The 55,574-nt window shown below is 62.0% G+C and carries 51 protein-coding genes (1 of these 51 running past the window's edge); 25 read left to right on the plus strand and 26 right to left on the minus strand.

From position 1 onward, the window contains the following. From PSEUDOMOFG3G_RS01620 to PSEUDOMOFG3G_RS01650, 7 genes are all read right to left on the minus strand, one after another. Positions 1-587 carry the 5' portion of a zinc-dependent peptidase gene (locus PSEUDOMOFG3G_RS01620; protein WP_139049079.1) on the minus strand. It extends 226 nt beyond the left edge of the window, so 587 of the gene's 813 nt are visible here — the first part of the coding sequence; it begins with the start codon at positions 585-587; its stop codon lies beyond the left edge, outside the window. 6 nt (positions 588-593) lie between these two features. Then, positions 594-1,250, minus strand: coding sequence for a DedA family protein (locus tag PSEUDOMOFG3G_RS01625; protein ID WP_107321807.1), 657 nt, complete (start codon positions 1,248-1,250; stop codon positions 594-596). Between the two features lie 466 nt (positions 1,251-1,716). Then, positions 1,717-2,178, minus strand: coding sequence for an N-acetyltransferase (locus tag PSEUDOMOFG3G_RS01630; RefSeq protein WP_076383489.1), 462 nt, complete (start codon positions 2,176-2,178; stop codon positions 1,717-1,719). A gap of 106 nt (positions 2,179-2,284) precedes the next feature. Next, complete coding sequence (gene eutC, locus PSEUDOMOFG3G_RS01635) at positions 2,285-3,109, minus strand: ethanolamine ammonia-lyase subunit EutC (RefSeq protein ID WP_139049080.1); 825 nt, start codon at positions 3,107-3,109, stop codon at positions 2,285-2,287. A 27-nt stretch (positions 3,110-3,136) separates the two neighbouring features. Next, positions 3,137-4,531 (minus strand): ethanolamine ammonia-lyase subunit EutB, encoded by a 1,395-nt coding sequence (locus tag PSEUDOMOFG3G_RS01640; RefSeq protein WP_047229473.1) that lies wholly within the window; start codon positions 4,529-4,531, stop codon positions 3,137-3,139. A gap of 57 nt (positions 4,532-4,588) precedes the next feature. Beyond that, positions 4,589-6,037, minus strand: a complete 1,449-nt coding sequence (eat, locus tag PSEUDOMOFG3G_RS01645) for an ethanolamine permease (RefSeq protein ID WP_047229474.1) — start codon at positions 6,035-6,037, stop codon at positions 4,589-4,591. A gap of 224 nt (positions 6,038-6,261) precedes the next feature. Then, entirely contained in the window at positions 6,262-7,782 is a 1,521-nt protein-coding gene (locus tag PSEUDOMOFG3G_RS01650) for an aldehyde dehydrogenase family protein (protein WP_092394646.1), read from the minus strand. A 290-nt stretch (positions 7,783-8,072) separates the two neighbouring features. Between PSEUDOMOFG3G_RS01650 and PSEUDOMOFG3G_RS01655 the strand changes: the two genes are divergently transcribed. From PSEUDOMOFG3G_RS01655 to PSEUDOMOFG3G_RS01670, 4 genes are all read left to right on the plus strand, one after another. Beyond that, on the plus strand, positions 8,073-9,977 hold the full coding sequence (locus PSEUDOMOFG3G_RS01655) for a sigma-54-dependent Fis family transcriptional regulator (protein ID WP_139049081.1): 1,905 nt from the start codon (positions 8,073-8,075) through the stop codon (positions 9,975-9,977). Positions 9,978-10,238: 261 nt separating this feature from the next. Next, positions 10,239-11,588: a UDP-N-acetylmuramate:L-alanyl-gamma-D-glutamyl-meso-diaminopimelate ligase gene (mpl, locus tag PSEUDOMOFG3G_RS01660; RefSeq protein WP_076383495.1), complete on the plus strand. Its 1,350-nt coding sequence runs from the start codon at positions 10,239-10,241 to the stop codon at positions 11,586-11,588. After that, positions 11,585-12,232, plus strand: a complete 648-nt coding sequence (ubiX, locus tag PSEUDOMOFG3G_RS01665) for a flavin prenyltransferase UbiX (RefSeq protein ID WP_139049082.1) — start codon at positions 11,585-11,587, stop codon at positions 12,230-12,232. The genes mpl and ubiX overlap by 4 nt, the downstream gene beginning before the upstream one ends. Continuing rightward, complete coding sequence (locus PSEUDOMOFG3G_RS01670) at positions 12,225-12,509, plus strand: YceK/YidQ family lipoprotein (protein WP_047229479.1); 285 nt, start codon at positions 12,225-12,227, stop codon at positions 12,507-12,509. Before ubiX ends, PSEUDOMOFG3G_RS01670 begins: the two co-directional genes overlap by 8 nt. A gap of 146 nt (positions 12,510-12,655) precedes the next feature. On the opposite strand, the gene PSEUDOMOFG3G_RS01675 is transcribed toward PSEUDOMOFG3G_RS01670, so the two are convergent. The 3 genes from PSEUDOMOFG3G_RS01675 to PSEUDOMOFG3G_RS01685 all read right to left on the minus strand — a co-directional run bounded on the left by PSEUDOMOFG3G_RS01675 (position 12,656) and on the right by PSEUDOMOFG3G_RS01685 (position 15,596). After that, positions 12,656-13,297: an oxidoreductase gene (locus tag PSEUDOMOFG3G_RS01675; RefSeq protein WP_047229480.1), complete on the minus strand. Its 642-nt coding sequence runs from the start codon at positions 13,295-13,297 to the stop codon at positions 12,656-12,658. Positions 13,298-13,324: 27 nt separating this feature from the next. Next, positions 13,325-15,043 (minus strand): C13 family peptidase, encoded by a 1,719-nt coding sequence (locus PSEUDOMOFG3G_RS01680; protein ID WP_047229481.1) that lies wholly within the window; start codon positions 15,041-15,043, stop codon positions 13,325-13,327. Positions 15,044-15,140: 97 nt separating this feature from the next. Then, entirely contained in the window at positions 15,141-15,596 is a 456-nt protein-coding gene (locus PSEUDOMOFG3G_RS01685) for a MaoC family dehydratase (RefSeq protein ID WP_047229482.1), read from the minus strand. 193 nt (positions 15,597-15,789) lie between these two features. Here PSEUDOMOFG3G_RS01685 and PSEUDOMOFG3G_RS01690 point away from each other — a divergent pair, with 193 nt between their 5' ends. From PSEUDOMOFG3G_RS01690 to PSEUDOMOFG3G_RS01700, 3 genes are read left to right on the plus strand one after another with little or no spacing between them, the layout of a single operon-like run. After that, complete coding sequence (locus PSEUDOMOFG3G_RS01690; protein WP_047229483.1) at positions 15,790-16,155, plus strand: CidA/LrgA family protein; 366 nt, start codon at positions 15,790-15,792, stop codon at positions 16,153-16,155. Then, complete coding sequence (locus PSEUDOMOFG3G_RS01695; RefSeq protein WP_047229484.1) at positions 16,152-16,868, plus strand: LrgB family protein; 717 nt, start codon at positions 16,152-16,154, stop codon at positions 16,866-16,868. The genes PSEUDOMOFG3G_RS01690 and PSEUDOMOFG3G_RS01695 overlap by 4 nt, the downstream gene beginning before the upstream one ends. Positions 16,869-16,878: 10 nt before the next feature. Further along, on the plus strand, positions 16,879-17,469 hold the full coding sequence (locus tag PSEUDOMOFG3G_RS01700) for an LON peptidase substrate-binding domain-containing protein (RefSeq protein ID WP_047229485.1): 591 nt from the start codon (positions 16,879-16,881) through the stop codon (positions 17,467-17,469). 203 nt (positions 17,470-17,672) lie between these two features. Here the strand turns inward: PSEUDOMOFG3G_RS01700 and PSEUDOMOFG3G_RS01705 are convergent, their stop codons facing one another. Both PSEUDOMOFG3G_RS01705 and PSEUDOMOFG3G_RS01710 read right to left on the minus strand, forming a co-directional pair. Continuing rightward, entirely contained in the window at positions 17,673-18,989 is a 1,317-nt protein-coding gene (locus PSEUDOMOFG3G_RS01705; protein ID WP_107321814.1) for a bifunctional DedA family/phosphatase PAP2 family protein, read from the minus strand. A gap of 157 nt (positions 18,990-19,146) precedes the next feature. Continuing rightward, positions 19,147-19,827, minus strand: a complete 681-nt coding sequence (locus tag PSEUDOMOFG3G_RS01710; protein WP_047229487.1) for a DNA-3-methyladenine glycosylase — start codon at positions 19,825-19,827, stop codon at positions 19,147-19,149. 186 nt (positions 19,828-20,013) lie between these two features. Here PSEUDOMOFG3G_RS01710 and PSEUDOMOFG3G_RS01715 point away from each other — a divergent pair, with 186 nt between their 5' ends. The 13 genes from PSEUDOMOFG3G_RS01715 to PSEUDOMOFG3G_RS01775 all read left to right on the plus strand — a co-directional run bounded on the left by PSEUDOMOFG3G_RS01715 (position 20,014) and on the right by PSEUDOMOFG3G_RS01775 (position 33,290). After that, complete coding sequence (locus tag PSEUDOMOFG3G_RS01715; RefSeq protein ID WP_047229488.1) at positions 20,014-21,285, plus strand: glutamate-5-semialdehyde dehydrogenase; 1,272 nt, start codon at positions 20,014-20,016, stop codon at positions 21,283-21,285. A 1-nt stretch (position 21,286) separates the two neighbouring features. After that, the gene (gene nadD, locus PSEUDOMOFG3G_RS01720; RefSeq protein ID WP_047229489.1) at positions 21,287-21,973 is read left to right on the plus strand and encodes a nicotinate-nucleotide adenylyltransferase; all 687 of its coding nucleotides are present in this window, start codon (positions 21,287-21,289) and stop codon (positions 21,971-21,973) included. Between the two features lie 73 nt (positions 21,974-22,046). Continuing rightward, a complete protein-coding gene (gene rsfS / locus PSEUDOMOFG3G_RS01725; RefSeq protein ID WP_014340379.1) occupies positions 22,047-22,541 on the plus strand; it encodes a ribosome silencing factor in 495 nt (164 codons plus the stop codon). A gap of 9 nt (positions 22,542-22,550) precedes the next feature. Continuing rightward, on the plus strand, positions 22,551-23,018 hold the full coding sequence (gene rlmH / locus PSEUDOMOFG3G_RS01730; protein ID WP_047229490.1) for a 23S rRNA (pseudouridine(1915)-N(3))-methyltransferase RlmH: 468 nt from the start codon (positions 22,551-22,553) through the stop codon (positions 23,016-23,018). Positions 23,019-23,028: 10 nt separating this feature from the next. Then, on the plus strand, positions 23,029-24,924 hold the full coding sequence (gene mrdA, locus PSEUDOMOFG3G_RS01735) for a penicillin-binding protein 2 (protein WP_047229491.1): 1,896 nt from the start codon (positions 23,029-23,031) through the stop codon (positions 24,922-24,924). A gap of 31 nt (positions 24,925-24,955) precedes the next feature. After that, a complete protein-coding gene (gene rodA / locus PSEUDOMOFG3G_RS01740; protein WP_047229517.1) occupies positions 24,956-26,059 on the plus strand; it encodes a rod shape-determining protein RodA in 1,104 nt (367 codons plus the stop codon). Between the two features lie 17 nt (positions 26,060-26,076). After that, complete coding sequence (mltB, locus tag PSEUDOMOFG3G_RS01745) at positions 26,077-27,087, plus strand: lytic murein transglycosylase B (protein ID WP_047229492.1); 1,011 nt, start codon at positions 26,077-26,079, stop codon at positions 27,085-27,087. Next, positions 27,087-28,112, plus strand: coding sequence for a septal ring lytic transglycosylase RlpA family protein (locus PSEUDOMOFG3G_RS01750; protein WP_107321816.1), 1,026 nt, complete (start codon positions 27,087-27,089; stop codon positions 28,110-28,112). The genes mltB and PSEUDOMOFG3G_RS01750 overlap by 1 nt, the downstream gene beginning before the upstream one ends. Positions 28,113-28,283: 171 nt before the next feature. Continuing rightward, complete coding sequence (locus PSEUDOMOFG3G_RS01755) at positions 28,284-29,441, plus strand: D-alanyl-D-alanine carboxypeptidase family protein (RefSeq protein WP_107321817.1); 1,158 nt, start codon at positions 28,284-28,286, stop codon at positions 29,439-29,441. Positions 29,442-29,522: 81 nt separating this feature from the next. Continuing rightward, on the plus strand, positions 29,523-29,798 hold the full coding sequence (locus PSEUDOMOFG3G_RS01760; protein WP_047229495.1) for a DUF493 domain-containing protein: 276 nt from the start codon (positions 29,523-29,525) through the stop codon (positions 29,796-29,798). Continuing rightward, entirely contained in the window at positions 29,798-30,445 is a 648-nt protein-coding gene (lipB, locus tag PSEUDOMOFG3G_RS01765) for a lipoyl(octanoyl) transferase LipB (protein WP_107321818.1), read from the plus strand. The genes PSEUDOMOFG3G_RS01760 and lipB overlap by 1 nt, the downstream gene beginning before the upstream one ends. 1 nt (position 30,446) lies before the next feature. Next, on the plus strand, positions 30,447-31,469 hold the full coding sequence (gene lipA / locus PSEUDOMOFG3G_RS01770) for a lipoyl synthase (protein ID WP_047229497.1): 1,023 nt from the start codon (positions 30,447-30,449) through the stop codon (positions 31,467-31,469). Between the two features lie 882 nt (positions 31,470-32,351). Next, positions 32,352-33,290 (plus strand): LD-carboxypeptidase, encoded by a 939-nt coding sequence (locus tag PSEUDOMOFG3G_RS01775; protein ID WP_139049083.1) that lies wholly within the window; start codon positions 32,352-32,354, stop codon positions 33,288-33,290. A gap of 130 nt (positions 33,291-33,420) precedes the next feature. Here PSEUDOMOFG3G_RS01775 and PSEUDOMOFG3G_RS01780 read toward each other — a convergent pair whose 3' ends face one another. The 5 genes from PSEUDOMOFG3G_RS01780 to leuS all read right to left on the minus strand — a co-directional run bounded on the left by PSEUDOMOFG3G_RS01780 (position 33,421) and on the right by leuS (position 39,639). Next, on the minus strand, positions 33,421-34,743 hold the full coding sequence (locus tag PSEUDOMOFG3G_RS01780; protein WP_139049084.1) for a lytic murein transglycosylase: 1,323 nt from the start codon (positions 34,741-34,743) through the stop codon (positions 33,421-33,423). Positions 34,744-34,816: 73 nt separating this feature from the next. Then, positions 34,817-34,981, minus strand: coding sequence for an alternative ribosome rescue factor ArfA (gene arfA / locus PSEUDOMOFG3G_RS01785; RefSeq protein ID WP_047229500.1), 165 nt, complete (start codon positions 34,979-34,981; stop codon positions 34,817-34,819). 280 nt (positions 34,982-35,261) lie between these two features. After that, positions 35,262-36,299 (minus strand): DNA polymerase III subunit delta, encoded by a 1,038-nt coding sequence (gene holA / locus PSEUDOMOFG3G_RS01790; RefSeq protein WP_139049085.1) that lies wholly within the window; start codon positions 36,297-36,299, stop codon positions 35,262-35,264. A 39-nt stretch (positions 36,300-36,338) separates the two neighbouring features. Then, on the minus strand, positions 36,339-36,944 hold the full coding sequence (lptE, locus tag PSEUDOMOFG3G_RS01795; RefSeq protein WP_047229502.1) for an LPS assembly lipoprotein LptE: 606 nt from the start codon (positions 36,942-36,944) through the stop codon (positions 36,339-36,341). Positions 36,945-37,032: 88 nt separating this feature from the next. After that, positions 37,033-39,639 (minus strand): leucine--tRNA ligase, encoded by a 2,607-nt coding sequence (gene leuS, locus PSEUDOMOFG3G_RS01800; protein WP_092459435.1) that lies wholly within the window; start codon positions 39,637-39,639, stop codon positions 37,033-37,035. A gap of 293 nt (positions 39,640-39,932) precedes the next feature. Between leuS and PSEUDOMOFG3G_RS01805 the strand changes: the two genes are divergently transcribed. Next, the gene (locus PSEUDOMOFG3G_RS01805; protein ID WP_047229504.1) at positions 39,933-40,253 is read left to right on the plus strand and encodes a hypothetical protein; all 321 of its coding nucleotides are present in this window, start codon (positions 39,933-39,935) and stop codon (positions 40,251-40,253) included. Between the two features lie 103 nt (positions 40,254-40,356). Continuing rightward, positions 40,357-41,118 carry a YdcF family protein gene (locus PSEUDOMOFG3G_RS01810; RefSeq protein WP_139049086.1) on the plus strand — a complete coding sequence of 254 codons (762 nt, stop codon included), beginning with the start codon at positions 40,357-40,359 and terminating at the stop codon, positions 41,116-41,118. Between the two features lie 141 nt (positions 41,119-41,259). On the opposite strand, the gene lnt is transcribed toward PSEUDOMOFG3G_RS01810, so the two are convergent. The 5 genes from lnt to miaB all read right to left on the minus strand — a co-directional run bounded on the left by lnt (position 41,260) and on the right by miaB (position 46,696). Then, positions 41,260-42,783 carry an apolipoprotein N-acyltransferase gene (lnt, locus tag PSEUDOMOFG3G_RS01815; protein ID WP_139049087.1) on the minus strand — a complete coding sequence of 508 codons (1,524 nt, stop codon included), beginning with the start codon at positions 42,781-42,783 and terminating at the stop codon, positions 41,260-41,262. Positions 42,784-42,810: 27 nt separating this feature from the next. Beyond that, positions 42,811-43,650, minus strand: a complete 840-nt coding sequence (locus tag PSEUDOMOFG3G_RS01820) for an HlyC/CorC family transporter (protein WP_025215634.1) — start codon at positions 43,648-43,650, stop codon at positions 42,811-42,813. A gap of 40 nt (positions 43,651-43,690) precedes the next feature. Next, entirely contained in the window at positions 43,691-44,149 is a 459-nt protein-coding gene (gene ybeY / locus PSEUDOMOFG3G_RS01825) for an rRNA maturation RNase YbeY (RefSeq protein ID WP_139049088.1), read from the minus strand. After that, complete coding sequence (locus tag PSEUDOMOFG3G_RS01830; protein WP_047229508.1) at positions 44,142-45,152, minus strand: PhoH family protein; 1,011 nt, start codon at positions 45,150-45,152, stop codon at positions 44,142-44,144. The genes ybeY and PSEUDOMOFG3G_RS01830 overlap by 8 nt, the downstream gene beginning before the upstream one ends. A gap of 215 nt (positions 45,153-45,367) precedes the next feature. Next, the gene (gene miaB / locus PSEUDOMOFG3G_RS01835; RefSeq protein ID WP_171061310.1) at positions 45,368-46,696 is read right to left on the minus strand and encodes a tRNA (N6-isopentenyl adenosine(37)-C2)-methylthiotransferase MiaB; all 1,329 of its coding nucleotides are present in this window, start codon (positions 46,694-46,696) and stop codon (positions 45,368-45,370) included. 133 nt (positions 46,697-46,829) lie between these two features. On the opposite strand from miaB, the gene PSEUDOMOFG3G_RS01840 reads away from it, so the two are divergent. Next, positions 46,830-47,159 carry a DUF1820 family protein gene (locus PSEUDOMOFG3G_RS01840; RefSeq protein WP_016773045.1) on the plus strand — a complete coding sequence of 110 codons (330 nt, stop codon included), beginning with the start codon at positions 46,830-46,832 and terminating at the stop codon, positions 47,157-47,159. Between the two features lie 140 nt (positions 47,160-47,299). On the opposite strand, the gene PSEUDOMOFG3G_RS01845 is transcribed toward PSEUDOMOFG3G_RS01840, so the two are convergent. The 4 genes from PSEUDOMOFG3G_RS01845 to PSEUDOMOFG3G_RS01860 all read right to left on the minus strand — a co-directional run bounded on the left by PSEUDOMOFG3G_RS01845 (position 47,300) and on the right by PSEUDOMOFG3G_RS01860 (position 50,821). Next, the gene (locus PSEUDOMOFG3G_RS01845) at positions 47,300-47,854 is read right to left on the minus strand and encodes a tetratricopeptide repeat protein (RefSeq protein WP_047229510.1); all 555 of its coding nucleotides are present in this window, start codon (positions 47,852-47,854) and stop codon (positions 47,300-47,302) included. A gap of 218 nt (positions 47,855-48,072) precedes the next feature. Continuing rightward, a complete protein-coding gene (gene hemL, locus PSEUDOMOFG3G_RS01850; protein ID WP_047229511.1) occupies positions 48,073-49,356 on the minus strand; it encodes a glutamate-1-semialdehyde 2,1-aminomutase in 1,284 nt (427 codons plus the stop codon). A gap of 24 nt (positions 49,357-49,380) precedes the next feature. Then, entirely contained in the window at positions 49,381-50,007 is a 627-nt protein-coding gene (gene thiE, locus PSEUDOMOFG3G_RS01855) for a thiamine phosphate synthase (RefSeq protein WP_047229512.1), read from the minus strand. Between the two features lie 16 nt (positions 50,008-50,023). Further along, positions 50,024-50,821: a hydroxymethylpyrimidine/phosphomethylpyrimidine kinase gene (locus PSEUDOMOFG3G_RS01860; RefSeq protein WP_076383510.1), complete on the minus strand. Its 798-nt coding sequence runs from the start codon at positions 50,819-50,821 to the stop codon at positions 50,024-50,026. Positions 50,822-51,134: 313 nt separating this feature from the next. On the opposite strand from PSEUDOMOFG3G_RS01860, the gene PSEUDOMOFG3G_RS01865 reads away from it, so the two are divergent. Both PSEUDOMOFG3G_RS01865 and PSEUDOMOFG3G_RS01870 read left to right on the plus strand, forming a co-directional pair. After that, positions 51,135-53,519 (plus strand): hybrid sensor histidine kinase/response regulator, encoded by a 2,385-nt coding sequence (locus PSEUDOMOFG3G_RS01865; protein WP_139049089.1) that lies wholly within the window; start codon positions 51,135-51,137, stop codon positions 53,517-53,519. 74 nt (positions 53,520-53,593) lie between these two features. Continuing rightward, a complete protein-coding gene (locus tag PSEUDOMOFG3G_RS01870; RefSeq protein WP_139049090.1) occupies positions 53,594-55,243 on the plus strand; it encodes an acyl-CoA dehydrogenase family protein in 1,650 nt (549 codons plus the stop codon). Positions 55,244-55,574: the final 331 nt, after the last annotated feature.

The following is a 55,574-nucleotide window of genomic DNA, read 5'->3' on the forward strand; positions in this document are numbered from 1 at the left end:
TGGCGGTTGAGGTCGTCGAAAGCCTGTTGCATGGCCTCGGCCCAGTCTTTGACCCGCATGTCGGCATGCAGCGGTGGCAGGCCGTTGGCGTCGCCGTTGAGCATGTCGAGTTTGTGCGCCAGCTCGTGGATCACCAGGTTGTAGCCGTCCCAGCCGCCGCTGGCGAGCACGCCGTCCCAGGCCAGGATGATCGGGCCTTGGGGCCAAGCTTCGCCGCTGTGTTCGCCGTCCCATTCGTGCTCGATGCCGCTGGCGTCGCGGTAGCGCTGGGGGCTGAGGAAGTCGTCGGGGTAGAGCACGATTTCGTGGAAGCCCTGATACCAGTTCAAGTCACCGAGGTGCATCAGCGGCAATTGGGCCTGGGCGGCGAGCAGCAGGCGTTGCTCCTGGTGCAGTTCGACGCCGGGCAGGGCGCTCAGGTGTTTGTCATGCAGAAACAGCACGCAGGCTTCGCGCAGCCATTGGTCCTCGGTGGCGCTGATGCCGTCGAGAAAGCTCAACTGGTGACGCACCCGCTGCCAGGTTTCCTCGCTGACGGGATGTTTGGCGAGGGTGCGTTGCCGGCGCCAGCCGCTCAGGGACCACATGGGCGATCAGCGCGGGTGGGCTTTCGAGGCGCTGGCGGCGAGGCGGCTGCGGATCACGCCGATGATCATCGGTACCAGCGACAGCAGGATGATGCCCAGCACCAGCAGGGACAGGTTCTGCTTGATGAATGGCACGTTGCCGAAGAAGAACCCGAGGGTGACCAGGCCGCCGACCCACAGGATGGTGCCCAGGACGCTGAAGGCGAAGAAGCGCGGGTAGGGCATTTTTGCAACGCCGGCGACGAAGGGGGCGAAGGTGCGGATGATCGGCAGGAAGCGCGCCAGGGTCACGGTTTTGCCGCCGTGCTTGTCGTAGAAGTCGTGGGTTTGTTGCAGGTAGTCGCGGCGGAAGATTTTCGAGTTCGGGTTACTGAACAGCCGTTCGCCTGCGGTGCGGCCAATGATGTAGTTGGTGCTGTCGCCAAGGATCGCCGCCAGCATCAGCAGGCCGCCGAGCAGCACCGGGTCCATGCCGCCACCGGCGGCTACCGCGCCGGCGATGAACAGCAGGGAGTCGCCCGGTAGGAAGGGCATCACCACCAGGCCGGTTTCGCAGAAGATCACCAGGAACAGGATGGCGTAGATCCACGGCCCGTAGTTGGTCACCAGCAGGTCGAGATACACATCGAGATGCAGAATGAGGTCGAGGGGGTTGAAATCCATGCAAAGCACCTGTGGTCGCGGCCTGACTGGGTGGGGCCTGTGGGTCGGGCTTCGAGTAAGGCTACAGCGCGTGTAGCTTTTTCTTACAAGCCGGGAAGAGCGGCATTATACGAGGTCGAGGGTGGTGTGCGTGGTGAGTTTGTAGCGGGGGATGTCGGGAGGCTTCTGGCTGGGTGAAGAACTCTGTGGCGAGGGAGCTTGCTCCCGCTGGAGCGCGAAGCGGTCCCAAATGCAGCCAACCCGGTCTGCCTGATGCACCGCGTGCTCAGGTTCTGGGGCTGCTGCGCAGCCCAGCGGGGATAAATCCCCTCGCCACAACGTTTCACCCAACCACAGGGGTTATCGATCGTTCCTACGCTCCGCGTGGGAATGCATCCCGTGACGCTCTGCGTCAAGCGGAACGCGGAGCGTCCCTGGCGGCATTCCCACGCGGGAGCGTGGGAACGATCAGTCCGCGGTAATCGGGTCAGAGCTCTTCGCTGATCGGCAACACGTAGTTCTTGAACTCGGTGTCTTCCTTGAAACCGATGGACTCGTAGGTTTTCTGCGCCACCTCGTTGTTGCTGCTGGTGGAGACGCGCATGCGTACGGCGTTGGTTTCCTTGGCCATTTTTTTCGCGGTGCGGATCAGGTTGTCGGCCACCAGTTGGCGGCGGGCGTCTTCGGCGACGTAGATGTCGTTGAGGATCCACACGCGCTTGAGCGACAGTGACGAGAAGCTTGGATAGAGCTGGCAGAAGCCCAGCAACCGGTTGTCATCGTCATCGGGCAACGCCAGGTAGATCACCGATTCCTTGCGGCGCAGGCGTTTTTCGAGGAAGGCTCGGGACGAATCCGGGTAGGGCAGCGAGCCATAGAATTCCCGGTATTTGACGAACAATGGGGTCAGCAGGTCCAGGTGTTCCAGGGTCGCTTGGATAATCCGCATAGTAGGTCTCGTCTGCAAAGGTCGACAGATACTCGGACAACAACGGCGTTCTGCCGTGCTTCGATGCTGCCTGAAAGCGGATCAAAAACGCAAACTTGTAAACGGATCAGCTTCGGGGCGGCATCAGTAGGAAGTTACCTTTCATATCGGCGGTATTTTCCGAGTCTAGAGTTTGGACCTGGGCTTCGTCCTTCAGGTTGACCCCCGAGAGCTGTCTGCGGCAGGCCTCGCGCATCAGGTAGATCAGGCGGTGGGCGGCCATGCCGTAGCTCAAACCTTCAAGGCGGACGTTGGAGATGCAGTTGCGATACGCATCGGTCAGGCCGACCTTGGGGTTGTAGGTGAAATACAAACCCAGGCTGTCGGGGGAACTGAGGCCGGGGCGTTCGCCGATCAGGATCACCGACATTTTTGCGCCGAGCCGCTGCGCCACCTCATCAGCCACCGCGACGCGGCCCTGTTCCACCAGAATCACTGGCGAGGTTGACCAACCATCAGCGGCGGTCTGTTCTTCCAGCCGCGCCAGGAACGGCAAGGTATGCCGATGCACCGCCAGCGCCGACAGGCCGTCGGCCACCACGATGGCCAGGTCTACGCCGCCGGGGTGGGCCGCTGCGTAGTCCTCCAGGATTTGTACGGAGGACTCGTCGAGCCGTCGGCCCAGGTCCGGGCGCTGCAGGTAGCTGTTGCGGTCGCTGGCGGCGCTGTGCAGCAGCAGGCTTTCGCGGCCGCGCTCAGTCAGTTGCGTGCGAATGCCTTCATGGTCGAAGGCCAGGTGCACGGCGTCCCGAGCCTGGGCATGGGCGTACTGGAAGTCCAGTTGCGCCGAGGTTGGCAGGCTGGTGCCGGTGCGGCCCAGGGCGATGCGCGCCGGGGTGAGGTTGCGCAGATTCAGCCAAGGGTTTTGTGGATCTACAGGTTTTTTATCCATGGGCAGTTCTCTCATCCCAAATGCGGCTTATCCCAAATGAGCTAATGCGTGACGAAACGCCGGTGGCAGGTTGTCGCCGAACCGCACCCGGCCATCGGCCTGGGTGAAAATGCCCATGTTCGCCAGCCACGTTTCGAATTCCGGCGCCGGCTTCAGGCCCAGGGTCTGGCGGGCGTAGAGGGCGTCGTGGAACGAAGTGGTCTGGTAGTTGAGCATGATGTCGTCGGAGCCGGGGATGCCCATGATGAAGTTGATCCCGGCCACGCCCAGCAGGGTCAGCAGGGTGTCCATGTCGTCCTGGTCGGCTTCGGCGTGGTTGGTGTAGCAGATGTCGCAACCCATCGGCACGCCCAAAAGCTTGCCGCAGAAGTGATCTTCGAGGCCGGCGCGGATGATCTGTTTGCCGTTGTACAGGTATTCCGGGCCGATGAATCCTACAACCGTGTTCACCAAAAACGGTTTGAAATGCCGTGCGACGGCGTAGGCCCGGGTTTCGCAGGTCTGTTGATCGACACCGTGGTGGGCGTTGGCTGACAGGGCGCTGCCCTGGCCAGTTTCGAAATACATCAGGTTGTTGCCCAAAGTACCGCGATTCAGGCTCAGCCCGGCGTCGTAGCCTTCCTGCAAGACGTTCAGGTTGATGCCGAAACTGGCGTTGGCCGCTTCGGTGCCGGCAATGGACTGGAACACCAGGTCCAGGGGCACGCCACGGTTCGCCGCTTCAATGGAAGTGGTGACGTGGGTCAGCACGCAGCCTTGGGTCGGGATGTCGTAGCGCTGGATGATGGCGTCGAGCATTTCCAGCATGGCGCAGATCGACGCTGTGCTGTCGGTGGCCGGGTTGATGCCGATCATGGCGTCGCCATTGCCGAAGAGCAGGCCGTCGAGGATGCTTGCGGCGATCCCGGCGGGCTCATCGGTGGGGTGGTTGGGTTGCAGGCGGGTCGACAGTCGCCCGCGCAGGCCGAGGGTGCCGCGAAATTTCGTCACCACGCGGATTTTCTGCGCCACCAGCACCAGGTCCTGCACGCGCATGATCTTCGACACGGCGGCGACCATTTCCGGGGTCAGGCCCGGGGCCAGCGCCCGCAGGCTGTGTTCGTCGGCCGCATCGCTGAGCAGCCAGTCGCGAAAACCGCCGACGGTGAGGTGGCTGACGGCGGCGAAGGCCTGTTTATCGTGGGTGTCGACGATCAGCCGGGTGACTTCATCGTCCTCGTAAGGAATCAGCATTTCTTGCAGGAAATGGCTGAGGGGCAGGTCGGCCAAGGCCATTTGCGCTGCTACGCGTTCGCCATCGTTGAGCGCCGCGACCTCGGCCAGGAAATCCCCGGAACGCGCCGGGCTGGCCTTGGCCATCAGGTCTTTGAGGCTGTCGAAGCGGTAGGTCTGGGCGCCGACCGTGTGTGCAAAACTGGCCATACAGGTTCTCCGTGACGGCGCCGCTGGGCGGCGCCGTGGTTTTCGGCGTTTTACAACTTAGTGCAAGGCTTCTTCAGCTTTCTGAATGGCCGCGAATTCTTCTTCGGGCGTGCCTGCTACCAAGTGATGCCGACTGTAGAACGCGAAGTAAGCAATTAACACTCCATAGATGATCGCCGCGCCGATGACCACCCGCGGATCCACCAGAAAGCCCGCTACTACGGCGATGCACGCCAGTACCAGGGCCACGCCCGAGGTGAAGATGCCGCCCGGTGTGCGGTATGGCCGGTCCATTTTGGGGCGGCGGATGCGCAGGGTGATGTGCGCGGCCATCATCAGCACGTAGGAGATGGTGGCGCCGAACACCGCCACCAGAATCAGCAGATCGCCCTGGCCGGTCAGGGACAGACCGAAACCGATAATGCCGGGGATGACCAGCGCCAATACTGGTGCTTTGCTTTTATTGGTTTCGGAGAGCTTGCGTGGCAGGTAACCGGCGCGAGACAACGCGAAGATCTGCCGCGAGTAGGCGTAGATGATCGAGAAGAAGCTGGCGATCAGGCCCGCCAGGCCCACCAGGTTGACGAAGTTGCCCATCCAGGTCGAGCCGCCGTAGGCCTTGGCCAGGGCTTCCACCAGCGGGTTGCCCGAAGCCATCAGCGCATTGGAACCCGCACCGCCTGGGCCGATCACCAGAATCAGCAGGGCAAACGCCACCAGCACCAGCATGGCGCCGATCAGGCCGCGCGGCAGGTCGCGCTTGGGGTTCTTGGTTTCTTCAGCCGCCAGCGGTACGCCTTCCACGGCCAGGAAAAACCAGATGGCATACGGAATGGCTGCCCACACGCCGACATAGCCGAACGGCAGGAATGGGCTGGCGCCCGTGGCTGCGGTGACCGGGATGTCCAGCAGGTTGGCGACGTCGAAGTGCGGCACCATCGCCACCAGAAACACCCCCAATGCCAGGGCGGCGACGGCAGTGATGATGAACATCAGCTTGAGCGCTTCACCCACGCCGAATATGTGGATGGCGATGAAGATGATGTAGAACGCCAGATAGATCATCCAGCCGCCAATGCCGAATAGCGATTGGCAATACGCGCCGATGAACACGGCAATCGCCGCCGGGGCGATGGCGTACTCAATGAGGATCGCCGTGCCCGTGAGAAACCCGCCCCAGGGCCCGAATGCGCTACGGGCAAAGCCATAGCCACCGCCGGCGGTGGGAATCATCGAGGACAGCTCGGCCAGGGAAAAGCACATGCACAGGTACATCGCGGCCATCAGCAGCGTGGCAAGAAACATCCCGCCCCAACCGCCCTGGGCCAGGCCGAAGTTCCAGCCGGCGTAGTCCCCGGAAATGACATACGCCACCCCCAGGCCCACCAGCAGGACCCAGCCCGCCGCGCCTTTTTTCAGTTCACGTTGTTGGAAGTATTCGGAGCCGACTTTTTCAAAGTCGACCGAGGACGTTGCCGGTTGCGGGTTTGCTTGATCGCTTGGCATAAGGGTTTACCTGTTTTTATTGTTTTTTGGCCCTGTTGGAGCGGGGCTGCTCTTGGAACCGGTGTGTTGCATACAGCAGGGATGCAAGCTTGATTGTTCCCACGCTCTGCGTGGGAACACAGCCAGGGACGCTCCGCGTCCCAAAGAGCCGAACGCGGAGCGTCCGTAGAGGCGTTCCCACGCAGAGCGTGGGAACGATCGGCCGGGCACAAATTTCCCGCAGGTTAGAAGAACCCCAACGGATTGATGTCATAGCTCACCAGCAGGTTCTTGGTCTGCTGGTAATGGTCGAGCATCATCTTGTGGGTTTCACGACCCACGCCGGACTTCTTGTAACCACCAAACGCCGCATGAGCCGGGTAGAGGTGGTAGCAGTTGGTCCAGACGCGACCGGCCTTGATCGCCCGGCCCATGCGATAGGCGCGGTTGATGTCGCGGGTCCAGAGACCGGCGCCGAGGCCGAACTCGGTGTCGTTGGCGATGGCCAGGGCTTCGGCTTCATCCTTGAAGGTGGTGATGCTCACCACCGGGCCGAAGATTTCTTCCTGGAACACGCGCATCTTGTTGGTGCCCTTGAGCAGGGTTGGCTGGATGTAATAACCCGTGGCCAGGTTGCCCTCGAGTTTTTCCACCTTGCCGCCGGTCAGCAGTTCGGCACCTTCGCCCTTGGCGATTTCCAGGTACGAAAGAATCTTGTCGAATTGCTGCTCGGACGCCTGGGCGCCGACCATGGTGTCGGTGTCCAGCGGGTCGCCGCGCTTGATCTGCAGGACTTTGTTCATCACAACCTTCATGAACTCGTCGTAGATCGACTCCTGCACCAGGGCGCGGGAAGGGCAAGTGCAGACTTCACCCTGGTTGAAGAACGCCAGCACCAGGCCTTCGGCAGCCTTTTCGATGAAGCTCGGCTCGGCCTGCATGATGTCTTCGAAGAAGATGTTCGGCGACTTGCCGCCCAATTCCACGGTAGACGGGATGATGTTCTCGGCCGCGCATTTCATGATGTGCGAGCCGACCGGGGTCGAGCCGGTGAAGGCGATCTTGGCGATGCGCTTGCTGGTGGCCAGAGCTTCACCGGCTTCCTTGCCGAAGCCTTGCACCACGTTCAGTACGCCGGGCGGCAGCAGGTCGCCGATCAGCTCCATCAGCACGCAAATGCCCAATGGGGTTTGCTCGGCGGGCTTGAGCACCACGCAGTTACCGGCGGCCAGGGCCGGGGCGAGTTTCCAGGCGGCCATCAGCAGCGGGAAGTTCCACGGGATGATCTGCCCGACCACGCCCAGCGGTTCATGGATGTGATAGGCCACGGTGTTGCCGTCGATCTCGGCGGCGCTGCCTTCCTGGGCGCGCAGGCAACCGGCGAAGTAACGGAAATGGTCGGCGGCCAGGGGGATGTCGGCGTTGAGGGTTTCGCGCACGGCCTTGCCGTTGTCCCAGGATTCGGTGATCGCCAGAACCTCAAGGTTTGCTTCGATGCGGTCGGCGATTTTCAGCAGGACCAGCGAACGGGCCTGGGCGGACGTGGCGCCCCAGGCATCGGCAGCGGCGTGGGCGGCGTCCAGGGCTTTTTCGATGTCTTCGGCCGTGGAACGCGGGAATTCGGCAATGGGCTGGCCATTGACCGGGGAAGTATTGGTGAAGTACTGACCTTTGACAGGCGCGACGAACTCGCCGCCGATGTAGTTACCGTATTTGCTCTTGAACGAAACGATAGCGCCTTCAGTACCGGGGTGAGCGTAACGCATGATGAGTTCTCCTTGGCTTTTGTGCTTATACGGGAGGCCGCGCAAAATTGAGCGCTGGTAATTAAGCCTAGAGCAAAGGTCGGGCCACTGCCTTGCAAGGCCCGTAAATCAAGACTTTAGGAGGAGTTCGTCGGACAAACGGATGCCCTGCGTGACGATAGCGATACAGCGGGTGTGACAGTTTGTGCCAGATGCGAGACAGTCTGTGACTGACAGGTCGCGCCAGCATTGCAAAGCGCCAGTGGCTGGAGGATGCTGAGGGCCGCTACCCTCGGGGAGAACAATAAGAAATGCACAGCAACCACTTGAGTCGCCATGCCCAACAAGTCCTGACGGTCACCCAGGGCAAGGCCCATTTGCAGGGCCCTGGCAGCGATCCGTCGATTGCCCGTTCCTGGCTGCGCTGCCTTGAGGACTATCACCTCGACCCGGCGCAGAACCTGGCGCCGACGGTGCTTGAGCATGGCCGGGTGCTGGAAAGCCGCGAGCGCCTGCAACAGGTGCTGCACATCGCCGGCACGGAAATGACCAGCCTGCATCAACAGCTCTCCGGCGCCGGCCACGCGGTGCTGCTGACTGACGCGCGCGGCGTGATCCTCAACTGTGTCACCGCCCCCAGTGAGCGCAAGATTTTCGAACGGGCCGGCCTCTGGCTCGGCGCCGACTGGAGCGAAGCCTGCGAAGGCACCAACGGCATCGGCACCTGCCTGGTGGAGCGCCAGGCCCTGACCATTCACCAGGAAGAACACTTTCGCGGCCGCCACACCGGCCTGACCTGCTCGGCCAGCCCGGTTTTCGACCCCCATGGCGAACTGCTTGCGGTGCTGGATGTGTCATCGGCCCGGCCGGACGTGTCGCGCCAGAGCCAGTTCCACACCATGGCCCTGGTCAACCTCTCGGCGAAGATGATCGAGAGCTGCTATTTCCTGCGCTGCTTCGACAATCAATGGCTGCTGCGTTTTCACTTGCAGGCCGAGTCTGTGGGGTTGTTCAGCGAGGGGCTGCTGGCGTTCGACGGCGAAGGACGGATCAGCGCGGTCAACCAGAGCGCGCTGAACCTGTTGGGGCATATTCGCGGTGGCTTGCTGGGGCAGCGGGTGGAAGACTTTTTCGATTGTTCACTGGATGAGCTGCTCGGACGGGCCAGCACCCAGGCCAGCGCCAGTTGGCCGTTGCGCACCCGTGACGGGCGGCATTTGTTTGCCGTGCTGCGGGGGCAGCCGCGCAGTGTGCCGGTCCCGGTCGTTCCTGCGTTCAAAGCCATCGAGCCCGCCCGGTTACCGGGCATCTGCCTGGGGGATGCGGTGTTGCAAGAGCATTTTCGCAAGGCGCTGCGGGTGTTCGAGCGCGATGTGCCGCTGCTGATCCACGGCGAAACCGGCTCCGGTAAAGAAGCTTTCGCCAAAGCCGTGCATCACGCCAGCCAGCGCGCCGGGAAAAACTTCGTGGCGCTTAACTGCGCAGCCATCCCGGAAAGCCTGATCGAGAGTGAGCTGTTCGGTTATCGCGGCGGCAGCTTCACCGGCGCGCGCAAGGAAGGCATGCGCGGCAAGCTGCAACAGGCCGACGGTGGCACGCTGTTTCTGGATGAGATCGGTGACATGCCCCTGGCCTTGCAGACCCGTTTGCTGCGGGTGCTGGAAGATCGCCAGGTGGTGCCCATCGGTGGCGAACCCGAAGCGGTGAACGTGCGCATCATCAGCGCCACCCACCGGCAGTTGCATGATCGGGTGCGCGACGGCAGTTTTCGCGAGGACCTGTACTACCGCCTCAACGGCCTGGAGATCCCTTTGCCGGCGTTGCGCGAGCGCAGCGACAAGTCCCAGTTGCTGGATTTTCTGTTGGCCGAGGAGGCGGGCGCCGAAGCGGTGGCGATCGACGAACCGGCGCGCCAGGCATTGCTGAGTTTTGATTGGCCGGGCAACGTGCGGCAACTGCGCAATGTGCTGCGCACCCTTGCTGCGTTGTGCGACGGCGGGCGGATTGGGCTGGAGGATCTGCCGGCGATGATTCGCCAGTGTCCGGTGGCGTTGGTTGAAACCGTGGCGGAACGCCCGCTGGAAGATGCCGAGCGGTTGGCGCTGCTCGATGCCCTGGAGCGCCAGCGCTGGCACATGACCCACACCGCCGAACAACTGGGAATCAGCCGCAATACGCTTTATCGGAAACTGCGCAAACACGCCATCGCCCGCTGAACCGCGTCGCGGCCATTCGCGAGCAAGCCCGCTCCCACATTCTGACCGCATTCTTCCTGAAAGAACTCGGTCAACTGTGGGAGCGAGCCTGCTCGCGATGGCGGCAGCACATTCAGCATCAATGCAAACTGACCCACCGCTATCGCGAGCAAGCTCGCTCCCACAGAGGATTTGCGGTGTTCTGATGGTTGCAGTTCGAAACACAAGGTGCGATTTCCCCCTTCCTACGCTAACCTGCGGCCATGTTTTACGAGGTCGACTATGCACATCCATATTCTCGGTATTTGCGGCACTTTCATGGGCTCGATGGCGGTATTGGCCAAGGAGCTGGGCCATCACGTGACCGGTTCCGACGCCAACGTCTACCCGCCGATGAGCACGCAGCTGGAGGCCCAGGGCATTGAGCTGACCCAAGGCTACGACCCAGCGCAACTGGACCCCGCGCCGGACCTGGTGGTCATCGGCAACGCCATGTCCCGTGGCAATCCGGCGGTTGAATACGTGCTCAACAAAGGCCTGCCTTACGTGTCCGGCCCGCAATGGCTGGCCGATCATGTGTTGCAGGGCCGTTGGGTCCTGGCCGTGGCTGGAACCCATGGCAAGACCACCACCAGCAGCATGCTCGCCTGGGTGCTGGAGCACGCGGGCATGAGCCCGGGCTTCCTGATCGGCGGCGTGCCGCAGAATTTCTCGGTGTCGGCGCGCCTGGGCGGCACGCCGTTCTTCGTGATCGAGGCCGATGAATACGACAGCGCGTTCTTCGACAAACGTTCGAAGTTTGTCCACTACCGCCCGCGCACCGCGATCCTCAACAACCTTGAGTTCGATCACGCCGACATCTTCCCCGATCTGCCGGCCATCGAGCGGCAGTTCCACCATTTGGTGCGCACCATTCCGAGTGAAGGCCTGGTCATCCATCCGACCACCGAGCCCGCGTTGCAGCGCGTCATCGAGATGGGCTGCTGGACCCCGGTGCAAACCACCGGCGCCGGCGGGCAGTGGCAAGTGAAGTTGCTCAAGGACGACGGTTCGCAGTTCGAAGTCATGTTCGAAGGCGTGGCCCAAGGTGTGGTCGATTGGGACATGACCGGCCAGCACAACGTCGCCAACGCCCTGGCGACCCTGGCGGCGGCCCGTCATGTCGGCGTGGTGCCGTCCATGGGCATCGCCGCGCTGAGTGCGTTCAAAAGCGTGAAGCGGCGGATGGAAAAGGTCGCTGAAGTGCGCGGCATCACCATCTATGACGACTTCGCTCACCACCCGACGGCCATCGCCACCACCCTCGACGGTTTGCGCAAGCGCATCGGCGATGCACCGCTGATTGCCATCATCGAGCCGCGTTCCAACTCCATGAAACTCGGCGCCCACCGCGACGGCCTGCCGGAAAGCGTGGTGGATGCCGACCAGGTGATCTGGTACGCGCCGGCCAACCTGGGTTGGGACCTCGGCGCCACCGCCGCGTTGTGTACGGTGCCGTCGATTGTCAGCGACTCCCTGGAAGGCATCATCGAGCGCGTGAAGAGCCAGGCCCAGCCCGGTACTCACGTGGTGATCATGAGCAACGGCGGTTTCGGCGGCCTGCACGGCAAATTGGCCGAGGCACTGAAATGAACACGCGCCCGGAGAGCAATGGCCCCGACCGCATCACCCTGGCCATGACCGGTGCTTCCGGCGCCCAGTACGGCTTGCGCCTGCTCGATTGCCTGGTGCGGGAAGACCGCGAGGTGCATTTCCTCATCTCCAAGGCGGCGCAATTGGTGATGGCCACCGAGACCGACGTCACCCTGCCAGCCAAGACCCAAATGATGCAGGCCTTCCTCACTGAATACACCGGTGCGGCGGCGGGGCAGATTCGTGTGTATGGCAAGGAAGACTGGATGTCGCCGGTGGCTTCGGGCTCCGGGGCGCCGGCGGCGATGGTGGTGGTGCCGTGTTCCACCGGTACGCTCTCGGCGATTGCCACCGGTGCCTGCAACAACCTGATCGAGCGCGCCGCCGACGTGACGCTCAAGGAGCGTCGTCAGTTGATCCTGGTGCCGCGTGAGGCGCCGTATTCGAGTATTCATCTGGAGCACATGCTCAAGCTGTCGAACATGGGCGTGACGATTCTGCCGGCCTCTCCGGGTTTTTATCACCAGCCACAGACCATCGATGACCTGATCGATTTTGTGGTCGCGCGGATTCTCAATCTGCTGAACATCCCCCAGGACATGCTGCCGCGCTGGGGCGAGTACCATTTGAGCAGTGATGAATAAGCTGTTGGTGGTGCTGCTGGCGCTGCAACTGACCGGCTGCGCCACCGCCCGCACCCTGGACGCCGCGAAACCCGGCGCGCCGGTGGTGTATGCCGGGACGCGCCTGGACTTGTATGCGCTTAACGGTGGCTGTTGCGCCAAGGACCGCTTTGGCGCCGAAGCGCCGCGTTACCCAGGCGTGGATCTGCCGGCCAGTGCGTTGCTCGATACCTTGTTATTGCCGTTGTCGTTGCTGACGGTGATTGGCGTGGGGTTTCAGGCTACGGGTGGGTTGTAACCAGCGCTACAATCCAACATGGATGTAAGCTGGTCCACCGCTATCGCGAGCAGGCTCGCTCCCACATTGGTACGCATTCCTTCTGAAGAACTCGGTCAACTGTGGGAGCGAGCCTGCTCGCGATGGCGTCCGCCCAGGCGCCGCAATTATTTGCCCAACTTACGCAACTCATCCGACTCCACCACCCGCACCCCTTCCTGTTCTTCCAGGGCCAGGCGCCACATGGCGCGGGCCAGTTGGCAGGCTTCGATGCCGTGGTACTTGCCGGGAATCAGCCTCGACAAGGGGCCGGCCAATTGTTCGGCCAACCGGGGTTCGGTGCGTTCGCCCAGTAGCAGGGAAGGGCGGCAGAGGGTCAGTTGTGGCCAGTCCTGGGCCTTGAGGGCGGCTTCCATTTCGCCTTTGACCCGGTTGTAGAAAATCGAAGAACTCGGGTCAGCCCCCAGCGCGCTGATCACTATCAGGTGCCTTGCGCCCAGCTCCCGGGCACGCTTGGCGAAGGCCACCACCAGGTCCAGGTCCACCGCGCGAAACGCCTGTTCTGAGCCGGCCTTCTTGATGGTCGTGCCAAGGCAGCAAAATGCGATGTCCACCTGGCCACTGAGGCGGGGCAGCAGTTCGGCTGTTTCACCGACCGGGTTTTCCAGGTGTGGATGCTCGGCCAGCGGCCGGCGTGAAGGCGCCAATACACGTGTGATGGTCGGCTCGTTGAGCAGCCGGTCCAGTAGATGTTCCCCGGTCAACCCGGAAGCTCCGGCAAGCAAAACATGCTGAGGCGTCAAGTACATAGTGTTTCCCCCTTGATACGATTCAGCTTAGTTGCTCTTTTGGGCCTCGTCGTTCAATGCCGTACTTTGTAATGCTTTTCGCGCCTGTTGCTTGCGCAATAGCTGCCAATGGGAAAGGACGGTCCTGGGTGCCCAGATCTGCGGCTCGGAGGCTTCGAAATTGTCCGCCTGTTCCCGCTCGGCCACGGTGGCCTTGGCACGCTTGAAGGCTTGCTCAAGATCGTCGGTCTGGTTCAGTGCCTGGGCGAACAGCGCGTCGCCGAAGTAGGTGAAGTTGGCCTCCTCGGAGCAGCCGAACGACACTCGATCGGCGCGGGAAGCGGTCATGATCAAGGTGCGTTCATCCTTGAGCGCCGGGATGAAGCCGCCGGAGTAACAGGCTGAAATCACCACGATCTTGTCGCGATCCTTCAGCGGCGCCAGCACCACGGCCAGTTCATCGGCGGGCAGGTCGGCCAGTTCCATGCGCGGTTGGTCGAGCACCAGTTCGTGTTCGCTGGTGCCGTGGCTGGTCAGGTAGATGAAGATCAGGTCTTCCGGGCCGCTGCGTTCGGCCAGGGCGCTGGCGGCGCGGCGCAGGCTTTCGCGAGTGGCCATGGGCCGGTCACCGAGGTGATCGCGGTGGTTGACCAGGCGGATCTGGCCGAACGCGCCAAAACGGCTGGTGAGCATGTTGGCGACGTAGTCGGACTCGCGCAGGAACACACTCTGCTTGCCGTCGCCGCCCACCGTCAGGCTGTACAGCTCCACCGCGGGCGTCGAGGCCGGGATATTGGCCAGGGCATTTTCCAACAGGCGCCCCTGGGCCAAAAGGCCGAGCTCGAGCACATCCGGCAGTAGCCGCCCGCCAGCGTCGCGTACTCGCAGGCCGTTGGCCCAGGTGCCGCTTTGCACGGTGCCATCGGTCAGCGCCAGGGTGCCGCGCCCGTGGTAGGTGTCGTTCTCGAACTGGCCGATATAAAAGCTGCCGTCGGGCAGGTTCAGCCGGCCCTCGCCGCTAAAGCGCCAGTCATTGAATTGACCGAGGTAGTGGCTGCCGTCGGCACCGATCAGTTGGCCCTTGCCAGTGAGCGCGCCTTCCTTGAACTGGCCGATCCAGACATCGCCGTCGGCATTTTCATAACGACCGCGACCGCTGAGCTGGTTGTTCTTGAACCCGCCGATGTAGACATCGCCCTCGGCGCTGTTGAAGGTGCCTTTGCCCTGGAGCTGGCCGTCGACGAAATTGCCGGTGAACTGGTTGCCACTGGCATCGAAGCGCTGGCCTTCACCGTTGGGTTTGCCGTTGACGAACGGCCCCTGGTATTGGCTGCCGTCCTCAAGCTCCAGGCGCCCGAAACCGGAATAGCGGTCGGCCTTGAATTCGCCGCGGTAGACCATGCCGTGTTCCTTGAGCGTGCCTTCACCGTCGCGCCGGCCTTGCTTGAAGCCGCCGGTGTAGCTGCTGGTGGGCGTGGTCAGGCTACCCTGGCCGTTGAACAGGCCCTGCTGGAACTGGCCGCGATAGACCTCGCCATTGCTGCCGTGCCATTCCCCGGTGCCGTGCCACTGGCCTTTGTCGAACTGCCCGGCGTACCAACTGCCGTTGGGGTAGTCGACACGCCCCTGGCCTTGCAGCAAACCGTCCACCAGGTCGCCGCGATAGCGTCCGCCGTCGGGCAGGCGCGCGTCGGGAGGCAACAGCGATTCGCCGTCGCCGCAAGCGGTGAGCAGCAGGGTCAGGGCCAAAGGGAGAAATGAGCGCATAACGGGATCCAGATAATCAGGTCACGAGTATGCCGTAGCAATGCGCGTCAGGAGAAGCGATGCGAAACTGCCGCAGCGGCTTCGCATCCGCGAGGGGCTACACGAAGCAGAGCGACAGCGGCTCAGCGATGTAGGCCGGTTTGTCCGAACCTTCGATTTCCAGGGTAGCGGTGGCCTTGAGCAGCCATTGGCCGGGTTTCTTCTCGGTCACGTCCACCAGGTCGACCTTGAGGCGGACCTTGGAGTCGACTTTCACGGGCTGAATGAAACGCACGCTGTCCAGTCCGTAGTTGACGACCATCTTCACGCCTTCGGGCAGGATCAGGATGTCTTCCATGAGCTTGGGCATCAGCGACAGCGATAGGAAGCCGTGGGCGATGGTGCTGCCGAACGGTGTCTGCGCGGCCTTGACCGGATCGACGTGGATGAACTGAAAGTCGCCAGTGGCTTCGGCGAACAGGTTAATGCGATCCTGATCGATGGTAAGCCATTCGGAACGTCCAAGTTCCTTGCCGACATAATCTTTGAGCGCTGCAACGGGAACGTAGGGCATTGAGACTCTCCTTGGGTTCATCGGTTTTGTCTTTTTTGGAACGGGGATCGGCGTCCCCGGAGAACCACTGTAGATCAACATGACGGGCAGGGCAGGTCATCGACCATGCTTTTTACGAATGCCGACCCATAGCGCGGGCGTGCTTATAATGCGCGCGCATTGTTTGCGTACGTGTTGCTGGGGAGGATGAAGGATGTTGCTACGGGGCCTGACCTGGCTGGTGCTGTTCCAATTGCTGGGCACCGCCATCAATCATTTGTTCCTGCCGGTGCTGCCGGGGCCGATCATTGGCCTGCTGTTGCTGCTGGGCTATCTGGTCATCCGTGGTGAAGTCGGCGAGCCATTGAACCTGGCGGCCGGCAGCCTGCTGCGCTACTTGCCGTTGCTGCTGGTGCCGCCAGCGGTGGGGGTGATGGTGTACGCCCGGGCCATCGCTGCCGATTTCTGGGCCATTGTCGGTGCGTTGGTGCTGTCGTTGATCCTGTCCATGGCGTTTACCGGTGTGCTGATGCAACGCCTGGCCCGGCGTCACGCCCCCGAGTCGGAGGATGGGCAATGATGCTTGATTGGCAGGGCGCCTGGAGTTCGGTGATCCATCATCCGCTGTTCGGTATCGGCATCACCCTGGGCGCCTATCAACTGGTGCTGGCGGCGTTCGAAAAGACCCGTTGGGTGTTTCTGCAGCCGGTGCTGATGTCGATGTTGCTGCTGATCGGTGTGCTGGTCGGCTGCGGCATCAGCTACGCCGAGTACCGTGAGAGCACGGAAATTCTCAGCATTCTGCTGGGGCCGGCCACCGTCGCGCTGGCGGTGCCCTTGTACCTGAACCTGCGACGGATCCGGCAATTGTTCTGGCCGATTTTTACTACGCTGGTGATAGGCGGGGTGTTCGCCACGGGCTCTGCGGTGGTGTTGGGCTGGGCTTTTGGCGCCGAACACATGATCCTGATGACCATGGCGCCCAAGTCGGTGACTTCACCGATCGCCATGCTGGTGGCCGAGCAGATCGGCGGCGTAGCGGCCATGGCGGCGGTGTTTGTGTTGATCACCGGCGTGCTCGGGGCGATTCTGGGCCCGAGCATTCTGACCAGGCTTGGGGTCCATAGCCCTGAAGCCCGTGGCATGGCCCTGGGCCTGACCGCTCACGCGGTCGGCACGTCCGTGGCGTTGCAGGAAAGCGAAGAGTCCGGCGCCTTTGCGGCGCTGGCGATGAGTCTGATGGGCGTGGCCACGGCGGTGTTGCTGCCGTTGGTGGTGTCGATGACGGTTTAAGGAACTGCTTATGAGCTTGCCGCTTTTCCCGTTGAACACGGTACTGTTCCCCGGTTGCATCCTCGATTTGCAGATTTTCGAGGCGCGTTACCTCGATATGATCGGTCGCTGCATGAAAATGGGCGAGGGGTTCGGCGTGGTGTGCATCCTCGATGGCGAGGAAGTCGGTATCGCCCCCGACGGCTTTGCGCGGGTGGGCTGTGAAGCGCGAATCACCGATTTCTCCCAGCAGGACAACGGGCTGCTGGGCATTCGCGTGCAGGGTGGACGACGTTTTATCGTGCACAGCAGCAGTGTCCAGGCCGATCAACTGACCGTCGCTGAAGTCGAGTGGCTGGAGGATGAGCCTGAACAACCGCTGCAGGATGAGGATGCCGACCTGGTGGCGCTGCTCAAGGCCCTGGCCGAACACCCGATGGTCGAGGCCCTGAACATGGGCACCGAAGCCACCGGCCAGCAGTCGCTCGCCAATCAACTGGCCTACCTGCTGCCCTTCAATGAACTGGACAAGCTCGACCTGCTGCAACTCGATGATCCTCAGCAGCGGCTGGATGCAATCCAGGCGTTGCTTGATGAGTTGCAGGGCGAACTGTTCGCCTGAGGCGCTAATCACTGACCAGGCTGATCTCTTGTGGGAGCGAGCTTGCTCGCGATAACGGTGGCTCAGTTTGCATCAATGCTGAATGTACCGACGTCATCGCGAGCAGGCTCGCTCCCACAGTTGATCTTCAGTGACCACAAGGGGGCGTTTCACGGCCGATTCCCTGTGGGAGCGAGCCTGCTCGCGATAGCTGGCTGCCGGCCTCAATAGGCATACCGCAGCATCCCATTGGGCAGGTGGCGCAGTGCGAAGAAGCTGAATGCCGCCACCATCGCCGGCAGAATCAACCACCAGATTTTCGGCGGCATGGCCGGCAGCGGGGTCTGGCGCTGGCTCAGCCAGAGCATCGCTGCGCAGACACAGGCAGCGAGCATGGCGCCGGCGACGATGTCGCTCGGCCAATGGGCGCCCAGGTACACCCGCGACAGGGCAATGGCCAACGCCGGCAAACAGCCCAGCAACAGCCAGGTCAGGCGCAGGCGTGGCGGTTGCCCGCGACCGGCCAGGATGGCCAGCGCCAGGAACAGGGCAAAGGCGCCGGAGGCATGACCGCTGGGCATGCTGTAGCTGGTCAGCGGCTCGCTCAGGACTTCCGGGCGTACACGGGCGAAAAAGTGCTTGGTGCCGGTATTGGCCAATGCGGTGAACAGCATCGTGGCCCCGGCAAAGATTGCCTGGCGCCATTGGCGCGCCAGCAATAGCAACCCGGTCAGCAGGGCGCTGAAAATCAGCATGTAGTGGAATTCGCCGATCAGCGTGAAGGTCACGGCGATTTCGTCCATTGTCGGGCTGCGATGTTCCTGGACCAGAGCCACCAGCCCCTGATCGAAAGCTGTGAGGTAGCGAAAGCCGATGAACAGCCCGATCAGGATCACCAGGCCCAGACCTGCGATCAGCGCTGAGGCATGTCGATGGCGCCGCAGACTGCTGTTGACGCTCAATGCGATCATCACCGCGATGCTGCCAATCACGACACCGGCCTGTGGCCAGAAACCCTCGGGCAACGGCAGGCGGATCGCTGCGCCAGTGGCCCAGCCGGGCAGCAGATACGCCACGCTCCAGCCGGCGGCGGCCAGCAGACTGACGGCGGCGAAGCGCGGGAAGGGCATGTCGAACATCCCGGCCACCATCGGCAACATGGGTCGCAGCGGGCCAATGAAGCGCCCTACCAGCAGGCTGGCGATGCCGTAGCGCTGGAAATAGCTTTCCGCCGCGCTCATCCATTCGGGGTGATGCCGCAGCCCCGGCAGGCGCCGGATGTTCTGGTGAAAATGCCTGCCCAGGAAATACGACACCAAGTCCCCCAGCAAACCGCCCAGCAGGCCCAGCAGCAAAGTCTCGCCCAGGGACAACGCGCCGCTGCCGGCCAGGACCGCGACCGCAAACAACAGCACCGTACCCGGCACGAGCAACCCAGCGATGGCCAGGCACTCTACACAGGCAACGATAAACACCGCCGCCGCCAGCCATTGCGGGTTGGCGGTCAGCCAGCCAGTGATGCTATCGAGCCATGGGCCCATAAAAACAACTCCATTTCCATTGAGCATTAAGCGGCATGCATTTTTTACTGTGGGAGCGAGCCTGCTCGCGATAGCGGTGTATCAGCCAACCTCTGATTCGACTGACCTGGCGCCATCGCGAGCAGGCTCGCTCCCACAGGGTTGGGCAGTGTGGCGTTCAGGAAAGCAAAAAATAATCCCGCCCTTCGACCTGTCCGCGACGCAGCGGGTTCCGCGTGCACCAGGGTGCGTAGGCCGCGTCGACGAAGCGGTAGAGCAGGTGTTCATCCCGTCCCAGTGGGATGCCCAGGCGGGTGGTCTGGATCACATTGACTGTCGGCACGCCCACGTCTTCCACCAGCAAGCGTTCCGGGTCGAAGCGTTTGGCATCCCACTGCGGCACTTTCAGCCCCAGGGCCTTGCACAACAACGTCTGGCCGGCGCAAAGCTTTTGCGAGGGGCGCGGGCGGCCTTGGGCGTCGGGGTTGTTGAGTAGCATCTGCGCCAAGCTCGCCGGGCCGGAAACAGTGTCGACCCACGGGTATGCCGATTTGATCAGCACCGCATTGCCGGGGCCATGGGCGCTGAAATTCAGCGAATCGCCACCCCGGGCGTAATACATATAGATGTGGCCGCCATCCAGAAACAAAGCCTTACGTTTTTCCGTGTAGCCCAGCGAGGCGTGGCTGCCCTTTTCAGCGAAGTAATAGGCTTCGGTTTCGATGATCCGCGCGCTGAGCCACAGGTCACCGACCTTGTGGCGAATGACTTTGCCCAGCAGGTCCCGGGCGAGCACCTGGGCATCGCGATCAAAAAAACCGTCGGGCAGGGCGTTTGGCAGTGGGGGCGAATCGGTCATGGCGTGAGACGAAGGGAGGCCAAAGGAAGCGCGATGATAGCAATGGAAAGCTTAATCGGCGCTGAACAGCGACTATTTGCACAGGTTTTGCTCTTCCGCCGGTCACCACTGTGAGTCCACGCTGTTAGTCGAGGGATACGACAGCTATAATCTGCCGCTTTCCCCTTTGCCAAGACCACACAGACCATGACTGAGTCCGTTCTTGACTACATGACCCGCCTGGGTCGCGCCGCTCGCCAGGCGTCGCGCATCATCGGCCGTGCCAGCACCGCGCAGAAAAACCGCGCCCTGCTGGCCGCCGCCAATGCGCTGGACGCCGCTCGCGCCGAGTTGTCCGCCGCCAATGAGCTGGACCTGGCCGCCGGCCGGGCCAACGGCCTCGAGCCGGCCATGCTCGAACGCCTGGCGCTGACCCCCGCGCGCATCGACGGCATGATCGTCGGTCTGCGCCAGGTCGCGGCGCTGCCGGACCCGGTCGGGGCCATCCGGGACATGAGTTATCGGCCGTCGGGTATCCAGGTCGGCAAGATGCGCGTGCCCCTGGGCGTGGTCGGCATCATCTACGAGTCGCGGCCGAACGTGACCATCGATGCTGCGAGCCTGTGCCTGAAGTCGGGTAACGCGACCATCCTGCGCGGTGGTTCCGAGGCCATTCATTCCAACCGCGCGATTGCCGCCTGCATCCAGCGCGGTCTGGCCGAAGCCGATCTGCCGGCGGCCGTGGTGCAAGTGGTGGAAACCACCGACCGCGCCGCGGTCGGCGCACTGATCACCATGCCCGAGTTCGTCGACGTCATCGTGCCCCGTGGCGGCAAGGGCCTGATCGAACGGGTCAGCCGCGACGCCCGCGTGCCGGTGATCAAGCACCTGGACGGCATCTGCCACGTTTACGTCAGTGCCCACGCCGAGTTGCCCAAAGCCCAGCGCATTGCCTTCAACGCCAAGACTTACCGCTATGGTATCTGCGGCGCGATGGAAACCCTGCTGGTGGACCAGGCCGTTGCCCAGGACTTCCTGCCGGCGATGGCCGCCCAGTTCCGCGAAAAAGGCGTCGAGCTGCGCGGTTGCCAACGCACCCGGGCAATCATTGAGGCGGCCGAGGCCACCGAAGAAGACTGGAACACCGAGTACCTGGCGCCGATCCTGTCGATCCGCGTGGTCGACGGGCTGGACCAGGCCATCGAGCACATCAATCGCCATGGTTCCCACCACACCGACTCCATCGTCAGCGAACACCAGGGTGAAACCCGGCGTTTCGTGGCCGAAGTGGACTCGGCGTCGGTGATGATCAACACCCCGACCTGTTTCGCCGACGGCTTCGAATACGGATTGGGTGCCGAGATCGGCATTTCTACTGATAAGCTGCACGCCCGTGGCCCGGTGGGCCTCGAAGGCTTGACCTGCGAGAAGTACATCGTGGTCGGTGACGGCCAGTTGCGCGGACAGGAGCCGGTCTGACTTGGGCGACCTTGACCCGTCAGCCGCAGTGACGACGACAACTGCGCCCCAGCGCATCGGTATCCTGGGCGGCACGTTCGACCCAGTGCACATCGGCCACTTGCGCGGTGCGCTGGAAGTCGCCGATGCCCTGGCCCTCGATGAGCTACGCCTGACGCCCAGCGCCAGGCCGCCTCACCGGGATACGCCGCAGGTATCGGCCCAGGACCGTCTGGCGATGGTCGAGTGCGCGGTGGCCGGCGTGGCGCCGTTGGTGGTGGACGCCCGCGAATTGCTGCGGGACAAACCGTCCTACACCATTGATACCCTGGAGCTGATGCGCGCCGAACTGGCCGCCGATGCCCAGGTTTTTCTGCTTTTGGGCTGGGACGCATTTTGCGGCCTGCCCACTTGGCATCGCTGGGAAGAGTTGCTCCAGCATTGCCACATCCTGGTGTTGCAACGCCCGGATGCCGACAGCGAGCCGCCGGATGCCTTGCGCAACCTGCTGGCGGCGCGTTCGGTGAGCGACCCGCTGGCCCTGAAAGGGCCGAGCGGACAGATTGCATTCGTCTGGCAGACGCCGCTCGCGGTATCCGCCACCCAGATCCGTCAACTGCTGGCCAGCGGTAAGTCGGTACGTTTCCTGGTGCCCGACGCGGTCCTGGCCTACATCGATGCGCACGGGCTGTACCGTGCGTCGAACTGAAAAAAGGGCGCGCTTCAAGGCACGTGAATGCGTGTAGCGAAGCGCCCGAACATACGAGCAAAACGAGTTTTATATGACTGACAAAGACGTAAACAAAGTAAAGCGCAAGGGCACATTCAAGAGCGCCCCGCTTCCCGTAGAAGCCCATACTGGCGTGGTACTGGCAGGCGAAGAGCTGGTCAAGGTTGCCGTGGCGGCCCTGGAAGACGTCAAGGCCCAGGACATCCAGGTGATCGACGTTCGCGAGAAGCAGAGCATCACGGACTACATGATCATCGCCACCGGTACCTCCAACCGCCAGATCGGCGCGATGCTGGATAAGGTTCGCGAAGCGGTCAAGGCCCAGGGCGTCAAGCCGCTGGGTGAAGAAGGCAAGGGCGACAGCGACTGGGTATTGCTGGATATGGACGACGTCATCGTGCACATGATGACCGCCTCGGCGCGCCAGTTCTATGACCTGGAGCGCCTGTGGGCCGGTGCCGAGCAAAGCCGTTCGGCCAGCGCCGCGCACCACAGCCCGGAAAATACCCATGAGCATTTCACCAAGCTCAACAAAGACCAGCAATAAGGGATCGCTGTGCGACTGCGCCTGATCGCCGTCGGTTCCCGCATGCCCAAGTGGGTGGAAGAAGGCTGGCATGAATATGCCAAGCGTCTTCCTTCCGAGCTGGCCCTGGAACTGGTGGAAATTCCGCTCAACACCCGCGGCAAGAACGCCGATGTGGCGCGCTTTATCCGTCAGGAAGGCGAAGCCATGTTGGCCAAGGTCGGGCCGAACGAGCGGATCGTCACGCTCGAAGTGCATGGCAAGCCCTGGAGCACCGAGCAACTGGCGGTCGAGCTCGATCGCTGGCGGCTGGACGCGCGCACGGTCAACTTCATGGTGGGTGGCCCGGAAGGGTTGGCACCGGAAGTCTGTGCCCGGGCCGATCAACGCTGGTCGTTGTCGCCTTTGACGTTGCCGCACCCGCTGGTGCGGATTCTGATCGGCGAACAGTTGTATCGTGCCTGGACAGTCCTGTCCGGGCACCCTTACCACAAGTAATCCTGCCCTCATGCCTCAGCCGATCCGCATCAAGGACCACGAAAAAGACGCCCGCCTGGTGCGTGGTCGCGTCGTGTTCGGTGCAATTGCGGTCGTGGCGCTGATTGGTGTGCTGATCGCGCGCCTGTATTTCCTCCAGGTGATTCAGTACGAGTACCACTCGACCCTGTCGGAAAACAATCGCGTGCATGTGCAGCCGATTCCGCCGACTCGCGGGTTGATTTTCGACCGCAACGGCGTGGTGGTGGCCGATAACCGGCCCAGCTTCAGCCTGAGCATGACCCGTGAGCGGTCCGGGGATTGGCAGAAGGTGCTCGACGTGATCGTCGAAGTGCTGCAACTGACCCCCGAGGACCGGGCGATTTTCGAGAAGCGCATGCGCCAGGGCCGGCGCCCGTTCGAGCCGGTGCCGATCCTGTTCGAGCTGACCGAAGAGCAGATCGCCCTGATCGCCGTGAACCAGTTCCGCCTGCCGGGCGTTGAGGTGGTGGCGCAGTTAGTGCGTCACTACCCCCAGGGTGCGCACTTCGCCCATTCGGTGGGCTACATGGGGCGGATCAACGAAAAAGAGCTCAAGAACCTCGACCCGGTCAATTACAGCGGTACCCACCACATCGGCAAGACCGGCATCGAGCGCTTCTACGAGGCCGAACTGCACGGCCAGGTGGGCTACGAGGAAGTCGAGACCAATGCCCGTGGCCGCGTGTTGCGGGTGCTCAAGCGCACCGACCCGATCCCCGGCAAGGACATCGTCCTGAGCCTGGACATCAAATTGCAGGAAGCCGCCGAAGCGGCGTTGGGCGGCCGGCGCGGCGCTGTCGTGGCGCTGGACCCGAACACCGGCGAGGTCCTGGCGATGGTCAGCCAGCCGAGTTTCGACCCGAACCTGTTCGTCACTGGCATCAGTTTCAAGGCCTATGCCGAGTTGCGCGATTCCATTGATCGGCCACTGTTCAACCGCGTGTTGCGCGGCCTCTATCCGCCAGGCTCGACCATCAAGCCGGCAGTAGCGATTGCCGGGCTGGACGCGGGTGTGATCACCGCTTCCAGCCGGGTCTACGACCCCGGTTATTACCAACTGCCGAACTACGACCACAAGTACCGCAACTGGAATCGCTCCGGCGACGGGTACGTGGATCTGGAAACGGCGATCATGCGGTCCAACGACACCTACTTCTATGACCTGGCCCACAAGCTGGGGATCGACCGGCTGGCGTCCTACATGGGCAAGTTCGGTCTCGGTCAGAAAGTGTCCCTGGACATGTTCGAAGAGTCGCCGGGCCTGATGCCATCCCGCGAGTGGAAGCGGGCGACCCGCCGCCAGCCGTGGTTCCCGGGTGAGACGCTGATCCTGGGGATCGGCCAGGGCTACATGCAGGCGACGCCGCTGCAACTGGCCCAGGCCACAGCCCTGGTGGCGAGCAAAGGCAAGTGGTATCGCCCGCATCTGGCCAAGACCATCGAAGGCCAGAAGCCCGTGGACCCCAACCCGGTGCCGGACATCATCCTGCGTAATCCGTCGGACTGGCAGAAGGTCAATATCGGCATGCAGCAGGTGATGCACGGCGCCCGGGGCACCGCGCGCAAGGCTGCCATCGGCGCGCAATACCGGATTGCCGGCAAGAGTGGTACGGCCCAGGTGGTCGCGATCAAGCAGGGCGAAAAGTACGACCGTTCCAAGGTTCAGGAGCGCCACCGCGACCACGCCTTGTTCGTTGGTTTCGCACCGGCCGAAAACCCGAAGATCGTCGTGTCGGTGATGGTCGAGAACGGCGAGTCCGGCTCCGGCGTTGCCGCGCCGGTGGTGCGCCAGATCATGGACGCCTGGCTGCTGGATGAACACGGCCAGCTCAAGCCCGAATACGCAAGCCCCATCACTGCGGAGGCTACGGCCCGTGAAGAATAATTTCGACCGGATCCTCTCCAGCGAAGATGTGATGCGTCGTCGCGCCACTCTGTTGCAGCGCATGCACATCGACGGTCCGTTGTTGATCCTGTTGCTGACACTGGCCGCCGGCAGCCTGTTCGTGCTGTATTCGGCCAGCGGCAAGAATTGGGACCTGCTGGCCAAGCAGGCCACTTCATTCGGCATCGGCCTGGTGTCGATGATCTTTATCGCCCAACTGGAGCCTCGGTTCATGGCGCGCTGGGTGCCACTGGCCTATGTGGGCGGCGTGGTCTTGTTGGTGATCGTGGACATCATGGGCCACAACGCCATGGGGGCGACACGCTGGATCAACATCCCCGGGGTGATCCGCTTCCAGCCTTCCGAGTTCCTGAAAATCATCATGCCGGCGACCATCGCCTGGTATTTGTCCAAGCGCACCTTGCCGCCACAGCTCAAGCATGTGGGCATCAGCCTGCTGCTGATTGGGGTCCCGTTTATCCTGATCGTGCGCCAGCCCGATCTCGGCACCTCGTTGCTGATCCTGGCCGGCGGCGCCTTCGTGCTGTTCATGGGCGGGTTGCGCTGGCGCTGGATCCTCAGCGTGATCGCTGCCGCCGTGCCGGTGTCCGTGGCCATGTGGTACTTCGTGATGCACGACTACCAGAAGCAGCGGGTCCTGACGTTCCTCGACCCGGAGAGCGATCCGCTGGGCACCGGCTGGAACATCATCCAGTCCAAGGCCGCCATCGGCTCCGGCGGTGTGTTCGGCAAAGGGTGGTTGCTGGGTACCCAGTCGCACCTGGACTTTCTGCCGGAAAGCCACACCGACTTCATCATCGCCGTGTTGGGCGAAGAGTTCGGTCTGGTGGGTATTTGCGTGCTGCTGCTGATCTACCTGTTGTTGATCGGCCGTGGCCTGGTGATTACCGCCCAGGCCCAGACATTGTTCGGCAAATTGCTCGCGGGCAGCCTGACCATGACGTTTTTTGTTTATGTTTTCGTCAATATCGGTATGGTCAGTGGCCTGTTGCCGGTCGTGGGGGTGCCGTTGCCATTCATTAGCTACGGAGGAACTTCGCTGGTGACGCTACTGTCAGCGTTTGGGGTTTTGATGTCGATCCATACCCATCGCAAGTGGATCGCGCAGGTTTGAATAAGGTGAAGAGTTCAATGCAAGCAATGCGTGGCTGGTCGACGCGATTTGCGCCGTGGGTCGGCCTGTTCGGCCTCCTGGGCGGTGCGTCGCACGCCCTGGCCGGCGAATATGAAGGCTCGCCGCAAGTGGCCGAATTCGTCGGTGAAATGACCCGCGACTACGGTTTTGCCGGTGAACAGCTGATGGGGGTGTTCCGCGAGGCCCAGCGCAAGCAGTCGATTCTCGACGCGATCTCCCGGCCCGCCGAGCGGGTCAAGCAGTGGAGCGAGTATCGGCCGATGTTCATCTCCGAGGCGCGCATCGCCCGGGGCGTGGACTTCTGGCGCCAGCACGAGGCCGTGCTGGCTCGCGCCGAGCAGGAGTATGGCGTGCCGGCTCAGGTCATCGTGTCTATTATTGGTGTCGAGACGTTTTTTGGTCGTAATACCGGGAATTTCCGGGTGGTCGATGCGCTGTCGACCCTGGGCTTCGATTATCCGCCGCGCGCCGAGTTCTTCCGCAAGGAGCTGCGCGAGTTCCTGCTGCTGGCTCGTGAGGAACAGGTCGATCCGTTGACCCTCAAGGGCTCCTATGCCGGAGCCATGGGCTTGCCGCAGTTCATGCCCAGCAGTTTCCGCGCCTATGCGGTGGACTTCGACGGCGATGGCCACATCAATATCTGGACCAACCCGACCGATGCTATCGGCAGTGTTGCCAGCTACTTCAAGCGCCACGGCTGGGAGCCTGGCGAGCCGGTGGTCAGCCGTGCAGACGTGCGTGGCGACCAGGTAGACGAAGGCCTGACCACAGGCATCGAGCCGACGAAGACCGTCGGGGAGTTGCGGGCGCTGGGGTGGTCGAGTCATGATGCGCTGCGTGACGACATGCCAGTCACCGCGATTCGCCTGGAAGGCGAACAAGGCCCTGAGTACTGGATGGGCCTGAAGAATTTCTACGCGATTACGCGTTATAACCGCAGTGTGATGTACGCCATGGCCGTGCATCAGCTGTCTGAAGAGCTGGTCAAAGCACGGGGCGTCAAATAATGCAGGCATTGCCTACCTATCAACCCCTGAAAGCCGGACCCCTGAAGCTGGTAGCGCTGGCTGCACTGTCGTTGCTGGTCGTCAGTTGCTCCACCAGTCGCCCGCCGGCCCAGAAAACCTCTACTGCTGTGCGCGCTACGCCAGGCCTGGACATCAACCGGGCCCACAAGGACGGCGCGCCGTGGTGGGACGTGGATGTTTCGCGCATTCCCGACGCCACGCCAACCCTGCACACCGGCCCGTACAAGGCCAATCCGTACACGGTGCTGGGCAAGACGTATTTCCCGATGGCCGAATCCAAGCGTTACGTCGCTTCGGGCACGGCGTCCTGGTATGGCACCAAGTTCCACGGCCAGAACACCGCCAATGGCGAGGTTTATGACCTGTATGGCATGAGCGCGGCCCACAAGACCTTGCCGCTGCCCAGTTATGTGCGGGTGACCAACCTGGACAACAACAAGGCCGTGATCCTGCGGGTCAATGACCGCGGGCCGTTCTATTCCGACCGCATCATCGACCTGTCGTATGCGGCGGCGAAAAAACTCGGTTACGCTGAAACCGGCACCGCGCGGGTCAAGGTCGAAGGCATCGATCCGCAGGAATGGTGGGCCCAACGAGGCCGTCCGGCGCCTTTGATGCTCAACGAGCCAAAAGTGGCGCAAAATGCCGCGCCGACCGTGACGGCTTCCACCGGTACGGTCGAGCAATGGTCCCCGCCGCCGCAGCAACATGCCGCCGCCGTGGTGCCCGTGCCGCTCGACGCAAAAAAAAACGCTTCTGCAACAGCGTCTGGCCAGTATCTGCAAGTCGGCGCGTTCGCCAACCCGGACGCTGCCGAACTGTTGAGATCCAAGCTCAGCTCGATGGTCAGCGCGCCGGTGTTCATCAGCTCCATCGTGCGCAACCAGCAGACGCTGCATCGGGTGCGCCTGGGGCCGATCGGTTCTCCGGATGAAGTCCAGCAGGTGCAGAACAGTGTACGCCTGGCCAATCTCGGTTCGCCGAGCGTGGTCAGCGCGGAATGATTTGATTGAAGGTCCGCTAGCGGTTGGAGCGGGCCAGGTTGTTGGCTCTACGAATAACAAAAGCCCGGCAAGGGATGTGAGTGAGCAACTTAAATACGCGGCGACCCGTTAGAAGGTGGCCTGTTTAGTATTGCCCTTCGGGCAGTTTCCATTAGCGATTTCGAGAGACGGATGAACATCACCACCTTTGCCAAACGCCTTTGCCTGCTAGTCCCGCTGCTGCTCTCACCTGCCGCGTTCGCGGTCGAGATGATGCCCGCGCCCCCTCAACTGGCCGCCAAATCCTTTGTGCTCATGGATGCCAGCAGCGGCGAGGTCCTGGTGGAGAACAATGGTGACCAGCGCCTGCCACCGGCCAGCCTGACCAAACTGATGACCGCCTACATCGCCACCTTGGAAATCCGTCGTGGCCAGATCGGTGAAAACGATCCGGTGACCGTCAGCGAAAATGCCTGGCGCACCGGCGGTTCGCGGATGTTCATCAAGGTCGGTTCGCAAGTGACCGTCAGCGACCTGCTGCACGGCATCATCATCCAGTCCGGCAACGACGCCAGCGTCGCCCTGGCCGAGCACATCGCCGGCAGCGAAGATGCGTTCGCCGACATGATGAACAAGACTGCCAGCGACCTGGGTCTGACCAACAGCCACTTCATGAACCCGACCGGCTTGCCGAACCCGGAGCACTACTCTTCGGCTCACGACATGGCGATTCTGGCGCGAGCGATCATTCACGAAGACCCGGCGCACTACGCCATCTACTCCCAGAAGGAATTCTTCTGGAACAACATCAAGCAGCCTAACCGCAACCTGCTGTTGTGGCGCGACAAGACCGTCGATGGCCTGAAGACCGGCCACACCGAAGAAGCCGGCTATTGCATGGTGTCTTCGGCCGTTCGTGACGGCATGCGCCTGATCGCCGTCGTTTTCGGCACCAACAGCGAAGTGTCCCGTGCCGCTGAAACCCAGAAGCTTCTGACCTACGGTTTCCGCTTCTTCGAAACCCAGACCTTCTACCAGAAGGGCACTGAACTGGCCCAGGCCCAGGTGTGGAAAGGCACCACCAATCAGGTGAAGGCCGGCCTGGCCCAGGACCTGACCATGACCCTGCCAAAAGGCCAGCTCAAAAAGCTGGTCGCGACCATGACCATGAATCCGCAAATGATCGCGCCAATCGCCAAGGGCGACGTGATCGGCAAGGTGGAAGTCAAGCTGGACGACAAAGTGGTGCACAGCGCTGACCTGATCGCTCTGGACGCGGTCGAGGAAGGTGGTATCTTCCGCCGCATCTGGGATAGCATCCGTCTATTCTTCTACGGCTTGTTCAACTGATTGAAGTGTTGACCTGCATGGCCCCGTTCCTTTCCGGTGCGGGGCCATGTGCGTTACCACGGCTTACGAGGCCGTTACGCCATGACAGACTCAGAAGTAAAGGCGCCAAAGATCGAGTTCCCTTGCGAGGATTATCCGATCAAGGTAATTGGCGACACCGGTGTGGGATTCAAGGACAAGATCATCGCGATTCTTGAAAAACACGCCACCGTTGATCACAAGACCCTGGCCGAACGCCAGAGTACCAACGGCAAGTACACGACGATTCAGTTGCACATCATTGCCACCGGTCAGGAACAGCTGTACGACATCAACAGCGAGTTGCGAGCGACCGGGTTCGTGCACATGGTGTTGTGATGCCGGGCACGCTGGGCTTTCGCGAGCTGGGCCAGATGGCTTACGAGCCGGTCTGGCATGCCATGCAACGCTTCACCAACGACCGCGGCACCACCGCCGGTGACGAAGTCTGGCTGGTGCAACACCCGCCGGTGTTCACCCAGGGCCAGGCCGGCAAAGCCGAACACCTGTTGCTGCCGGGGAATATCCCGGTGGTGAAGACCGACCGCGGTGGCCAGGTGACCTACCATGGCCCCGGTCAATTGGTGGCCTATCTGTTGCTGGACGTACGCAAGCTGGGGTTCGGCGTACGCGAGCTGGTCACCCGCATGGAGACCTGCCTGATCGAACTGCTGGCCAGCTACGGCGTGACAGCAGCGGCCAAGCCGGATGCTCCGGGTGTCTACGTCGACGGGGCGAAAATTGCCTCTCTGGGTTTGCGCATCCGCCATGGTTGTTCGTTTCATGGCCTGGCGTTGAACGTGGACATGGACATGGAGCCGTTTCGACGGATTAATCCCTGTGGCTATGCGGGGCTGGCGATGACCCAGCTGTGCGATCACACAGGATCGATTGAATTTGCCGAGGTAAGTGCCCGGCTGCGCGCGCAGCTCGTCAAACACCTCGACTACGCTGAGCAGACGACCCTCACGGGCGGAATCGACTGATATGACTACTGATGCTGTGCAAACCATGATCCCGACGCTGGATGTTACCGAGCGTCCGGCCCCGCGTGCCAAGGTCGAGGCCGGCGTAAAGCTGCGCGGCGCCGAGAAAGTTGCACGCATCCCGGTCAAAATCATCCCAACCACCGAACTGCCGAAGAAACCCGACTGGATCCGCGTGCGCATCCCGGTTTCGCCGGAAGTCGACCGCATCAAGGCGCTGCTGCGCAAACACAAACTGCACAGCGTCTGTGAAGAAGCGTCCTGCCCGAACCTGGGGGAATGCTTCTCCGGCGGCACCGCTACGTTCATGATCATGGGCGACATCTGCACCCGTCGCTGCCCGTTCTGTGACGTCGGCCATGGTCGGCCGAAGCCATTGGACGTGAACGAACCCGAAAGCCTGGCCATCGCCATTGCCGACCTCAAACTCAAATACGTGGTCATCACCTCGGTGGACCGCGACGACCTGCGTGACGGCGGTGCCCAGCACTTTGCCGACTGCATCCGCGAAATCCGCAAGCTGTCACCGAACGTGCAGCTTGAGACGTTGGTGCCGGACTATCGCGGTCGCATGGACATCGCACTGCAAATCACCGCCGCCGAGCCGCCGGATGTCTTCAACCACAACCTGGAAACCGTACCGCGCCTGTACAAAGCTGCGCGTCCGGGTTCGGACTACCAGTGGTCGCTGACCTTGCTGCAACGCTTCAAGCAGATGATGCCGCACATTCCGACCAAATCCGGCTTGATGCTGGGCCTGGGGGAAACTGACGAAGAAGTCATCGAAGTGATGAAGCGCATGCGTGAGCATGACATCGACATGCTGACCTTGGGTCAGTATCTGCAGCCTTCGCGTAGTCACCTGCCGGTGCAGCGTTTTGTGCACCCGGATACCTTTGCCTGGTTTGCTGAGGAAGGGTACAAGATGGGCTTCAAGAACGTTGCTTCCGGGCCGTTGGTGCGGTCTTCGTATCATGCGGATGAGCAGGCGAAGTTGGTTAAGGCTGAGTTGCTCGGGTCTTGATTTTCTAGCGTTGTTTTTTGGGGCGGTGTGTATATCCGTTGCTGCGGTAACGGCTACTTGTGGTTCCGCCCTTACGGCGGGTCACTTTTGAAGAGCCCGGAAGCCGGCCCAGTCAAAAGTAACCAAAACGCTCTTGCCCCACCACTCGGTGCCTCGCCTAGGCTCGGCATGCCTTCACTCCGGCATTGGTTCGTGGGCCCGCCGCGAAGGGCCATCCATGGCCCAGCGCGGCTAACCCGGCATCCATGCCGGGTTACCCACGAACCAATGCCTGCGTTCAGCCAGCGTGGTTAACGGGGCGCCCCAGATCAACGTCCACCGCGAGGCGGCCTGACAGCCGGCCTGGTTTGGGGGTATCGCGTTTCCCCTGTGGGAGCGGGTTTGCTCGCGAAAGCGGTGGGTCAGTCTGCGGTGATGTTGGATGTGCGGACCTCATCGCGAGCAAGCTCGCTCCCACAGGGGGCTAGGTGCACATGAATTCTGTATTCGCTGAAGATCCAATGTGGGAGCGAGCTTGCTCGCGATAGCGGTGGCTCAGCCACATAGATGCTGGACATGCCCAGCTCTTGCTTTGCTTTGGATCTTGATCTTGATCTTGACGCCCCGTTAAACCACGCTGGCCGAACGCAGGTATTGCGCAGTGGGCATCCCGGCATGGATGCCGGGATAGCCGCGCTGGGCCATGGATGGCCCTTCGCGGCGGGCCCACGGAGCAATGCCTTCGTTCGGGCACACCGAGCCTAAGCGAGGTGCCGAGTGGTGGGGCAGAAGCGCTTTGGTTACTTTCGCGCTTTTCGAAAGTGACCCGCTGTAAGAGCGGAACCATAAGTAGCCGTTACCGCAGCAACGGATATACACACGATCAAAAAGACCGGGAAACCCATGGAACCCACCCTAAACCCACATCACCCCGTCCCAGCACTCCCGACCGAAGGCCTGATCGCCGTGATCGCCCCCGCCGGTCCAGCAAACCTGGAAACGGACAAAGCCATCCAATGGATGCGCGCCCGGGGCCATGAGCTGCGTATATTCCCAGGTGTGTACGAAAAGGACGGCTACCTGGCCGGCAGCGACGAAGTACGCCTCAACGACCTGCATGCCGCCTTCGCCGACCCAGAAGTAAAAGCGATCATTTGCCTGCGTGGCGGCTACGGCACCCCGCGTTTGCTGGATCGCATCGATTTCGACCTGTTGCGGCGCAACGCCAAGCCCTTCGTCGGCTACAGCGACATCACCGCCTTGCACCTGGCCATCAGCCGCTATGCAGGGTTTGTCACCTTTCATGGCCCGTTGCTCAACGCCGATCTTCTCGGCGACAAGGAACCCTCCACCGTCACTTCTTTTTTCAGCCTGTTGCGTGGGCAGTTGAAGGCCGGCAGTGTGCTGAGCCATCCCGCAGCTTATCCATTGACTACCGTCGCACCCGGCATCGCCTGCGGGCGTTTGCTGGGGGGCAATCTGTCGATGATTGCCGCGACCATGGGCACGCCCTACGAAATCGACGCCGAAGGCGTGATCCTGTTGGTGGAAGACATCAACGAGCCGCTTTACCGCATCGACCGTCTGCTGACCCAGTTACGGCTGGCTGGCACGCTGGCAAAGCTGCGGGGTGTGTTGCTGGGGGATGTCGCCGGGGTGGACCTTGAGGCGTTGAACAAACTGTTCCAGCAGACCTTCGAGCCGTTTGGTATCCCGGTGTTGTCAGGCTGGCGCAGTGGGCATTGCGACCCGAACCTGACGTTGCCCATGGGCGCGTTGGTGACGCTGGATGCGGGGGAGAAGAGGTTGGTGCTGGAGCAGGATGTGGTGGTCAGGGGTTAGATTTTTGTTGCCTGATGGTCAGTCATCGCGAGCAAGCTCGCTCCCACATTGGCCCCGCGTTTCTCTGAAAGAACGCGGTCAACTGTGGGAGCGAGCTTGCTCGCGATGGCGGTAGCCGCCATAAGGCAAATCAGCGGTTACGCAACCCTTCCAGCAGCTTGTGCGTCGGATACCCATCCGCGGGCCAGCCGAACGACTGCTGGGCGCTGCGTATGGCTTTGCGGGTGTTGGCGCCGATGATGCCGTCGGGCGTGCCTGCGTCGAAGTTGTGTTTGCCCAGCAAGGTTTGCAGTTCGAAGCGCTCGCTACGGCTCAAGGGCAGATCGTCCTTTGGCCATTGCCCGCTGATCAGCCCCGCGCCGGCGAAGCGCTCTGACAGCAAACTCACCGCCAAGGCGTACGACGAGGAATTGTTGTACTTGAGGATGGCGCGGAAGTTGTCGAGCACCAGGAAAGCCGGCCCGCGATAGCCGGCCGGCAGTAGCAGGGCTGCCGACAAGTGTTCGGCGCCGGCCGGGACCTGGCTGCCGTTGGGCAGGCTGACGCCCAGTTGCAGCCATTCGGAGACGGGTTTGCGGATCGCGCCGTCGGCCAGCGGGTAGTCGAACCCTTCTTTGAGCTTTACCTCGAAGCCCCACGGCTGTCCGCGCTGCCAGCCAGAGCTTTGCAGGTAGTGCGCGGTCGAGGCCAGGGCGTCGGTGGCGCTGCCCCAGATATCGCGGCGGCCGTCACCATCGAAATCCACCGCGTGGGTGTTGTACGTGGTGGGAATGAACTGGGTCTGGCCCATGGCTCCGGCCCAGGAACCGAGCATTTTTTCCGGAGCGATGTCGCCGTCTTGCAGGATCTGCAGTGCGGCGATCAGCTGCGCATGGGCAAACCCCGGGCGTCTCCCTTCATAGGCCAGGGTCGCCAGGGAGTTGATCACCGACTTGGTGCCCTGGAACTGACCGAAGTTGCTTTCCATGCCCCACACCGCCACCAGGGCCTGGCGGTCGACGCCATAGCGCTGCTCGATGCTTTGCAGGATGTCGGCATGCTGTTGGACCAGTGTCTGGCCCCGGCGTACTCGCAGCGGCGACAAGGCTCCATCGAGGTATTCCCACACCGGACGGCTGAACTCCGGCTGGCTGCGGTCGGCTTTGATGACGCTCATGTCCGGGCTGACGCCGATAAAGGCGCGATCAAACAGGTCGGCACGGATTCCCGCGGCCAGGGCTTGCTTGCGAAACCCGGCTTGCCATTCGGCGAAAGTTTGCGTGGGGGCGATGACCAGGTTATCACCGGTCGGGACCACGGGCGGCACGATGGCTGGAGCAGGCACGGCAGGGACGGTCTTGAGCGGTTGGGCGTCGGCGGCGGTAGGTTTTTCTGCGCAGGCGACAAGCAGAACGACGCTTGTGGCTGCAATCAATTGGCGCAGGGGCCAACGACGGGAAAGACAAAAGGGCATGCACGGGTCCAGATAAACAAATCAGATGCTGACCTTATCATGCGCAAAGGAGAATAGGGCTGGTCCGGGTGTTTCAAGCCGCCACAAAGCAAGAAGCCTCCCAGTTGTCAGACTGGAAGGCTTCGCGGCGGTAGCTGCCTTTGCCCTTGGCGGGTCGTTCCTGGCGGCTGCGGAACAGGGGCTGGGCGATGATGGATTTGGCCTTGTTGGGGCCATGCTTGGATGGCTTTTTGCTCATGATGGGATCTCTCGTGGGGTGGTTTTGCGAAGCAAATCATGGGGCAGAGTTGGGAGGCTGTCCAGTCCCTGCTTTGCGTAGGAAATTTCAAGGATGGCGAGGGGAATTGTGGCTGGAGAGCTTTTGTGGCGAGGGAGCTTGCTCCCGCTGGGCTGCGCAGCAGCCCCAAAAAACAGGGCCGCTACGCGCCCCAGCGGGAGCAAGCTCCCTCGCCACAAAAGCATCTTTGCCACAGAAAACATCCTCCCCACAAAAAGCTCTGTGGGTCGGAAGAAATGGCTTACTCGGCAGGTAAGGCCAACCGCTGCCCAGCCATCAAAAGCGACAAGCGGCTCAGGCTCATCCATGGCGACCCCGCCGCCTGACCTTTGATCTGCGCATCGATGCGCTGGGCTTCGAGCAGCAGTTGCGCCCAGCGCGGTGCCGAATAGCGTTGCAGGGCCTTGCTCATCAGCGGCTTGCGTTTGTCCCACACCGGCGGACGGGCTTGGCTGAAAGCCTTGTCCAACGGTACACCCTGGCTGTATTGCAATGAGAGGTTGGCCAGCAGGCGCAACTCCCGGGCAAGGGCCCAGAGGATCACCGGAGGCTCGACGCCTTCGCCCCGCAAGCCCTCGAGCATGCGCAGGGCGTGGGCGGCTTCACCGTTGAGGATCGCATCGGTCAGCCCGAACACATCGAAACGCGCACTGTCGGCCACGGCGGCCTGTACCGTTTCTACGGTGATCTGCCCACCCTCGGCCATCAGCTTGAGTTTTTCGATTTCCTGAGCGGCGGCCAGCAGGTTGCCTTCGACCCGGGCGGCGATCAGTTCCACCGCATCCTGGCTGGCCGACAGGCCGGCCTGGGACAGGCGCTGGCGGATCCAGCTGGGCAACTGGCTGACGTCCACCGGCCAGATCTGTACGAACTGGGTCTGCTGACCTTCGACCAGGGCCTTGCCCCATTTGGTTTTTTGCGCGCTGCCGTCGAGTTTTGGCAGGCTGATGAGCAACACCGTGTCTTCAGCCGGCCGTGAGCAATATTCGATCAGCGCAGCGGCGCCCTTGTCACCGGGTTTGCCGGATGGCAAGCGCAGTTCCAGCAGGCGTTTTTCCGCGAACAGCGACATGCTCGCCCCAGCCTGCAACAGCGTGCCCCAGTCGAAACTGGCGTCGGCGGCGAACACCTGGCGTTCGTCGAAGCCTTGCTGACGGGCGGCAGAGCGAATGGCGTCGGCGGCTTCCTGGCACAGCAGCGGATCATCGCCACTGATGATGTAGACCGGCGCGAGGGCGCCTTGCAGGTGTTTGCCGAGTTGGGCGGGAGCGAGCTTCATAAGAGAAGGCGAGCGGGGCGCCGGAGCGCCCCGCAAGGCTTATTCAGACGGGATTTGCATCGGCGACTGTTGCGGGGTTTCCGCCTCAGCCTTGCGTGCCGCTTCCAGTGCTTCGGCTTCTGCCTTGGCGCGGGCGTCGGCGGTCTGCTGCAACTGGTCCAGTTGGGCTGGGCTCAGTTGTTGCAGGCGCAGCATCATGCGTTGCACGAGGTCACGACGCATTTCGACACGGACTTCGCTCGACTCCTGGTCGGAACCGGTGATGTTGTTGCCATCGTGCAGGTAGACCTTCTGCACTTGCAGTTTGTCGTCCAGCAGCACCAGATTGTTCTGGCCGCGGATCTCATAGCTCAGGACGTTGTTGAGTTCGTACTCGGCCGAGCGACCGGCACCGGCGTAACTCAGGCTGCGCTGGCTTTGCTGTTCACTGGTCAGCACCAGTTTGTACGGCGCGCCGTTGTAGACCTTCACGCCGCTGTTTTCCAGTGAGTCGCGCAGCATCTTCACGGTCTCGCCATAAGCGTCCCGGGCGCTGAGGTCCAGCTCCGTGATGGCCAGCTCGGTGGTGCCGGTGCCGCGCAGCTGGAAGCCACAGGCGCTCAACAGGACCGCCAGGCCCATTACCAGCAGATTACGTTTGATCATCTTGTTGCTCCCCTTGAAACCCTATGGCTCGACAGTGCGGCCCCGCAGGTTATATTCGGCGCCCGGCCCAAGCCGGCGCCCGATCCAATTAGCTTGCGACGATGTTGACCAGTTTGCCGGGCACGACGATCACTTTGCGGATCGTCAGGCCATCGACGAAGCGCAACACGTTTTCATTGGCCCGTGCGGCGGCTTCGATTTCTTCGCGAGTGGCGGCGGCTGGCATTTCGATCTGGCCGCGCAGCTTGCCGTTGACCTGGATGACCAGGGTCAGGCTGTCCTGCACCAGCGCGGTTTCGTCCACTACCGGCCAGCCGGCGTCAATCACCGGGTCAGCGTGGCCCAGGCGGTTCCACAGCTCGTGGCTGATGTGCGGCGTGATCGGAGCCAGCAGCAGCGTCACGGCTTCCAGACCTTCGTGAACCAGTGCGCGATCCTGTTCGGTGCCTTGCGCGGCTTTTTCCAGGACATTCATCAGCGTCATCACCTGGGCGATGGCGGTGTTGAATTTGTGGTTCTGGCCGACGTCATGGCTGGCCTGCTTGATGGCCAGGTGGATCGAACGGCGAACGGCTTTCTGCTCGTCGTTCAGGCCGGCGACGTCCAGTTTGCCCGGCAGGCCCTGAGTGACGTGGGCTTGAGCCAGACGCCAGACGCGCTTGAGGAAGCGGTGCGAACCTTCGACGCCGGAGTCGGACCATTCCGCGCTCATGTCGGGTGGCGAGGCGAACATCATGAACAGGCGGCAGGTGTCGGCGCCGAACTGGTCGATCATCGACTGCGGGTCGACGCCGTTGTTCTTCGACTTGGCCATCTTCTCGGTGCCGCCGATTTCCACCGGCAGGCCGTCGGCGATCAGTTTGGCGCTGATGACCTTGGCTTTGCTGTCGCGTTCGAGTTCGACGTCGGCCGGGTTGTACCAGGTGTAGGCACCGTTGGCTTCGCGACGATAGTAAGTCTCGGCGATCACCATGCCTTGGGTCAGCAGGTTCTTGAACGGCTCGTTGGAGCTCACCAGGCCTTCGTCACGCATCAGCTTGTGGAAGAAGCGCGCGTAGAGCAGGTGGAGAATGGCGTGTTCGATGCCGCCGATGTACTGATCCACCGGCAACCAGTGGTCAGCCGCGGATTTTTCCACCAGGCCGCCTTCATAGTGCGGTGAGGCGTAGCGGGCGTAGTACCACGAGGACTCGACGAACGTGTCCATGGTGTCGGTTTCACGCCGGGCCGGCGCGCCGCATTTCGGGCAACTGCACTCGTAGAACTCGGGCATGCGCGCCAGGGGCGAGCCGGCGCCGTCGGGTACCACGTCTTCGGGCAGGACCACGGGCAGTTGATCTTCCGGTACCGGTACGTCACCGCAAGTATCGCAGTGCACGATCGGAATCGGGCAGCCCCAGTAGCGCTGGCGGCTGATGCCCCAGTCCCGCAGGCGGAACTGGGTGCGGGAGGCACCGAGGTTTTTCTTGATCAGGGCCACTTCGATGGCGTCGAACGCGCCGGGGAAGTCCAGGCCGTCAAACTCGCCGGAGTTGATCAGTTCGCCGTGTTCGCCATAAGCGTCCTGCCATGGCGCCGGGGTCTGGTCACCGGCGCTGGTACGCACCACAGCCTTGATCGGCAGGTTGTACTTGTGGGCGAATTCGAAATCGCGCTCGTCGTGGGCCGGAACAGCCATGACGGCGCCGTCGCCGTAGTGCATCAGCACATAGTTGGCGACCCACACCGGGAGTTTTTCGCCGGTGAGCGGATGCTCGACGAACAGCGAGGTCGGCAGGCCTTTCTTCTCTTGAGTGGCGACATCGGCTTCAGCGACGCTGCCACCTTTGCATTCGGCAATGAACGCCTGCAGCTCGGGGTTGTTGCGGGCGGCCAGGGTCGCCAGCGGATGCTCGGCGGCCACGGCGACATAGGTGGCGCCCATCAGGGTATCCGGACGGGTGGTGAAGACTTTCAGATTGCCCGCTTCGCCAATGGAGGCGACGTCGTAGGGGAACTGCACTTCCATGCCCCGGGACTTGCCGATCCAGTTGCGCTGCATGGTCTTGACCTGTTCAGGCCAGCCGGTCAGCTCGTCGAGACTCTCCAGCAGTTCATCCGCGTAGGCGGTGATCTTGAAGTAGTACATCGGGATTTCGCGCTTTTCGATCAGCGCGCCGGAGCGCCAGCCGCGACCGTCGATCACCTGCTCGTTGGCCAGTACGGTCTGGTCCACCGGGTCCCAGTTCACGGTGCCGTTCTTGCGGTAGATCACACCTTTTTCGAACAGGCGGGTGAACAGCCATTGTTCCCAGCGGTAGTAATCAGGCTTGCAGGTGGTGACCTCGCGGGACCAGTCCACCGCCAGGCCCAGGCTGCGCAGCTGGGTCTTCATGTAGGCGATGTTTTCGTAGGTCCACTTGGCGGGGGCCACGTTGTTCTTCATCGCGGCGTTTTCCGCCGGCATGCCGAAAGCGTCCCAACCCATGGGTTGCAGGACATTCTTGCCTTGCATGCGCTGGTAGCGGGAGATCACATCGCCGATGGTGTAGTTGCGCACATGCCCCATGTGTAGCTTGCCGCTGGGGTAAGGGAACATCGACAGGCAGTAGTAAGTCTCCTTGCCTGGCTGTTCACTGACTTCAAAGGACTTTTGCTCGTCCCAGAACGACTGGGCGGCGGCTTCGATTTCACGGGGCTGATAGTGTTCGTGCATGGCTACTTTTGTACTGAATGGGGTGGCCCAATCCTCTTCGTTGCCATGCTGGACGCAGACGACGCCTGATGCGGCGTTTTCGATGCCCAGCCGAGCTGGAAGTGGAGTTACAGGAAGCGCCGTAGCATACATGACCGTGCTCTGCCGAGGGAAACCCTGATTGCGTGCCGGGGCATTGTCGATACCCGGTGACGGCCGCTGTTCAGGGCCGTTGGTCGCGGCGCCCTGCCGGTTTGCCCAGCGAAGCTAAGCTTCTCAATGGGGAGTGAGTCTTATCTTCAATGAGGTGAGGGATGGTTGAATCACAACGTAAAGTAACTACACCTGAGTTGTACGAAAAACTGATCGATCGTCTCGGGGTGGCCCTGGACGCTGCAAGAACCGCCGGTCGCTTGCGCGATGAACGCCCGGCAGAGCTGGAACTGCGTGGCTTGACCCCCGCAGAGTTCGAGCTGGTCAAGGCTTACCTTGAGCAGGTCGGGCATCAAGCCCCCACAAGTGGGGCTCAGCTACTCAAGCGCCTCGATACGCCCCGTTCGGCCAAGGTTGTATGGCTCAAGGATCGGACGCCCACCAGGGATGCTGTAAAAGTCCGGTCACTGCAGTTCAAGTAAAGCCGGATTCACGCTTGTCGCTTTTTTTGGTTCAAGGTTATTTCGAATCTGTTGTCGCTTTGCGTCAACCCACCTAGGCTTCGGGCATCTATGGAGATGCCCGATGCCGTTTCGCTATTTCATCAAACAACTTTTATTGCCGCCCGGCATTCTTTTGCTGTTGTTGGTGCTTGCCTGGTGGTGGCGCAACTCCCGGCCGCGCCTGGCTCGCCTGTGTTTCATTGCAGGGGTGGGCGGTTTCTGGCTGATGAGTTTGCCTGTGGTGGTGCAATGGAGCGCCAAGGCGCTGGAGCGCGAGCCACCGCTGCCTCGCAGCGAATGGGTGACGCTGGCGCAACGTGCCGATGCCATCGTGGTGCTTGGTTCGGGCCGCGATCGCGGTGACCTGGCCTGGGGTACCGACCAGCCCACCGGCATCGGTCTGGAGCGCCAGCGGTATGCGGCGCGACTGGCCAAGGCATCGGGATTGCCGGTGCTGACCAGCGGCGGCTTGCACTATGGCTCCCCGCCGAGTGAAGCGAAATTGATGGCCGATTCGATGCTCGATGATTTTGGTGTCACCGTGCGCTGGCAGGAAGGGCGCAGTCGCACGACCTGGGAAAACGCCCAGATGAGCGCCGAGATGTTGCTGCCGCAGGGCATCAGACGAGTCGTGGTGGTGACCCATGCGTCGCACATGCCACGGGCAGTCTGGAGTTTCGAGCGCTCGGGGTTTGAAGTGGTTCCTGCACCGGTGGGCTTTCTGGGGCAGGACAATGCCCGCCCGCTGGGCGGCTGGATGCCGGAGTTCAAGTCGATCTGGCAATCGGGGCAGTTGATGAACGAGGCGGTGGGGCAGGTGGGGTATAGGTTGTTTTATCGTTGAAGTGTTCCCGGATCGTTCCCACGCTCCTGCGTGGGCACGCCTCAAGGGACGCTCTGCGTTCCAAGGCGGGCTGGCGTCGGCCACCAATGACGCGGAGCGTCACGGGCTGCATTCCCACGCGGAGCGTGGGAACGAGCAACCTTAAACCGTCTTGGCCATCCGTCCCGCCATCAACGCCCAGCCCAGCAGCAACACGCACACGATGATCAGCGGCCACGAGCGCCATTGCAGGTAGGGCGTCAGCCCGTGCATCGGCACCACTTCGCCGTACAGCACGCCACGCTCGAATTGCGGGATCTGTACGGTGATCTGGCCGAAGGGGTTGATCAGGCCGGTGACGCCGTTGTTGGTGGAGCGGATCATCCAGCGACCGGCTTCCAGGGCGCGCATCTGCGCCATTTGCAGGTGTTGCAGCGGGCCGATCGAGGTGCCGAACCAGGTGTCGTTGCTGATGGTCAGCAGCAGGTCGCTGCGCGCCGAGAGGCCAGCGGCGAACTCCGGGTAGACCACTTCATAGCAGATGAACGGCGCGATCTGGTAACCCTTGGCTTGCAGCAAAGACTGGTCGGCCGGGCCCCGGGCAAAGTCCGACATGGGGAGATCGAAGAACGCGATCAACCCCCGCAGAATGTCCTGCAACGGCACATATTCGCCAAATGGCACCAGTTTTTGCTTCAGATAAGTGCCGTCACCTTCACCGGTCACGGTGATGCCGTTGAAGTAACGCTTCTGCTGGTGCACCAGTTGGCGAATCGGAACGCCGGTAATCAGCGCCGAATTTCGCTCGGCGGCGAAGGTGCCCATCATGTCCAGATAGCCCTGGGCAGATTCCTTGAGCACCGGCACAGCTGTTTCCGGCCAGATCAGCAGGTCGACCCGTTTGGAGGCAAAACTCATGTCGCGGTACAACGCCAGTTGCGCGTTGAGCTGCTCGGGGTCCCACTTCATGCTTTGTTCGATGTTGCCCTGGATCGCCGCGACGCTCAGCGGATCACCCGAAGGGCTGGTCCAGGCATGGTCTTTGAGCGCCATGCCGGCGACCCACGGGCCGATCAGCAGGACCACGCCCGCTGCGATAAAGCCTTTGCGCCCGGCGCGGATCAACCGTGGCGCGTTGTACAGCAGCGCGGCGGTCAGGGCCAGGGTGAAGGAAATCAGCCACATCCCGCCCAGCGGCGCGAGGCCGGCCAAGGGGCCGTCAAGTTGGCTGTAACCGGAATACAGCCACGGAAACCCGGTGAGGAACCAGCCGCGAAAGGCTTCCTGGCCCAGCCACAGGGCGGCGAAGGCCAAGGCGTCGGCCAGCGGGGCTTCGTTACGCCGCAACCATCGGGCCCAGAGCCAGGCGGGCAGGGCGAAAAACCAGGCAATGGCGGCGATGAACAGCAGCATCAAGAAACCGGCGAGCAGCACCGAGGCGCCGCCGAAGTTGTGAATGCTGACGTAGATCCAGCTGGTGCCGGCGCCAAACAGGCCGAAACCGAAGCACCAGCCACGGCCGAGGGCCTGGCGCGGTGAAAGCTCGCGCAGACCGGCATAGAACAGCCCGACCGCCAGCAGTGCCAGCGGCCAGATGTCGAACGGCGCCAGGGCCAGGGTGGTGATCGCGCCAGCCGCCATGGCCAGCAGGTTACCGGGCCAGCCGGGGCGGGTTGTCCAGCGCATGTGTGTCCTTAGCGGGTCTCGCAGGGTTTATCGGGCAATGGGTGACAGGCGCAGCAAGTGAATCCGACGGCTGTCGGCGTTCAGGATGCGAAAGCGCCAGGAGCCGATTTCCGTGGTTTCATTGCGCTTGGGCAGGTGCCCGAAAGCACTCATCACCAGGCCGCCGACGGTGTCGAACTCATCGTCGGAGAATTGACTGTCGAAAAACTCGTTGAAGTTCTCGATCGGCGTCAGGGCCTTGATCAGGAAGTCGCCGCTGGGCAGCGGCTTGATGTAGCTGTCTTCCTCGACGTCGTGCTCGTCTTCGATGTCGCCGACGATCTGCTCGAGCACGTCTTCGATGGTGACCAGTCCGGCCACGCCGCCGTATTCGTCGATGACGATGGCCATGTGGTTGTGATTGGCGCGGAATTCACGCAGCAGCACGTTCAAGCGCTTGGACTCGGGCACGAAGGTGGCCGGGCGCAGCAAGTCCTTGATGTTGAAACTGTCGCCGTTCTCCTGAAGGATCAGCGGCAGCAGATCCTTGGCCAGCAGCACGCCCATGACGTCGTCATGGCTCTCGCCGACTACCGGGTAGCGCGAGTGAGCGGAATCGACCACGGCGGGCAGGAATTCGCGAGGTGTCTGGGTCGCCTTGATGCTGACCATCTGCGAACGGGGGACCATGATGTCCCGCACTTGCAGGTCAGCGACCTGGATGGCGCCTTCGACGATGGCCAGCGCTTCGCTGTCCAGCAGTTTATTCTGGTGTGCATCGCGCAGCAGCTCCAGCAGCTCCTGGCGGTTTTTCGGCTCATGGGCAAAAGCCTGGGTGAGCTTGCCCAGCCATGACTTCTGCCCGTTGCTCGATCGATCTTCGCTCATAGCGATTACTCTGAATCCTTTGTCGTTACAGGTTGATGTATCAGTGTTCGTCGCCGGCGTAGGGGTCGGGGTGACCCAGCTCTGCAAGCAACGTTCGTTCCAGCGATTCCATTTCCTCGGCTTCGTCTTCTTCTATATGGTCGTAACCCAATAGATGCAAGCAGCCGTGAATCACCAGATGGGCCCAGTGGGCCTCAGCGGTCTTGCCTTGTTCGGCAGCTTCGCGCTCCACCACCGGGATGCAGATCACAAGATCGCCCAGCAGCGGAATGTCGAGCAGTTCGTCGGGCACGTCGGCGGGGAACGACAACACATTGGTGGCGTAGTCTTTCTGCCGCCAGGTGTGGTTCAACTCGCGGCCTTCGGGCTCGTCCACCAGGCGAATGGTCAATTCCGAGTCGGCGCTGCGCTGGCGCAGGGCCAGCTCGCACCATTGGCGTAACTGAGCCTCGCTGGGAGCGGGGCGTTCGCTGGCCAGTTGCAGGTCAAGTTCAAGCATCGTGGCGATTGCCCTTCTCAGCGGTCGCCAGCTCATCCTGATGATTCTCGAAGCGCTCGTAGGCTTCGACGATGCGCTGCACCAATGGATGGCGCACGACGTCCTTGGGCATAAAATGCGTGAAACTGATGCCCGGCACGTCCTTGAGCACCTGGATCACATGGTTCAGCCCGGATTTGGTGCCACGGGGCAGGTCGACCTGGGTGATGTCCCCGGTGATCACTGCGGTGGAGCCGAAGCCGATCCGGGTCAGGAACATTTTCATCTGCTCGACCGTGGTGTTCTGGCTTTCGTCGAGGATGATGAAGCTGTTGTTCAGCGTACGGCCACGCATATAGGCCAGCGGTGCGACCTCGATGACCTGGCGTTCGATCAGCTTGGCGACGTATTCGAAGCCGAGCATTTCGTACAGTGCGTCATACAGCGGACGCAAGTACGGGTCGATTTTCTGGGCGAGGTCGCCGGGCAGGAAACCGAGTTTTTCCCCCGCTTCAACCGCCGGACGCACCAGCAGGATACGGCGCACCTGTTCGCGTTCCAGCGCATCGACGGCGCAGGCCACGGCCAGATAGGTCTTGCCGGTACCGGCCGGACCGATGCCGAAGTTGATGTCGTTGCCCAGGATTTCCTTCACGTAGCGCTGCTGATTCAAGCCGCGAGGGCGAATCATGCCTTTTTTCGTGCGCAAGGCCACGGCAGGTTCCGACGGAGCGTGGTTCTCGAGTTCTTCGAGTGCCGACTCCTGCAGGAACAGGTGGACGGTGTCCGGCGACAACTCGCTTCCCTTGGTTTCCCTATAGAGGCGGCGCAGCAGGTTTTCCGCGGAGGAGGTGTGCTTGGGTTCGCCGATCAGTTCGAACTGGTTTCCGCGGTTGCGGATCTCGATGGCCAGGCGCTGTTCGATCAAGCGCAGATGCTCGTCGAATTGCCCGCACAGATTGGCGAAGCGGCGAGCCTCAAAGGGCTCGAGAATGAAACGATGTGGTTCGATGGGTGCGTTCAAGGTCGTTTTTAGCCGCCCTGGGGCAATTAAGATGAAATCAAGGATAACGCCAGTAGGCTGGGTGCGAAAGCTCTTAAAGAGGCGAATCTGATCACAGGGCATGGCACGACCACTGTGGGAGCGAGCTTGCTCGCGATGGGGGCTTCACATTCAACATAAGTATTGACTGTCATGCCGCTATCGCGAGCAAGCTCGCTCCCACAGGAAGTGCGGGGTCACTGGACCAACGAACCGCGCAACGAGTGCGGTTGCGCGGCATCGATGTGGACGTCGGCGAACTGGCCGATCAGGGCCGGAGTGTCGCAGCGGAAGTTGACGATGCGGTTGTTTTCGGTCCGCCCTTGCAATTCGCCCGGGTCTTTTTTCGAGTAATCGGTCACCAGAATCCGCTGGACGGAGCCGACCATCTGTCGGCTGATCTCGAAACCTTGCTGGTTCAAGCGATGTTGCAAGGCGTTGAGTCGTTCTTTTTTCACCTCTTCTGGTGTCTCGTCCGCCAAATCGGCGGCCGGAGTGCCGGGACGCTGGCTGTAGACGAAGGAATAGGAAAAATCGAAACCCACGTCTTCGATCAGCTTCATGGTCTGCTGGAAATCTTTCTCGGTTTCGCCGGGGAAACCCACGATAAAGTCCGAACTGATGCAGATTCCCGGCACCGCCGCCCGCAGTTTGCGCAGCTTGGATTTGTACTCCAGCGCCGTGTGGTTGCGCTTCATGGCCGCCAGGATCCGGTCGGAGCCCGATTGCACCGGCAGGTGCAGATGCTTGACCAGTTCAGGCACTTCGGCATGGGCCTGGATCAGGCTGTCGGAGAACTCCAGTGGGTGCGAGGTGGTGTAGCGGATGCGGTCGATGCCCTCCACGGCCGCCACCACGCGGATCAGCTCGGCGAGGTCCGCCAGGCGCCCATCGTGGGTCAGGCCGCGATAACCGTTGACGTTCTGCCCCAGCAGCGTCACTTCCCGCACGCCGTGTTCCGCCAGGTGGATGATTTCGGCAATCACGTCGTCGAACGGCCGGCTGACTTCTTCGCCACGGGTATAGGGCACCACGCAGAACGTGCAGTACTTGCTGCAACCTTCCATCACTGACACGTAGGCGCTTGGGCCGTCGATGCGCGGTTCGGGCAGGTGGTCGAATTTTTCGATTTCCGGGAACGAAACGTCGACCTGCGGCAGCTTGGTGCTGCGCGCGGCGTCGATCATTTCGGGCAGGCGGTGCAGGGTCTGCGGGCCGAAGACCACGTCCACGTAGGGTGCGCGGTCACGAATGGCAGCGCCTTCCTGGCTGGCCACGCAACCGCCCACGGCGATGACCATTTCCGGGTTGGCCAGTTTCAGTTCACGCCAGCGACCGAGCTGGGAGTACACCCGGTCCTGGGCGCGCTCGCGGATGGAGCAGGTGTTGAGCAGGATCACGTCGGCGTCTTCGGCACGGGCGGTGACTTCCAGGGCCTGGTGTTCACCCAGCAGATCGACCATGCGCGAGCTGTCGTACTCGTTCATCTGGCAACCGTGGGTTTCGATGTAAAGCTTCTTGGCCATGGACGGAGTCATCACGTGATTCAAAGAACCGCGCATTATAGGGAACAAGTCACCCGGTTCCTACCGCTGCGCGAGCAGTGGCTATGCTATAGTTCGCGCCCTCATTTTTACCCGCCGATGTATTTCGCCTGCCATGACCAAACGTGAAGCTCCAATCTACAAGGTGATTTTCCTCAACCAGGGCCAGGTGTTCGAAATGTACGCCAAGCAGATCTATCAAAGTGATCTGTGGGGCTTCCTGGAAGTCGAAGAATTCGTCTTTGGCGAGCGCACGCAAATGGTCGTCGATCCGAGCGAAGAAAAGCTCAAGGCGCAGTTCGAAGGTGTGGTGCGCAGCTTCGTGCCGATGCATTCGATCGTGCGTATCGACGAGGTCGAGCGCCTGGGCACCCCGAAAATCAGCGAAGCCCGCGGCGCGGTCGGCAATGTCATGCCGTTTCCGATGCCGATGCCTGAGAAGTAAGCGCCAAGACTGAGTTGCCCCCAATCGCGAGCGGGCTCGCTCCCACACTGGATCTTCTGTGTGCACATTATTTGTGAACACCCGGGATTAACTGTGGGAGCGAGCCTGCTCGCGATTAGGCTCTCAAGGCCGTGGTGGATTCAGGGCAGTGGCGAGAAGGGCGTGCGCCCGTCGGCGTTCTGCAATTCCATCAGGTATTTGCGGAAGATCTGCCCCAGCACCTGTGTCGCGACTTCCAGTTCGTCGCGGGGCATCTGTTCGGCGACTTCGTCGGCGGTGTCCAGGGCTTCTTCGGCGCCATTGACCGCCGCCATCTTCAAGACAATGTAGGCCTGCACGTTATTGGCCGGCACGCCTTCGCCATGGAAGAACATGCCGCCCAGCTTGTATTGCGCCTGGGCATGGCCTTGCAGTGAGGCTTTTTCGAAGTAGCTGAGGGCCAGTTTGAGGTCGCGCGGCGCAGCCTTGCCGTCGTAGTAGAACTCGCCCAACTCGTATTGCGCTTGTGCATCGCCCGCGTCCGCCGCTTTTTGACAGGCGTCGAGTGCCGGTGCGAGATCTTGTGGCTGGGTGTTGAGCGTGCAACGGCCCATCGCCGGGATCAACAACGAGTTGCCGCCTGCTTGTGCGTTCGCCAGCAGCGGCTGAAGGAGCAACAGGCAGCCCAGGGCAAGGGTGCGGCCGGTGCGGTTCATGGGAATCGACTTACCTCTGAGGGGCACGCGGACCCTCCGGGGGATCCAATAAGCGCGCATTATGAAATAAGCAGGGCCATCCTTACAAAGTCTTTACTCGTTTTTCTGCTGCGAGGGAGCGCTAACGGCAGCTTCGAGGGCTAATACGTAGGAAAAGGGGCAAGAGGTTGTCGTCAATCACTGACGCCAGCGTCAGCCGGCGTCAGTTATCCACAGGCTTACTTCAACGCGGCGAAGGCCCGCTCAGCGGCGTCGAGGGTGATCTTCAACTCGGCCTCGCCATGGGCGATGGAGGTAAAGCCGGCTTCGAACGCGCTCGGTGCCAGGTACACGCCACCGTCGAGCATCAGGTGGAAGAAACGCTTGAAGCGGTCAGCGTCGCTGGCCATCACATCTTCGAAGGTCACGATGTCATCGGCGCCACTGAAGTACAGGCCGAACATGCCACCGGCCTGGGTGGTCACGAACGGAATGCCCGCTGCGTCGGCACGAATCTGCAAACCGTCGAGCAGACGGGTGGTGTAGTCGGTCAGCTCGGCGTGAAAGCCCGGGCGGCTGATCAGACGCAGGGTGGTCAGGCCGGCGGCCATGGCCAGCGGATTGCCTGACAGCGTACCGGCCTGGTAGACCGGACCCAGCGGCGCGATGCATTCCATGATGGCACGCTTGCCGCCGAAGCAACCGACCGGCATGCCGCCGCCGATGATCTTGCCGAAGGTGCTCAGGTCCGGTGTCACGCCGTAGTGGGCCTGGGCGCCGCCGAGGGCTACGCGGAAACCGGTCATCACTTCGTCGAAAATCAGCACCACGCCGTGCTGGTCGCACAGGCTGCGCAGGCCTTCGAGGAAACCCGGCGCCGGCGGTACGCAGTTCATGTTGCCAGCCACAGGCTCGACGATGATGCAGGCCACTTCCTGGCCGACTTCGCCGAGCATCTTCTCGACTTCTTCGAGGTCGTTGAACGGCAGGGTCAGGGTGTGCTTGGCAAACGCTGCGGGCACGCCGGCCGAACTTGGTACACCTTGGGTCAGCGCGCCGGAACCGGCCTTGACCAGCAGGCTGTCGGAGTGGCCGTGGTAGCAGCCTTCGAACTTGATGATGCTGTCGCGACCGGTGAAGCCCCGCGCCAGGCGAATCGCACTCATGGTTGCCTCGGTGCCGGAGCTAACCATGCGCACCATTTCCATCGACGGCACGATCGAGCAGACCAGGTCGGCCATCTCGGTTTCCATGGCGGTCGGGGCACCGTAGGACAGGCCATGCTGCAACTGGTTGCGCACCGCTTCCAGCACGTCCGGATGGCTGTGGCCGAGGATCATCGGGCCCCACGAACCGACGTAGTCCACATAGCGCTTGTCATCTTCGTCCGTCACGTACGCGCCTTCGGCGTGTTTGAAGAACAGCGGGGTGCCGCCAACGCTCTTGAACGCACGAACGGGGGAGTTCACGCCGCCGGGGATGTGCTTCTGGGCGTTGGCAAACAGGGTTTCGGAACGGGACATGGTTGGGCTCTCGAAATCGAAAAATTATTTGATCTGCAACAGATCGTTGAAGGCACGGGCGCGGCGCGTCACTTCCTGGGGGCTGTCGGCGCCGAACAAACCGTGGACCACGGCCAGCAGGTCGACACCGTGAGCCACCAGCGGGGCGGCGTTGTCCAGGGTGATGCCGCCGATGGCGCACACCGGTATATGCAGTTTGATCCGGGCCTGGTCGAGCAGTTCAAGGTTTGCACTGGGTGCGCCGGGCTTGGTGTTGGAGTTGAAGAAGCGTCCGAACGCGACATAGCTCGCGCCCTCGCTGGCGGCCTGTTCGGCCAGCTCCAGGCTGGAATGACAGGTGGAGCCGATGATTGCGTCGCGCCCCAGCAGCGCCCGTACTGGCGCCAGAGGGCCATCGGTCTGGCCCAGGTGAACGCCGACGCCCAGGCGCGCGGCCAGTTCGGCGTCGTCGTTGATGATCAATCGGGTCTTGTAGCGCTCGCACAGATTGCGCAGCGCTTCGGCTTCGCGCAGACGACGGGCTTCGTCGCTGCTTTTATCACGGTATTGCAGCAGGGTGACGCCACCTTCCAGTGCCGCTTGCACATACGCGAGGAATTTGCCGGCCAGCAGTTGGCTATCGGTGATGGCGTAAAGGCCACGTAGTTTCATTCCACAGCCTCCGGGGCTACGAGCAGAAATCCAGCGGCAGGCGACGCGGGACGAACTGGCCTTTGCCCAGCTGTTCGGCATCGCGCAGGGTGCGCCAGGTGTAATCCAGTGCTGTCTTGACCGCGCTGGCGAGGTGTTCGCCCTGGGCCAGTCGTCCAGCCAGGGCGCTGGCCAGGGTGCAGCCGGAACCATGGTAGCTGCCGGGCAAGCGCTGGCAGGTGAACGTTTCGCGGCGACCATCGCGGCTGTACAGGCGATTGTGGACTTCATGTTCGTCGCCGTGACCACCGGTGATCAACAGGTGCTTGACGAAGGGCAGCAGTTTTTCGGCGCATTCATCGGCGCTGCCCTCGGGCAGTTCGGCGAGGATGCGTGCTTCCGGCAGATTGGGGGTGGCGATGATTGCCAGGGGTAACAGGCGTTCGCGCATGGCGTAGCCGACTTCATCCTTGCCCAATCGTCCGCCGCCACCGGCTCGCAGCACTGGGTCGCAGACCATGGGCAAATGCGGGTGCGCCTGCAGCAGTTCGACCACCGTGTCGACCATTTCCAGTGAGCCGAGCATCCCCAGCTTGACCGCCGCTACCTGCGAATCGTTGAGCACGGCATTGGCTTGCGCCAGCACCCACTCCCGATCGAGCACGCGGAAATCGCTCACGTTAACCGTGTCCTGCACGGTCAATGCGGTAACGGCCGGGGCGGCATGACAACCCTGGGCGAGCAGGGCTTCGATATCTGCCTGCAAACCGGCGCCACCACTGGGGTCGTGGCCGGAGAGACAGAGGACAACGGGGCGAGAGCTGTAGATATTCATGGTGCGCGAGCTTACCACCAAACCTGTTTTGTCGGTGGTCGGACTCTGAGGGTTTTATGCTGGACTGCTTGCTCTGATGATTGCTTTTGATCCACCCGTTGCCGACCTGACCAAAGCAACAGCTCTATCTCAATGCTTGGCGCTGGAACGCCCGTTCTAGAGCCATCTGTAGGAAAAATTTCAATGGTGCAAATTGGCCATCAGCGGCTATGCTAGAAATGGATCCAACCAATAACAGGTAATGCCGGTTTTACGTCTACTCAGGGAATGGGGGGCTTCCTGATTCAACCGGACAGGCCACGCTGGGGCTTAAATGCGCTATTTGCTGATGTTGCTGCTGTGCTTGCCCGCTTTGGCAAGCGCCCTCGAATTCGATGAATTCACCCAAAGCCTGCCCTTGGGTCATGCCCTGCAGGTGTTCGAAGACACCCACGGTACGGCCACCATCGACGATGTCCTGGCAGAGGCCGCGGCGGGTCACTTCAAGCCCCATGACAAAGCCACGCTGAACGCTGGTTATTCGCGCTCGGCATTCTGGCTGAAAATAGACCTGCACTACCGTCCCGGCAATCCGGACGCCCAACGCACCTGGTTGTTGGAGCTGGCCTATCCGCCGCTGGACCATCTGGACTTGTATCTGCCTGACAGCGCCGGGGCGTATCGCCTGGTTCGCCAGACCGGCGATGCCTTGCCGTTCGCCAGCCGTGAAATTCGCCAGAACAACTACCTGTTCAGCCTGGACTTCAAACCTGAACAACGTCAGGCCGTGTACCTGCGCCTGCAAAGCCAGGGGTCGATCCAGGCGCCGCTGACGTTGTGGTCGAGCACGGCCTATCTTGAGCAACAACCTGTGCGCTTGTACGTGTTGGGCACCATCTATGGCGTACTGCTGGGGATGCTGGTCTACAACCTGTTCATTTACCTGAGCGTGCGGGACACCAGTTACCTTTATTACATCGTTTATATCGCCTCGTTCGGCTTGTATCAGTTGTCGGTCAACGGAGCGGCCGTGGAGTATTTCTGGCCGGACAACCCCTGGTGGGCCAATGCCGCAACCCCCTTTTTCATCGGCTGTGCGGGTCTGTTCGGCAGCCAGTTTGCGCGCAGCTTCCTGCAAACCGCGCAACACAGTCGTTGGCTTGACCGGCTGCTGCTGGCGCTGATCGCCTACAGCGCCGTAGTGGTGGGCCTGTCGCTGATGACCAGTTACGCCCTGGCCTTGCGCCTGGCGACGGCATTGGCGCTGGTGTTTACCGTGGTGATTTTCGCCGCCGGGCTGTTCGTCTGGTGGCGTGGCCTGCGGGTGGCGCGTTATTTCATCATCGCTTGGTCGGCGTTTCTGCTGGGGGGCGTGGTCAACACGATGATGGTGCTCGGTTATCTGCCGAACGTATTCCTGACCATGTACGCCAGCCAGATCGGCTCGGCCATCGAAGTAGCGCTGTTGTCCCTGGCCCTGGCCGACCGTATCAATGCCATGCGCGAGCAGCAGGCCCAGACGCTGTTCGACGCCGGGCAGAAACTTGAAGTGCTCAACCAGCAATTGGCCCATGGCAACAAACTCAAGGATGAATTCCTCGCCACCTTGACCCATGAGCTGCGCACGCCGATGAATGGCGTGATCGGTTCGCTGGAGTTGATGGAAACCGTCGAAATGAATGAGGAGCTGACCCAGTATCAACAGACCGCCGCAGGTTCTGCGCGGGACATGATGCGCATGGTCAACGGCATCCTCACCCTTACCGAGTTGCAGGCCGGCAAGCTCAAGGCCTACCCGGCGCCGTTCAGTCTGCGGGCGATGGTCGACGCCTTGCAGGTGCAGTTCGGTGCCAATGCGGCGGTCAAGAGCCTGGATTTCAAGGTCGACGTGGCACCCGGCCTGACGGACCGGCTGATCGGTGACAGTGGCAAGCTGGCCCAATGCCTGGAATGCCTGCTGGACAACGCCGTCAAGTTCACCCGCACAGGGGGCCTGGCGCTGCGGGTCAGTGGCAGGCCGTCGGGGCTCGATCGGCTGGTGCTGTCCTTTGCCGTGATCGACACCGGTATTGGTTTCACGGACCTCGGGGAGGCGAGCTTGTACCAGCGCTTCTTCCAGCTGGACGGTTCCATGACTCGGGAATACGGCGGTCTCGGCGTGGGGCTGGCGATCTGTCGGCAGCTGGTGGAGTTGCTGGGCGGACGCCTGACTCACACCTCCGAACCCGGTCGCGGCAGCCGATTCCAGTTGGATGTCGAGGTGGAAATGGCCGTGCCCGTGGAGGCGCCCATGCCATTTTCGTTCAGCCCGCGAGAAAGCGCGCGGTTGCCTCAGGATTGCACGGTGTTGCTGGCTGACGACAACAGCATTGATCTGCTGGTGATGCGCGGCATGTTGCTCAAGCTCGGTTACCGGGTGCGTACCGCCGACAGCGGCCGCGCGGCACTGGATATGCTGCAGGGCGAGAGTGTTGATGCCGTGCTGCTCGATTGCCAGTCGCCACCGCTGGACGGGGTGTCGGTCTGCTGTCAGATCCGTACGCTCGCCGGCTGCGAGGACCTGCCGGTGTTTGTGGTCAGTCCCAATCCGAATCACGAGCGCTGCACGTCGGGCGCGTTGACCGATTACCTGAGCAAACCGGTGAAATTCGAGGTGTTGCGCACGATTCTGCAACGGCGGGTACTTTGTCCAAAACAGGGTGAAAGCGCCGATATTTAGGCGGGTATGACACTTTGTTCGACCTTGGGGCGGTGCTTAACTGAACCTCTGCTGGCCGACCAAGGAGCCCTGTCATGAACCTGCACCAGTTCGCCGAGACCCACGAGGTCACCAATCAGCCACCGTCCCTGGATGGCGCCAACCTCTATCGCATCGACCTGCCGCTGCAACAGTGGTCGCAGCGTTTTGGTGCGGGTTGGGCGCAAGGGCGGATCGATGCGTATGGCGCACTGGCCGGCGGGCCGCTGATGGAAGCGGGGTTTCTGGCGAACCAGAACAAGCCGGTGTTTTCCAGCCACGACCGCTACGGCCATCGCATCGATCTGGTGGAATTCCATCCCGCTTACCACCAGTTGATGCGCACGGCCGTCGAGCATGGCTTGCCCAGCCTGCCATGGGCCCAGCCGCAACCCGGCGCCCACGTCGCCCGAGCCTCGATGACTTATCTGCACAGCCAGGCTGAAGCCGGCACCGGTTGTCCGCTGACCATGACCTTCGCCAGCGTCCCGGCGTTGCGTTTGCAACCGGACCTGGCCGAGCTCTGGGTGCCCAAAGCGCTCGCCACCGAGTACGACCCGCGAAACGTCGGCATGGCCCACAAGGCCGGGGTGACACTTGGCATGGCGATGACTGAAAAGCAGGGCGGCACCGACGTGCGGGCCAACACCACCAAAGCTTATCCGGTGGGCGCCAGCGGTCCGGGCCAGGCCTATGAGCTGGTGGGCCACAAGTGGTTCTGCTCGGCGCCGATGTGCGATGCCTTTCTGACCTTGGCCCAGACCGACAAGGGCCTGAGCTGTTTCCTGCTGCCGCGCCATCGCCCGGACGACACCCGTAATCAGTTCTATATCCAGCGGCTGAAGAACAAGCTGGGCAACTGTTCCAACGCCTCCAGCGAAGTTGAATTCCGTGGGGCGCTGGCCTGGATGGTCGGTGAGGAAGGGCGAGGCGTGCCGACCATCATCGAGATGGTCGCCATGACCCGCTTCGATTGCATGGTCGGTTCCAGTGCTCTGATGCGCCAGGCCCTGACCCAGGCCAGCCATCACTGCGCGCATCGCAAGGTCGGTGGCAAGTTGTTGAGCGAACAGCCACTGATGCAAAACGTGCTGGCCGACCTGGCGCTGGAAAGTGAAGCCGCCCTCGCCCTGAGCCTGCGCATGGGCCGGGCGCTGGACCACTTGAGTGACGAACACGAGGCCAAGTTCGCGCGGCTGGTGACTGCGGTGGGCAAATACTGGATCTGCAAACGCGCCCCCGCGATGATCAACGAAGCCGCCGAATGCATGGGCGGCGCGGGTTATGTCGAAGACAGCATCCTGCCGCGCCTCTATCGTGAAGCACCGGTGAACTCGACCTGGGAAGGCTCCGGCAATGTGCAGTGCCTGGATGTGTTGAGGGCGCTGTCCAAGGAACCGGGCGTGCTTGAAGTGCTGTTCACCGAGCTGGGTGACGGCCACGGCGACAAACGCCTGGCTGCCCACATCGATCGGTTGCAGGCGGCGTTCAAGGATACCGCTGACATCCAGTACCGCGCCCGGCAATTGACTGAAGAGATCGCCATCGGCCTGCAAGCCAAGCTGCTGCTGGAAGCGGGCAACAGCGACGTCAGCGACGCCTTCATCGCCAGCCGCCTGGGTTCGGCTGGCCGGGCATACGGCGCCTTGCCCCGAGGCCTGAATGTCGAGGCCATCGTGACACGCTCCACGCCCCAGGGTTTCTAAACGCCGAACCTGTGGGAGCGAGCTTGCTCGCGAAGGCGTAGGCACATCCAACATCTCTGGTGACTGGTACACCGCTATCGCGAGCAGGCTCGCTCCCACAAGGGATCTGCGGTGAATGAAGAATCTGCGACTGGCGGCGATCAAGGGTGGGAGCGAGCCTGCTCGCGATGGCGGCGGCACATTCAACATCTTTGCTGACTGATACACCGCTATCGCGAGCAAGCTCGCTCCCACAGGGATCTGCGGTGAATGAAGAACCTGCGGCTGGCGGCGATCAAGTGTGGGAGCGAGCCTGCTCGCGATGGCGGCGGCACATTCAACATCTCGGGTG

Source organism: Pseudomonas sp. FG-3G, from assembly GCF_901007645.1.
Lineage (GTDB): Bacteria > Pseudomonadota > Gammaproteobacteria > Pseudomonadales > Pseudomonadaceae > Aquipseudomonas > Aquipseudomonas rhizophila.

Bases quoted from the DNA above. Each gene is read 5' to 3' on its own strand.
- PSEUDOMOFG3G_RS01700 (WP_047229485.1), top strand. From the start codon at position 16,879: ATGAGCTTGCCGCTTTTCCCGTTGAACACGGTACTGTTCCCCGGTTGC.
- holA (WP_139049085.1), bottom strand. From the start codon at position 36,299: ATGAAGCTCGCTCCCGCCCAACTCGGCAAACACCTGCAAGGCGCCCTC.
- ubiX (WP_139049082.1), top strand. From the start codon at position 11,585: ATGAACACGCGCCCGGAGAGCAATGGCCCCGACCGCATCACCCTGGCC.
- eat (WP_047229474.1), bottom strand. From the start codon at position 6,037: ATGCCAAGCGATCAAGCAAACCCGCAACCGGCAACGTCCTCGGTCGAC.
- mrdA (WP_047229491.1), top strand. From the start codon at position 23,029: ATGCCTCAGCCGATCCGCATCAAGGACCACGAAAAAGACGCCCGCCTG.
- PSEUDOMOFG3G_RS01715 (WP_047229488.1), top strand. From the start codon at position 20,014: ATGACTGAGTCCGTTCTTGACTACATGACCCGCCTGGGTCGCGCCGCT.
- mltB (WP_047229492.1), top strand. From the start codon at position 26,077: ATGCAAGCAATGCGTGGCTGGTCGACGCGATTTGCGCCGTGGGTCGGC.
- lipB (WP_107321818.1), top strand. From the start codon at position 29,798: ATGCCGGGCACGCTGGGCTTTCGCGAGCTGGGCCAGATGGCTTACGAG.
- PSEUDOMOFG3G_RS01685 (WP_047229482.1), bottom strand. From the start codon at position 15,596: ATGCCCTACGTTCCCGTTGCAGCGCTCAAAGATTATGTCGGCAAGGAA.
- PSEUDOMOFG3G_RS01680 (WP_047229481.1), bottom strand. From the start codon at position 15,043: ATGCGCTCATTTCTCCCTTTGGCCCTGACCCTGCTGCTCACCGCTTGC.
- PSEUDOMOFG3G_RS01625 (WP_107321807.1), bottom strand. From the start codon at position 1,250: ATGGATTTCAACCCCCTCGACCTCATTCTGCATCTCGATGTGTATCTC.
- PSEUDOMOFG3G_RS01650 (WP_092394646.1), bottom strand. From the start codon at position 7,782: ATGCGTTACGCTCACCCCGGTACTGAAGGCGCTATCGTTTCGTTCAAG.
- PSEUDOMOFG3G_RS01780 (WP_139049084.1), bottom strand. From the start codon at position 34,743: ATGCCCTTTTGTCTTTCCCGTCGTTGGCCCCTGCGCCAATTGATTGCA.
- mpl (WP_076383495.1), top strand. From the start codon at position 10,239: ATGCACATCCATATTCTCGGTATTTGCGGCACTTTCATGGGCTCGATG.
- ybeY (WP_139049088.1), bottom strand. From the start codon at position 44,149: ATGCTTGAACTTGACCTGCAACTGGCCAGCGAACGCCCCGCTCCCAGC.
- PSEUDOMOFG3G_RS01820 (WP_025215634.1), bottom strand. From the start codon at position 43,650: ATGAGCGAAGATCGATCGAGCAACGGGCAGAAGTCATGGCTGGGCAAG.
- PSEUDOMOFG3G_RS01810 (WP_139049086.1), top strand. From the start codon at position 40,357: ATGCCGTTTCGCTATTTCATCAAACAACTTTTATTGCCGCCCGGCATT.
- PSEUDOMOFG3G_RS01760 (WP_047229495.1), top strand. From the start codon at position 29,523: ATGACAGACTCAGAAGTAAAGGCGCCAAAGATCGAGTTCCCTTGCGAG.
- PSEUDOMOFG3G_RS01640 (WP_047229473.1), bottom strand. From the start codon at position 4,531: ATGGCCAGTTTTGCACACACGGTCGGCGCCCAGACCTACCGCTTCGAC.
- PSEUDOMOFG3G_RS01705 (WP_107321814.1), bottom strand. From the start codon at position 18,989: ATGGGCCCATGGCTCGATAGCATCACTGGCTGGCTGACCGCCAACCCG.
- PSEUDOMOFG3G_RS01710 (WP_047229487.1), bottom strand. From the start codon at position 19,827: ATGACCGATTCGCCCCCACTGCCAAACGCCCTGCCCGACGGTTTTTTT.
- PSEUDOMOFG3G_RS01840 (WP_016773045.1), top strand. From the start codon at position 46,830: ATGACCAAACGTGAAGCTCCAATCTACAAGGTGATTTTCCTCAACCAG.
- PSEUDOMOFG3G_RS01630 (WP_076383489.1), bottom strand. From the start codon at position 2,178: ATGCGGATTATCCAAGCGACCCTGGAACACCTGGACCTGCTGACCCCA.
- PSEUDOMOFG3G_RS01670 (WP_047229479.1), top strand. From the start codon at position 12,225: ATGAATAAGCTGTTGGTGGTGCTGCTGGCGCTGCAACTGACCGGCTGC.
- PSEUDOMOFG3G_RS01805 (WP_047229504.1), top strand. From the start codon at position 39,933: ATGGTTGAATCACAACGTAAAGTAACTACACCTGAGTTGTACGAAAAA.
- PSEUDOMOFG3G_RS01690 (WP_047229483.1), top strand. From the start codon at position 15,790: ATGTTGCTACGGGGCCTGACCTGGCTGGTGCTGTTCCAATTGCTGGGC.
- PSEUDOMOFG3G_RS01865 (WP_139049089.1), top strand. From the start codon at position 51,135: ATGCGCTATTTGCTGATGTTGCTGCTGTGCTTGCCCGCTTTGGCAAGC.
- lptE (WP_047229502.1), bottom strand. From the start codon at position 36,944: ATGATCAAACGTAATCTGCTGGTAATGGGCCTGGCGGTCCTGTTGAGC.
- lipA (WP_047229497.1), top strand. From the start codon at position 30,447: ATGACTACTGATGCTGTGCAAACCATGATCCCGACGCTGGATGTTACC.
- hemL (WP_047229511.1), bottom strand. From the start codon at position 49,356: ATGTCCCGTTCCGAAACCCTGTTTGCCAACGCCCAGAAGCACATCCCC.
- PSEUDOMOFG3G_RS01695 (WP_047229484.1), top strand. From the start codon at position 16,152: ATGATGCTTGATTGGCAGGGCGCCTGGAGTTCGGTGATCCATCATCCG.
- thiE (WP_047229512.1), bottom strand. From the start codon at position 50,007: ATGAAACTACGTGGCCTTTACGCCATCACCGATAGCCAACTGCTGGCC.
- PSEUDOMOFG3G_RS01860 (WP_076383510.1), bottom strand. From the start codon at position 50,821: ATGAATATCTACAGCTCTCGCCCCGTTGTCCTCTGTCTCTCCGGCCAC.
- PSEUDOMOFG3G_RS01750 (WP_107321816.1), top strand. From the start codon at position 27,087: ATGCAGGCATTGCCTACCTATCAACCCCTGAAAGCCGGACCCCTGAAG.
- PSEUDOMOFG3G_RS01775 (WP_139049083.1), top strand. From the start codon at position 32,352: ATGGAACCCACCCTAAACCCACATCACCCCGTCCCAGCACTCCCGACC.
- PSEUDOMOFG3G_RS01655 (WP_139049081.1), top strand. From the start codon at position 8,073: ATGCACAGCAACCACTTGAGTCGCCATGCCCAACAAGTCCTGACGGTC.
- rsfS (WP_014340379.1), top strand. From the start codon at position 22,047: ATGACTGACAAAGACGTAAACAAAGTAAAGCGCAAGGGCACATTCAAG.
- miaB (WP_171061310.1), bottom strand. From the start codon at position 46,696: ATGGCCAAGAAGCTTTACATCGAAACCCACGGTTGCCAGATGAACGAG.
- rodA (WP_047229517.1), top strand. From the start codon at position 24,956: ATGCGTCGTCGCGCCACTCTGTTGCAGCGCATGCACATCGACGGTCCG.
- arfA (WP_047229500.1), bottom strand. From the start codon at position 34,981: ATGAGCAAAAAGCCATCCAAGCATGGCCCCAACAAGGCCAAATCCATC.
- eutC (WP_139049080.1), bottom strand. From the start codon at position 3,109: ATGGATAAAAAACCTGTAGATCCACAAAACCCTTGGCTGAATCTGCGC.
- lnt (WP_139049087.1), bottom strand. From the start codon at position 42,783: ATGCGCTGGACAACCCGCCCCGGCTGGCCCGGTAACCTGCTGGCCATG.
- leuS (WP_092459435.1), bottom strand. From the start codon at position 39,639: ATGCACGAACACTATCAGCCCCGTGAAATCGAAGCCGCCGCCCAGTCG.
- PSEUDOMOFG3G_RS01755 (WP_107321817.1), top strand. From the start codon at position 28,284: ATGAACATCACCACCTTTGCCAAACGCCTTTGCCTGCTAGTCCCGCTG.
- PSEUDOMOFG3G_RS01870 (WP_139049090.1), top strand. From the start codon at position 53,594: ATGAACCTGCACCAGTTCGCCGAGACCCACGAGGTCACCAATCAGCCA.
- PSEUDOMOFG3G_RS01845 (WP_047229510.1), bottom strand. From the start codon at position 47,854: ATGAACCGCACCGGCCGCACCCTTGCCCTGGGCTGCCTGTTGCTCCTT.
- PSEUDOMOFG3G_RS01675 (WP_047229480.1), bottom strand. From the start codon at position 13,297: ATGTACTTGACGCCTCAGCATGTTTTGCTTGCCGGAGCTTCCGGGTTG.